Source organism: Cryobacterium sp. N22 (assembly GCF_002929555.1).
Classification (GTDB): Bacteria; Actinomycetota; Actinomycetes; order Actinomycetales; family Microbacteriaceae; genus Cryobacterium.
Genome location: NZ_PJJP01000039.1, coordinates 570,698 through 626,796, shown reverse-complemented (window position 1 = coordinate 626,796; position 56,099 = coordinate 570,698). Strand labels below are relative to the sequence as shown.

The window sequence follows — 56,099 nt, the reverse complement described above, 5'->3', positions numbered from 1 at the left end:
ATCAGCATCCTTTACTCCAGCCGTGCGAACGCGTTCTTCAGGTACTGAATGCTCGGGCCATTGACAGCTGTGGGACCCCGGGCAATCGTGGACCATTCAGAGGGTCATTCCGCCCACCGGTGGATATCGCCGCGCGCGAGGGCTCCAGCGTCGTCCACAGAGGAGCCGTCACCATGGCCAAGAACTCGACCGCTAAGAATACGACCGCTAAGCGGCCGACCACGAAGAACCAGACAAAGACCTCGACCGCGAAGACCTCGACTGCGAAGACCTCGACTGCGAAGAACCCGACCGCTAAAAAGCCGACGACCAAGAACTCCACCGCCAAACGTTCGGCCGCGAAGCGATCGACAACTCAGGCCCCGACCGCCAAGCGTTCGGCTGCGAAGAAGGCGCCCGCCAAGAAACCGACCACCCCACGCCCGACCAGGACGCCTTCGAGCGCAGAGCATCAGGCCACCGCGCCCCGGAAGGCGGAGCACCCCTACGTCGCCGAGCGCGCCGCACGAGGCAAGGCGGCGCGCCTCCAGACCCCCCGCGCCAGCCACCGCGGCTGGGAGCCGGCTGCCGACCGCCCCGACCCCGTCGCCCTGATCGAGGAGCAGAACCGCACTCGGGTGCCCGACCTGGTGCCGGTGCGGCACGGGCGCATGATGGCTTCGCCGTTCACCTTCTACCGGGGCGCCGCCAAGATCATGGCGACCGACCTCAAGGACACCCCGCGCGCCGGCCTCATCGTCCAGCTCTGCGGTGACGCGCACCTGTCCAACTTCGGGGTGTTCGCATCCCCGGAGCGCAACCTCCTCTTCGACCTCAACGACTTCGACGAGACCCTGCCCGGTCCATTCGAGTACGACGTGCTGCGCATGACGGCGAGTTTCACGATCGCGGCCCGCAACAACGGATTCAGCGCCGCGGACATCCGGAAGGTGACCCTGGAAGCCGTTCGCTCCTATCGGGAGGGGATGGCCCAGTTCGCCTCGATGCGCACCATGGACATCTGGTACGCCAAGATGACGGAGGAGGAGATGCTGGCGGCCATGGATATGGCCAGGGCCACCCAGAAGGGCAAGCTGGCGCGCAAGACGTCCAAGGCACTCGAGAAGAATGTGCTGAAGAACGCCGCGAAGGCGCGCTCCCGCGACAGCATGCAGGCCCTGTCCAAGCTCGCCGAACTCGTCGACGGCCAGTACCGGATCATCAGCCAGCCGCCGATCGTGATGCCGGTCCGCGATGTCGCGCAATCCCTGGGGTTGTCGCCGGACGAGATCCAGGCGGCGGTCCTGGAACAGTTGCGGTCCTACCGGGAAACCCTGCAGGATGACCGGCGGCGGCTGCTCGAACGCTTCGAGGTGGTGGATGTGGCCCACAAGGTGGTGGGTGTCGGCAGCGTCGGTAACCGGGCGTTCATCGCCCTGCTGCAGGGGCGCGACGAGCAGGACCCGCTGTTCCTGCAGGTGAAGGAGGCCACGGCATCCGTGCTCGAGGACCACCTGCCCAAGAGCATCTACGAGCAGCCGGGGGAGCGGGTGGTGCAGGGGCAGCGGATGATGCAGGCCGCCAGCGACATCTTCCTGGGCTGGACCAAGGGAGTGCAAGCCGACCGGTACCTGTACTGGCGTCAGCTGCGTGACATGAAGGGCTCGGCGATCGTGGAGGCGATGGTGCCGATGGGGATGAACCTCTACGCTCACGCCTGCGGCTGGACCCTGGCCCGCGCCCACGCCAGGTCGGGCGATCCCGTCGCGATCGCGGCGTACCTGGGGAAGAGCGACAAGTTCGACCGTGCGATCACCGACTTCTCCAACCGGTACGCCGACCAGAACGAGAAGGACTACGAGGCCTTCCTCGAGGCCGTACACACCGGCTGGCTGGAGGCCCGGGAAGGCGTCTGAGCCGCCAGCACGCCCGCAACTGTTGCCGAAGCGGACAAATGGGCCCGGTGCGCCGGGCGCAATTGTCCGGAACGGGAACAGAAGCCGCCGTACGATGGCAGGACACCGCGCAGGAACGGCGGCATGGCGGCAGCACCCAGGCGAGGAGACGGCGACGTGGCGAAAGCACCCACGGTCTACGACGTCGCCGAACGCTCCGGCGTCTCGATCGCCACCGTCTCGCGCGTGCTGCGCTCGCCGGCTGCGGTGCGGGAGCACACCAGGGAGCGTGTGCTCGCCGCCGTGACCGAGCTCGGCTACGTACCCAGCGCCGCGGCCAGGGGCCTCGCCGCCCGGCGCACCAATGTGATCGGACTGTTCTTTCCCGGCCACGACGAAACCGTGCCGGACCAGCCCGTCGACTCGGCGCGCGGTGACACCGTGCCCATCGTCGACGACGACTCCGACGCCTCCTCCGACACCGAGAACCTCTACTTCGACGAGGTGCTCCGCGGCGCCGAGATCGAGGCCTGGCGCCGCGGTTTCGCCCTGATGGTGGCCGCCGGGCGCGGTTCGAGCCGGGAAGCCCTGGTCACCGACATCGCCGGCCGGGTGGACGGCCTCGCCGTGCTCGCCCGCACCGTGCCCGACGAGCTGCTGACCTACGTGGCCCGCCGCATCCCCGTAGTGATCCTGGCCGGGGCCCAGCGCGCCGACGACTTCGACCACGTCAGTGCGAGCAACGGCCCCGGCATGCGCACCCTGGCCAACTACGTGCTGCAGGACCACGGGGTGCGCGACGTCGTGTACATCGCCGGACCCACTGATTCTCCCGACGACGCCGAGCGGCTGTCCGGCTTCCGCGACGCCCTCGCCGACTCCGGTCTGGCCGAAAGCAGCGTGCGCATCCTGCGCAGCGACTTCACCCGCGACGGCGGCCGGGCCACGGCGGCACGGATCCTGGCCACGGACCGGCCCCGCGCCATCCTCTGCTCCAACGACGAGACCGCGCTGGGCGTGCTCGACGTGCTCGAACAGCGCGGCATCCGGGTGCCCGATGACGTTCTCGTGACGGGCTTCGACGGCATCAGCGCGGGCCGGCACTCCCGGCCGCGGCTCACCACGGTGCACCAGCCGATGGTGGAGCTGGGCCGTGCCGCCGTGCATGCCATCACGGCCCGGCTCGACGACCCGAATCTCGAACCGCAGTCGTTCACCCTGCCCGTCGAGGTCGTGCTGCGGGAGAGCTGCCCACGCGTCTGAGCGAGCACCTGGTGCTGCGGTGAGAAGCCCGTGCTTGCAGTCTCTTAATGTATGCGCTTACAATTGAAGACAATCTCAACGTCGACTGAGGAAACCCGGTAGTAATGATGCAACCCACTCGATCTCGGCCCGATCAGGGCCTCTCCGCGATCCGGCTGCTGGACGCGATCCCCAAACCTCGCACGGTCGTCGCGTGACCGCTCCGTTCGGCGCCCTGGCGCTGGCGCCCGGGTTGGTGCACTTCACCGTCGACACCGCTGCCGGGCCGCTCACCGCGTTCCGGGCGATGCCGGCGGGCGAGCGCCGCGGCGTGGCCCTGCTGGTGCCCGGCTTCACCGGCTCGAAGGAGGACTTCCGGCTGCTGCTTCCGCTGATCGCGGCGCACGGCTGGGAGGTCGTGGGCTACAGCCAGCGCGGCCAGGCCGATTCCGCCGCCCCGGTGGGGCTCGAGAACTACCGGCTCGATGACTTCGCGGCGGATGCCGTCACGGTCGCGCACGAGATCGGCGCGGGCGGCCCCGTGCACCTGGTGGGCCACAGCCTGGGCGGCCTCGTCGCCCGGGCGGCGCTGCTGCGTAGCCCCGCCTTGTTCAGTGACCTCACCATGCTCTGCTCCGGCCCCGGCGGCCGGGCCGGGGTGCACGAGGCCGACGCCGAGCTGGTGGCCTCGCAGGGCACGCTGGCCATCTGGGCGCTCGATCACCCGGCCGGCAGCGCTCTCACCGCCGACGACGAATTCGTGCGCGACCGCCTGATCGCCTCCTCGGTCGACAACTACCTCGGCTGCGCCCGCATCCTGCAGAGCACCCCGGACTCCTCCGACGCCGTGCGGGCCACCCGGGTGCCCACCCTGGTCGCACACGGCGACACCGACGACGCCTGGCCCATCCCGTCGCAGCGGTTGATGGCGGAGCGGCTCGGCTCTCAGTACCGGGTGATCCCACAGGCCGGGCACCTGCCCAACCTCGACAACCCCGGCTTCACCGCCGACGTGCTCAACGATTTCTGGGCATCCACCAGCTGATTTTCGTCTGAACACCGCACCACCGCTACCCAAGGAGATCCTTCCATGCTCACTTTCCCCCAAGGCTTCCTGTGGGGCGCCGCGACCGCCGCCCACCAGATCGAAGGCAACAACGTCAACAGCAACTGGTGGCCCAAGGAACACGCCAACGGCACCACCATGGTCGAACCCTCCGGAGACGCCGCAGACAGCTTCCACCGCTACCGCGAGGACATCAAGCTGCTCGCCGACCTGGGCCTGGACACCTACCGGTTCAGCATCGAGTGGGCCCGCATCGAGCCGGAGCGCGGTTTCACCTCCCGCTCGGCGATCGATCACTACCGCCGTATGGTCGACACCTGCCACGAGTTCGGCATCGAGCCGATCGTGACCCTGATGCACTTCACCGTGCCGCGCTGGTTCGAGAACGACGGATTCTGGCGTGCGCCGGATGCCGCCGACCTGTTCGCCCGCTACACCGAGCTCGCCCTGCCCGTCGTGGCCGAGGGTGTGAACTACGTGTGCACCATCAACGAGCCCAACATCGCCGCGATGCTCGCCGGCGGAGAAGACGCCGCCAACCTGGTGGCGCACGGCCTCCCGGACCCCGACCTGCAGGTGGCGGATGCCCTGCTGCTTTCGCACCAGCGCTCCCGCGAGGTACTGAGCCAGGTGAGCCAGCTGAAGACCGGCTGGACCGTCGCCACGCAGGCCTTCGTGGCCGTTGACGAGGAGGGCGCGGACGAGAAGCTCGCCGAGTACGCCTACCCGCGCGAGGACTGGTACCTGGAGACCGTGAAGGGGGACGACTTCGTGGGTGTGCAGGCGTACACCCGCACCTTCATCGGACCCGAGGGCCCCCGGCCCGTCGCCGAGGGCGTGGAGACCACCCTCACCGGCTGGGAGTTCTTCCCGCCGGCCGCGGGCATCGGCGTGCGCGCCGCCTGGGAGCTGACCGACCACGTGCCCGTGATGGTCACCGAGAACGGCATCGCCACGCAGGACGACAGCCGCCGGATCGCCTACACCCAGGGCGCCCTCGAGGGGCTGCACTCCTGCATTGACGACGGCATCGACCTGCTCGGCTACCTGCACTGGTCCGCGCTGGACAACTACGAGTGGGCGTCGGGCTTCAAGCCCACCTTCGGCCTGATCGGCTGGGACACGCAGACCTTCGCCCGCACCCCCAAGCCCAGCGCCAGCTGGCTCGGCGAGGTCGCCCGCCGCAACGGCCTGGAGCCGTCGGTCGCCCCCGCGGCCTAATCTGCCCCGCCCGTTGGTTGAGCTTGTCGAAACCTGGCGAGTCTCGACAAGCTCGACCAGCGAGGGGTGCGGCACACACGCTCGCCCCGTGGTCTAGACGAAGCGCTCGAGCACCGTTCCGTCGCGCACCCGTTCGACCCGCTTGACGTGCGTGGTGATGTCGCGCACCCCGCGGTACACCGCGAGCTCGGCCACATCCACGACCTTGGTCGAGGCGTGCGCCCGGGTCGGATGCGCGAACTCCTCGATGGACTGGAAGCTGTCGCGCCCGCGCGGCTCGGCGCTGAACCGCTGCGCGAAGCCGGTGTTCACGCGAGTGAGCTCGATGTCGGCCTCGTGCGCGGTGACCAGGCTGCGGGTGTCTACCGTGATCACGGTGTGGGCGTCGTCCCGGTACGAGCGGGCAGTGAGCAGCTCGTTCAGCCGCGTCTTCTGCAGGAAGAAGAACACCCGATCGTTCAGCATCGTGTACCACTCGCTGGGGGACAGGTCCTCCAGCGCGGCGGCCAGCGACGACTCGTGCATCGCCTTCTGGTGCCGGATGACGGCGGTGCCGTAGTCCGGATGCTCCAACTCCAGCGACTCGCCGCGCCGCTTGGTGAGGATCGCGGCCTGCGGCGCCCCCTGCCGCACGCCCCAGCGGGTGACGAGCGCGGCTGTGCTGAGCAGCCCATGCCGCTCGATCGACGGCCACGCTCCATCCGCTGCCACGTGGTACAGCTCGGGATAGAGGCGGATCAGGTCCTTGGAAAGCACGGGGCAAGCGTACCGCCGCTCCGCCGGCGAGTTGAGCGGGCTAGAGGTCGAAGGCCAACCGGGCGCCGAGTGCGATCATCACCACGGCGATGATGCCGTCCAGGACGCGCCAGGCCTGGGGGCGGGCGAAGATCGGGCGCAGTAGGCGCGCCCCGAAGCCGAGGCCGGCGAACCACAGCAGGCTGCCGGCCATGGCGCCGCCGGCCCACCACCAGCGCTCGGCGGCCTCCTGCTGTGAGGCGACGGAACCGAGCAGCACCACGGTGTCCAGGTACACGTGCGGATTGAGCCAGGTGAGGGCCAGAACCGTGCCGACCGCGACGCCCATTCCGGTGGCGCCGTTGGAGCCGGTCACCAGGAGCGCGCCGGGGCGGATGGCGCGCCGCGCCGCCCAGAGTCCGTAGCCGATGAGAAACGCGGCTCCGACGATGCGCACGACCACCATGGCCACCGGCGCTGCGTTGACCAGGGCACCCATGCCCAGTACTCCGGCCAGGATCAGCACCGCATCGGACAGTGCGCAGATCGCGACCACCGGCAGGATCACCCGGGTGCGGCCCTCGATGCCCAGCCGCAGCACAAACGCGTTCTGGGCACCGATGGCAATGATGAGGGATAGCCCGGTGACCAGGCCCAGCACAGCGGGCAGGAGGGTTGTCGCAGCGGTCATGCTTCCACGGTACGCAGCCGCAGCAATTCAGTCCAGCTACGCTTTCTGATGATGCGTAAGCTGAGCTTATGCAGCGCTTCACACTCGACCAGTTGGAGACCCTGCGCGCCCTGGTCGAGGACGGCACCTTCGAAAAGGCCGCCCGCCGGTTGCACGTCACGGCGTCGGCGGTCTCGCAGCGGGTCAAGGCCATGGAGCAGTCCTGCGGCCGGGTGCTCGTTCAGCGCACCACCCCGGTCGAACTCACGGCCGCCGGTGCCGTGGTGCTGCGGTACGCGCGCCAGGTCGAGCTGCTGGAGGCCGACACCGAGCGAGCCCTGCGGGAGAACGGGTCCGCCGAGCGGCCCGTTCTGGTCTCCCTCGCCGTGAACGCCGACAGTCTGGCCACCTGGTTCCTCGGCGCGCTCGCCGGGGTGGCCGACGAGTTCGACATCACCTTCGACCTGCACCGGGAGGATCAGGAGCACACGATCTCGTTGCTGCGCTCCGGCGCCGTGATGGCCGCGGTCACCTCCGACCGGGAATCCATCCAGGGCTGCGTCACCGAGCCGCTGGGCCGGATGCGCTATCGCGCGGTCGCCACGCCGGACTTCGTGACCCGCTGGCTCGCCACCGGGCTCGCCACGCTGTCTGAGGCGCCCGTGGTCACCTTCGACCGCAAAGACGACCTGCAGGATGCCTTCCTGCGGGCCCACGCGGGCGGGCCGGGGGACCCACCGCGGCACTTCATCCCCACCTCCCACGACTTCGCGCGCGCCGTGGCGCTGGGCCTGGGCTGGGGTGTGTTGCCCGAGCAGCAGTGCCTGGCGGAGATCGCCGACGGCCGTTTGGTTGAGCTGGCGGCGGCGCATCCGGTGGACGTGCCGCTCTACTGGCAGCGCTGGAACCTGTCGTCGCCGCTCCTGGACGCCGTGTCGGCAGCGGTGCGCGCACAGGCCGAGCGAACCCTGCGGCCGCTCAGGGAATGACCTAGCGGGACCCGGCCTACAGGTCGGTGTGCGCCAGCGGCGTTCCGCTCACGCTCGCCCGGATCTCGACGCTACGGATCTGATCGACGCTCAGGTCGGTCGATGCGGCGAGGTTTTCGGTGCTCGGGCTGGTCGCCGTCCAGGTCGCGAGCACCGTGGCGGTGCCGTCCTGATCGGTCATCACCATGTCGTAGTCCTGGGGGCCGTTGTCCTTCCAGAGCTGGTTGAGGTACACGCACGACCAGTCGAACCGGGTGCCCCAGTCGGTGTCGGTGATGGTCAGGGCCGCGGTGAGGGCGTCGGCCTCCACGGGTTCCATGGCCACGACCGTCGTCGAGGTCGTTCCGGCCGATGCGGGCGGTGCCGGTGCAGACGGTTCGGCCAGCCCGGCCTGCGGCGTGGGGGAGGTCGCCAGGGCAGCGCCGAGGACCCCGCCGCCGAGCGCGAGAACGGCAGCGACAGCGGTGCCGGCCACAGCCAGGCGTATCCGGTTGCGCCGCGTGCGCCTGACGGCCGCGCCGGCCAGCCGCTGCACCGCTCCTGGCTGGTGCAGTGCGTCGCGCAGATGCGCGTCGCTGGGATGCGCGGCGGAGGGATGCGCGGCGGAGGGAGCTTCGTCGGTGAGGGCCACGGCTTCCGCCGCGGGCAGGGCGGCCAGGATGCCGGGCAGCCCGGCGAGTTCGGCGACGGCGCCGGCGCAGGCGGGGCAGGTCGGCAGGTGGCGTTCGAAGGCGTGCCGGTCCTCGGGGCTGAGCGCGCCGAGCACGTAGGCGGCGTCCCACTCGCGGAAGCGGTCGGAGGTCATTCGGTGACCCCTCTTTCCTGTAGGGCGAGCCGCATTGCTCGCAGGGCGTAGTGCAGGCGGGACTTCACGGTGCCCTCCGGCACCTGTTGGCGCTCGGCGATTTCCGCGATCGACTGCCCGAGGTAGTAGGCACTCACCAGCACCGTGCGGTGCTCGGGGGTGAGCGCGGTGAGGGCATCGGTGAGCAGCCAGCGATCCAGGATGGCCTCGGTGGCGTCGGTCGACGCCGTCTCGGGCAGGTCGTCGGTCGAGATCTCGCGGGCGTAGCGTGCGCTCCGCCGGTCGTCGATGACGAGGTTGCGGGCCACCGTGAACAGCCAGGCGCGGGCGGCGTCGTCATCCCGGTCCAGCAGCGCCGGACGCTTCCAGGCACGCAACAGGGTCTCCTGCACGACGTCCTGCGCGAACCCGTAGTCCCCGGTCAGGCGCACCACATACCGAAACAGTGCCGGCCCGTGGGCATCGTGCAGAGCCCGCAGAAGCTCCGCGTGTGGTTCTGTCACGGTCACCTCCCGGTCTGCCCGATGCCCACGATGAACACGTGCTGGACTAATTCTGCGCGACGAAGAGCTCGAACTCGACGGAGCCGGCGTCTTCGACCGACACGAAGCCGAGGTCGGGTGCGTCGACGCCGTAGTCGCTGAACGTGATCGGGATGCTGCCGACGACCTGGCCGCCGGTGTCGGTGAGTGCGGCCTGCAGCTCGACGGTGACCGGCTGGGTGACGCCGTGCAGGGTGAGTTCGCCGGTGGCGCTCAGGGTCTGCGCGACGCCGGCCACCGGAGCCTCGAGGGTGACCGGTTCGGTGAGCGTGAACGTGGCGGTCGGGAAGTCGCCGGCCTCCATGGCGGTGTCGCGGAAGTAGGCGTCCCTGGCGCCTTCGTCGGTGGCGATGCTCGCCACGTCCACGGTGATCGTCGCGGCGGTGAGGGAGAGTGTGTCCACGGTGAGCTCACCGGTGACGTCGGTCGTGCGACCGGTCACGGTCACGTCGTTGCCCTGCAGCACCTCGTCGACGCGGTAGCCCGCGAACGAGTCCGCTCCAACGCTCCAGGTGCCCGAGAGATCGTCGGCGTTCACCTCGGTAGCCGCATCCGTTGCGCTCGGGGCTCCGGCGGCGATGGTGGGGGCCGCCTCGACAGTGCTGTTGGCGTAGTCGGCATAGACCGCCGGTCCGAACGCCAGGGCGGCCCCGCCGATGACGAGAACTCCGCCCGCAATCCACAGCCCGATCTTCGTCTTCTTCTGCATGTCACCCTCATGGTCATTACGTTTGGTTGGCGCGGCGGATGGTGGTCATCCACTCTGAACAACGAGACCGCGGCGCAAAAGGTTCAGTCAAAGCCGAAAATTTTCTCGGGGACCTAGCCGGTTCGACCGCTGATGCGCCGGCCCAACTCGGCCGCGGCGTGCTCCACGGCGGCGGCGAGCTCCGGCCAGCGCTCCGGCGGCACACTGGAGCGGGCGAAGGTCACGGCGATACCGGCGGCGGGCCAGCCGCTGTGGTCACGCACGGCCACGGCCACGGATGCGATGCCCTCAGTGACATCGCCGTCCTCCGCCGCGTAGCCCTGCGCGCGCACCTCGGTCAGGAGCCGGCTCAGCTCGCGGTAGCTGCTCACGCTGCCGTGCACCGGGGTACCGCCGGCGTCGCGCCGCACGAAGGCGGACGGGTCGGGGAACAGCGCCCGGACCTGCGCGACCGGCAGCGTCGCCAGCAGCGCCCGGCCGCTGGCCGTGAGGTGGCTGGGCAGGCGCACGCCGACATCCGTCACCAGGGAGGGGCGTCGGGGTGCGCGCTCCTCCACGAGGTAGATCACATCGCGACCGTGCAGCACGGCCAGGTGCGCGCTCTCGCCGATCTTGTCGACGAGGGAGGCCAGGATCGGCCGGCCCAGCCGGGCCAGGGGCTCCTGGCGGGCAAAGCCACTGCTCAGCTCGAAGGCGGCCAGGCCGATGCCGTACCTGCGGGCCTCGGGGAAGTGCAGCACGAAGCCGAGCTCGGTGAGCACGCCCAGCAGCCTGTAGACGGTGGACCGGGGGAGCCCGAGTGTCTGCGCGATGGTCGACGCCGGCACCGGACCGCGCTGGGCGGCCAGGTGCGTGAGAATCTGCAGGGTGTGGCGGGCGGCGGGGACGTCGGCCTTGGTGGGTGCCGCACCACGCTCAGCTGTCATGCGATGAGGCTATCGTTTCGACGTCTCCCCAGGGCGCACGCCGGTTGCCGGTTCGGCAAGCGAGTTTGTCGCCGCCTCGCCGACGAGGGAGGATGCAGACATGCACACCAACAACACTGCCCGCGAACCCCAGGAGCCCGACGCGATCGGAGACTTCTGGGATCAGCGCTACGCCGGCAATGAGACCCTGTGGAGTGGACAGCCCAATGCCACGCTGGTCAGCGAGACGCGAGAGCTGCGGCCGGGACGGGCCCTCGACGTCGGCTGCGGCGAGGGCGCCGATGCCCTGTGGCTGGTGGCACAGGGCTGGCACGTCACGGCGCTGGATGTCTCGCGAGTGGCACTCGAGCGCGCCGCTCGCCAGGCCGAACTCGCCGGGGCCGCCATCGTCGGCGGCGCGGTGCGCTGGCTGCACGCCGGACTCGTCGAGGCGGCCCTGCCGGCGGCGAGTTTCGACCTGGTCTCCGCGCAATACCCCGCCCTGCTGCGCACCGACGAGAACATCGCGGAGCGCGCCCTGCTGGCTGCCGTCGCGCCCGGGGGCGTGCTGCTCATCGTGCACCACCCCACGCCCACCGCCGAGGAGGCCACCGCGCACGGCTTCGATCCCGACCTGTACGTGAGCCCGGCCCACGTCGCGGCCCTTCTGGACGACGACTGGCGGATCGACGTCAACGAAACCCGGCCCCGACACGTGGCCACCGGGGCCGGCGCCCACCACACCGAAGACGTCGTCGTACGGGCGCGGCGCCTGCGCTGACCCAACCGGCCGTCGCACCGGTCGCCGCGCCGCAGTCGGAGCCTGCCCTTCGATTACCCAAGTCAGGGTGGATACCCGCGCTGACCTGCCAATAGGCCCCCCGAACGACGGGCGAAAACGACCCTGACCGGGGATTCGGGCGTGTCGAGGTGCTAAGCTCGGTGACGGTCTTCCGACCCCTCACCAGGACGCGAACGCGCAGCCCCCAGCCAGACGTGGGCCGCGGCGTACGTACGGTGAGGCCCAGACGGACGCGATCCCATGGTCGCTCCAGCCCACACCGCAACGGTGTCGAGGCCGGTCTCGGCCTACCCGTCCGACACAGCGAGCCCCGTGTAGTCGACCGCTCAGGCGGTCTATTCGGCGTGCTCCGGAGAATCCGTGACCGAAATCACCGCCGTCAAGGCAGAAGAATCCGCCAATGAGGCGGAGCAGACAACAGCAGCAACAACAGCAGTGGAACCCGGAATCGCCGTCAAGGCCGACCGGCTCTACAAGGCCTTCGGCCGCAAACCCCACGACATCGTCAAGAAGCTCCAGGGCGGCACCAGCCGTGACAAGCTCGCGCACCTGGGAACGGCCGCCGTCATCGATGCCTCCTTCGAGGTCAAGAGCGGTGAGATCTTCGTGGTCATGGGCCTGTCCGGCTCGGGAAAGTCCACGCTCATCCGCATGCTCAATGGACTACTCGAAGCCACCTCGGGAACCGTCACCGTCGGGGGAACGAACATCACCGGCGTTCCTGCGAAGAAGCTTCGTGAGGTACGCCGCCAGAGCGTCTCCATGGTTTTCCAGCACTTCGCCCTGCTGCCGCACCGCACCGTGATCGACAACGTCGCCTACGGCCTTGAAGTGCAGGGTATGCCCCGCGAGGAACGCCTCGCCAAGGCGCGCACCATCATCCGCCTCGTGGGACTGGACGGCTGGGCAGACAACCTGCCCGCCGAGCTGTCCGGTGGCATGCAGCAGCGGGTCGGCCTCGGCCGCGCCCTGGCCGCAGACACCGACGTGCTCCTGATGGACGAGGCGTTCAGCGCCCTCGACCCGCTGATCCGCCGCGAGATGCAGGAACAGCTCATCGAGCTGCAGGCCGAACTCGGCAAGACCATCATCTTCATCACCCACGACCTCAACGAGGCCATGTTCCTCGGCGACCGCATCGCCGTCATGCGTGACGGCCGCATCGTGCAGATCGGCACCCCGGAAGAGATCCTCACCGACCCGGCCAACGACTACGTCGCCCAGTTCGTGCAGGATGTCGACCGGGCCCGGGTGCTCACCGCCGGCAGCGTCATGGAGCCGGCCCGCTCCGTTGTCGCCGCGTCCGCCGGCCCGCGTGCGGCCCTCCGCACCATGCGGGACCTGCAGACCTCGGCCACCTTCGTTCTGGAGCGCGGCCGCAACTTCGTCGGGGTCGTCCGCGACCGCGACGTGCTCAAACAGGTGAAATCGGGTCACACCGACCTCCGCCCCATCATCCAGAAGGCCACGGCCGTGTCCGCCGACACCGCACTGGTCGACCTGGTGGAGCTGGCCGTGGAGAGCGACCTGCCCATCGCCGTCGTCGACGAGCGCAATCGCCTGCTCGGCGTCATCCCCCGGGTGACGCTGCTTGCCGCGCTCGGCAATGTCAGCACCACGACGGGGGAGTTGCCGGTGATGGAACCGCCGTCGACGATCTCGATGAGCATCATCACCGAGACCCTGCGCGAAACCGCGTCGGAAGGAGTACAGCCGTGATCCGTACAGCACTGATTGGGACCGACGTCAGCGAATTCCGTCTACCGCTCGGAGATTGGGCCGAGGGCTTCGTCGACTTCGTCACCGAATGGTTCGGCTTCGTCTTCGACTTCATCCGCGCCATCTTCGGCGGCGCCTACGATGTCGTCGATCTCATCCTGAGCACCCCGCCGTTCTGGCTCATCATCATCGTTTTCGGAGTTCTGGCCCTCATGGTCCGCGGGTGGAAATTCGCCGTGGGCACCGTCATCGGCCTCGGCCTGATTGTGGGCGTGAACCAGTGGGAGAACGCGATGGACTCGCTGGCCCTGGTGCTCGTCGCCAGCCTCCTGGCGATCCTGTTCAGCGTCCCGCTCGGCATCCTCTCGGCACGATCCCAGCTGGCCAGCACCATCATCAAGCCGATCCTCGACTTCATGCAGACCATGCCGGCGTTCGTCTACCTGATTCCGGCCCTGCTCCTGTTCCGGATCGGCGTCGTGCCCGGAATCGTCGCCACGATCATCTTCGCGATGGCTCCCGGCGTGCGGCTCACCGACCTCGGTATCCGCAGCGTCGACAAGGAAGTGGTTGAGGCCGGTCAGGCCTTCGGCGCGTCGCCGGGTCGCATCCTGCGCCAGATCCAGCTGCCGCTGGCGATGCCCACCATCATGGCCGGTATCAACCAGGTCATCATGTTGTCTCTCTCGATGGTCGTCATCGCGGGCATGGTCGGGGCCGGCGGTCTGGGTGGCGACGTCGTCGCCAGCCTGAACCGCATCGACGTGGCGCTCGGCTTCGAAGCCGGTGTGGCCGTCGTGATCCTGGCCATGTTCCTCGACCGCTTCACGGCGGCGCTCGGAACCGGAAAAACGCCGCTCGGCCGGCTGCTGAAGGCGCGCAAGCACCGCAGCACCCCTGCGGCGCCTACACCGGCCCAGGAGTCATCGGCCGAGGCCGAGATCGAGGCCTCCAAGCGGCCCGGCGTGCTCCAGCCCTCCTAACGCGAGCGCACTCGGCCCTACCAACCTGCACGACCCTGCACCACCCTGCCGCCCCACATTGGTGGCACGAAAGGATCACATGAAGAACCGTTCACTCAGCGTCATCGCACTCGGAGCCGTCGGGCTCCTCGCCTTCAGCGGTTGCGCAGCAGCCGAAGCAGAAACCGTCGGCGGCGGCAACTCCGACAACAAGGACCTCACCATTGCCGTGTTCAACGGCTGGGACGAGGGCATCGCGGCCTCCGAGCTGTGGAAGGCCATCCTCGAAGAGAAGGGCTACAACGTCGAGCTCGAGTACGCCGACGTCGCGCCGGTCTACGCCGGACTGTCCACCGGTGACTACGACCTCAATCTCGACGTCTGGCTGCCGAACACGCATGCCGAATACGTCGAGGAGTACGGTGACGACATCACCGACCTCGGAGCGTGGAACGAAGAAGCGAAGCTCACCGTTGCCGTGAACGCCGACGCGCCGATCGACAGTCTCACCGAGCTGGCCGACAACGCTGACTCGTTCAACAACACCATTGTGGGCATCGAGCCCGGCGCCGGCCTGACGGCCGCGGTCGAGAACAACTCCATCCCGACCTACGGTCTGGAAGGAATGGACTTCAAGACCTCGTCGACGGCAGCCATGCTCGCCGAGCTCACGGCGGCCACCAAGGCCGACGAGAACATCGCCGTCACGCTCTGGGAGCCGCACTGGGCCTACGGGTCCTTCGACCTGAAGAACCTCGAAGACCCCGAGGGCACACTCGGCGAGGCCGAGTCCCTTCACGCCTACGGCAAGAAGGACTTCTCGACCGACTACCCGCAGGTCACCGAGTGGATGTCCGGATTCAAGATGGACCTGGACCAGCTGTACTCGCTGGAAACCGCCATGCTCGTCGACTATGAGGGCACGGACTACGGCCCCGTCGTCGCGAAGTGGATCGAAGAGAACCAGGAGTACGTGGACACGCTCACCGAGTAGTCGACTGCCCCACCAGAGAACGGCCCGTGCTTTGCACGGGCCGTTTTCGTTCGTGTCCGGGCTGGGTCAGGCGCTTGCCCGCAGTTCGGCGCCGATGAACGCTGCCCAGGCGCCGGCCTTGCCGGTCTCGCCAGCGGCCAGCGGCCCCTCGGTGCCGTCGACAACGAAGCCGTGCGGCTTGGCCACGATGGTGGCGCCGGCAGAGTGCAGGGCGTGCGAGATCTTGGCCGCGGCATCCCCGTGGATGAACAGCTTGATGCGGGTGTCGAACGCGGCGGCCCGCACGCCGGCGAGGGAACCCGGTGCAAGGGTGCCCAGGAACCGGCGCATCCGATCGGTCGGTTTCCAGCCGTTGATCGGACACCCCACCACGAGAACATCCACGCCGTCGAGGCTGGTCTCGGTGATGTCGATGACGCTGAGGGTGGTGGTTCCCCGGCCCAATTCGGTGGCGATCACCTCGGCGATGGTGCGGGTGCTGCCGTAGTTCGTGTCGTAGACGACGAGTGCGTGCATGAGTCCTCCTGGGTCGTGGCGACGTTGGCCGACACGAGTCATAGTGGCCCCGGGCCTCTGGGCCGACAAGTGCGCCGGGTTCCGCCGGGTCAGACCCGGCCGGTCACTCCGATTGCATGAAGCGCAGCGCGGCAAAGGTCGAGAGCGCTTCGGTGATGGCCTGCTCCGACTCCGCCGGGCTGATCGTGGCCTCGCCGTCGCCGGGCTGGGCGCCGTAGGCGCCGAACGAGGCGTGGTTGGCCCCCTCGATCTCGACGAAGGTGGTGCCGGCGGGCAGCAGGTCCGCGGTCTCCTCGATCTTGGCCGGGGTGCTGAGGCCGTCCTCGCTGCCGCTGATGCTCAGCACGGGGAGTTCGTCGTCGACCGCCGCGGCGCAGTAGCTGCCGAACAGCACCAGCCCGGCCACCTGCGCGTCCGCCGCGTACATGCAGGCCCGCACCCCGCCGAGCGAGTGGCCGCCGACGAACCAGGCCGTCACGCCGGGGGCGGTGTCCGTGAAGGTGCCCAGAGGGCGCTGGTCGAAGAAGGCCAGGTTCAGCACCGGTTTGGTGATGACCACGGTCATCCCGGTCGCCTCAACGGTGCCGGACAACGTGGCGAGGTAGGCGTACGGGTCGACCTTGGCGCCGGGGATGAAGATCAGGCCCGCGGTGGAGGGCTTCTCCGCCGGGGTGATCACCACGGAGACGGCCGTGTCGGTCACGGTGACGGCTGGATTGTCGAACACCGCCTGGGCCGCGGCCCGGTCGGCAGGCATGACCAGCTGGGTCCAGATGAGAAAGGCGACGATCCCGAGCGCCAGGGCCGTGAGCGCGGTCCAGCCGGCGAACGCGATGCGGGCGCGAGTGCGGGACCGGGTGCGGGTTTTCCTGTCGGTCGTCCCCGGTACTGCGTCGTCAAGGTGCTCGGTTGTCACTGTGCTCAGTCGTCCAATCCGCGTGCGGCGAGGGCCTCTCCGATCGCATCGGCGGCGTACAACGAGCGTACGACGACAGGAACGGCCAGGGCGATGACGGAGCCCTGCGCGCCACGGGCCCGCCGGGCGTCGAGCACCTCTCCCACGATCTCCGCCACCAGCGGAATGCACCGGATGGTCAGGGCCACGAGCAGCCCCACCCTGTCGGCGTCCACCCAGCGCCGGAACGGCCGCAGGAGCAGCTGGAACGCTTCGAGCACCGCGGTGACCGTGGTGGTGAGGGTGAACAGGGCGGCGAGGGCCACCGCCACCACCAGCCGGCCGGCCATCAGACCGGCCGTGGTCCAGCCCTCGGCCGAGCCGCCGGCGACGAGCACCTGCACCGGCACGGCGAAGACCAGGATCCACAGGATCGGACCGATCTGCGGCCAGGCCGCGGTGGGCGGGATACCGGCCAGCGCGTACAGGGCGACCACGACCACGAGTTCGCCCGCGAGCACCAGCGGATCGGCCACCAGGCCGACGAGCACCATGGCGACGGCGAGCAGGGCCAGCTTGAGCACCGCCGGCGCGCGGTGCAGCAGTGAGGTCCCCGGCCGGTACAGCCCGATCATGCCAGCAGGCTCAGGTACGCGGTCAGCGCGGCCGCGGGAACGTCGTCGGCGACGACCCGGCCCTCGTCGATCACGAGCACCCTGTCGAAGCCGTCCAGCACCTCCAGGTCGTGGGTCACCACGATCACCTGCTGGGTCAGCGACACCAGCAGTCCGGTGATCAGGCGGGTGTTGCGGGCATCCAGCAGGGTGGTCGGTTCGTCGGCCACCACGATGCTGGGCCCGGCCACCAGCACCGCCGCCAGGGCCAGCAGCTGCTTCTGACCTCCGGACAGGCGGTGGGCGGGGCGATCGGCGAGGGCGGTGAGACCGAACCGATCGAGCGCCTCCGCCGTGCGGGCGGCGATCTCACCGGCGTCCAGGCCGCGCCGCCGCAGGGTGAAGGCCACATCCTCCTGCACCGTGGGCATCACGATCTGGTTGTCGGGGTTGGTGAAGATGAAACCCACCTCGCGCCGCACGAGCTTGGCCTGCCGGCGCACGTCCAGGCCGTTCACCGTGACCGTGCCGTGGGTCGGGGTGACCAGGCCGTTGATCATGCGCGCCAACGTCGACTTGCCGCTGCCGTTCGCTCCGACGATACCGATCCGGCGTTCGGTGAGATGCAGGTCGATGCCGCGCAGCACGGGCTGATCGTCGAAGCCGTGCGAGACGCCCTCGAACCGGATGCCGGCGGCGCTCACACTCACGCCCGGGTGTCGACGGGTACGGAAACCGGGGCCGCGCGGCGCGGGGTGATCAGGCCCGGGTACGCCCGGTGCACCTGCTTGGCGACGAGCACCGTCACGACCACCTTCACCAGGTCGCCGGGCAGGAACTTGGCGCTGTCGGCGGCGGCGGCCCACAGCGGCAGGCCCAGGTTGATGGCGGTGACGGGCACCCCGATCAGGTAGACGACCACGATGCCGCCGAGCGCGGTGGCGGCCAGGGCGGGCCAGAACGGGTAGCGCGGCAACAGCCAGGCGGTGAGGGCGCCGATCACGACGACGCCCAGCAGCCATCCGTAGGGGTAGCCGGCAGAGGGGGAGGTGGTGAACCAGACCAGGCCGCCGCGCCCGCCGGAGAGCAGCGGCAGCCCGGCCGCCGTGAGGACCAGCAACAGCAGCACGGCCAGGAAGCCCTTGCGCGCGCCGAGGATCGCGCCGGCCAGCATCACGCCGAGGGTCTGGAACGTGATCGGCACGGTGCTGGCACCCAGGGAGAGCGCGCCCGGGAAGCCGAGGGCGGCGATGAGGGCGGCGAAAATGGCGATCTGAGCGAGGTCGCGCACGCTGAGGCGGGCTGTGACTCTGCGGGCGGTGGCTTTACGGGCTGCAACGGTGGGGGCGGTCATGATCTTCAATCTAGGATTCCGCGAAGGGGCGCCGCAGTGGAATACCTACAAAGAATCCGGCCGAACGCTGGTCGCGGGTCGGGGCCGCGGCGCCCGGTCCGGATCTCCGCTGTCATCGGCACGACTATCCGTCGCACCTGTGCGGCTTTATGATCGTCGCAGCCGGCCGGAGAGTTCACCGACGCCGGGTCACGGAAGGCAGTTCTCATGGGTTTCTTCGGATTTCTCCTGCTCGGCCTACTGGCCGGCGCCCTGGCCAAGCTGATCCTGCCCGGCACGCAGGGTGGCGGCTGGTTCGTGACCCTGCTGCTAGGTGTGGTCGGCGCGTTGCTGGGCGGCTGGCTGGCCGGCCTGATCTTCGGGGTCGACATGGGGTCGTTCTTCGACCTGCGCACCTGGGTGATCGCCATTCTCGGGTCGATCATCGTGCTGCTCATCTACGGCGCGGCCACCCGAAACCGCGGTAGCAGCAGCTCGACCTGATCCGGCCCGTCGGTCCTCGGCCACGACGATGGCGTCGGCCGCGCGCACCAGAGCCAGGTGGGTGAGGGCCTGAGGGGTGTTCCCGGCGTGATGCCCCGTTGTCACGTCGTATTCCTCGGAGAGCAGTCCGACGTCGTTGGAGAGGCCGACAAGCCGGGTCATCAGCGCCTGCGCATCGTCGACGCGGCCGGACGCCGCGTACTGTTCGACCAGCCAGAACGAGCACGCCAGGAAGGGATGCTCACCGGCGTCGAGGCCGTCGAGAGCCGGATGGGTCGTGTAGCGCAGCACGAGGCCGTCTCGCAGCAGATCGGCCTCGATGGCGCGCACGGTGCCGAGCATGCGCGCATCCGTGGCCTCGCAGAAGCCCACCTGGGAGAGCACGAGCAGTGACGCGTCGACCTCTTCGCCGCCGAAATACTGTGTGTAGCAGCCGCGGGCCGCGTTGTAGCCGCGCTCCTCGATGTCGCTCCGCACCTCGTCACGGATGCGTCGCCACCGGTCGACCGGTCCGGGCAGGCCGTACTCGGTCACGCCCCGGACCGCCCGGTCGAAGGCAGCCCACACCATCACCCGGGAGTGGGTGAATTCCCGAGCGGGCCCGCGCACCTCCCAGATACCCTGATCGGGCCGATGCCAGTTCGCTTCGAGGTAGGTCATCAGTGACAGCTGCAGCGGCCAGGAAAACTCGGTTTCCTCCACTCCGGCGCCGCGGGCTTCGTGCAGGGCGATCATCACCCCGCCGACCGCGTCGGACTGGAACTGGCTGACGGCGCCGTTGCCCACCCGCACGGGCCCAGATCCGCGATGGCCGGGCAGGCTGGTCAGTTCCCGCTCGGGCAGGTAGCGTTCGCCGGCCAGGCCGTACATGATCTGCAGGTCGTTGGGGTCCCCGGCGATCGCCCGCAGCAGCCAGCCCCGCCAGGATTCGGCTTCGGCCTCGTAGCCGTGGGAGAGCAGCACCTCGAGGGTGAGCGACGCATCGCGGAGCCACACGTATCGGTAGTCCCAGTTGCGGGTGCCGCCGATGAGTTCAGGAAGCGAGGTGGTGGCCGCCGCGACGATGCCGCCAGTCGTCTCGTGGGTGAGGGCGCGCAGCACCAGCAGCGAGCGCACGACGGCGGCGCGGAACGGCCCGTCGTGGGTGCAGCTGTCCGCCCAGCCCGCCCACCAGGCCAAGGTTTCGCTGTAGACCTGCGGAATGTTCAGGGCCTGCGGAAGCGGCAGGTGCGAGGGGTACCAGGTGAGTTGGATGGTGACAGTCTCGGCCGCCGTGACCGTGAAGCGGGCCTCGTGCCGGTGGTCGGAGGCGTGCAGGGCGGGCCCGCGCAGCACGACTGCGTCGGGGCCGGCGACGGCGATGAGTCCGGGGGAGTGCTCGTGGCGAAGCTGCCGCACCCAGGGCACTGTGGCTCCGTAGCCGAACCGCAAGCGCAGGTCCTGGATCAGCTCGACGTGTCCGGTGAGCCCGCGCACGGTGCGCACGACGTCGGCGCGGCCGTCGCCGTGTGGCATGAAATCGACCACTTCCACGGTCCCGGTCGTCGTCGTCCAGACTGTGGAGAGGACGAAGCTCTCACCCAGGTAGGACCGGGTGCAGGTGGCCGCCGGGTCGGCGGGGGCCAGCAACCAGCGGCCCTGCTCTTCGGAGCCCAGGAGGGCGCCGAACATTGACGCGGAGTCGTAGCGGGGCAGACACAGCCAATCGATGCTGCCGTCACGGCCCACCAACGCGGCCGAATGGCAGTCGCTGATCAGTGCATAGTCCTCGATGTGCAGCGCCATGCAGTCATCCTCACACAGCGACGCGTGCGGCAGCTGGAGGCCCAGCTCCGGACTCTAGGCGACGAGGCGACTGACCGTGGCCGGTTCGGCGCGGGCGCCGGACGTCGGTTCGGCCCACACCGAGATCGGAGCCGGGTTCCAGGGCAGGGCGGTCGGCGCCGCACCGGAGGACACGAGGAGGGCGCCGGTGCTGACGGCGGTGATGCCGTCCACCGGAGTGTCGGTGCGGGGCTCGGCGATGTTGCGGGGCGCTGCCGGGGTGTCGGTGCGCAGGCGCATCGTCTCGGCGGCCAGGAGTTCGGTGAGGGTCTCGGCGATCTGGTGGGCCTTGAGCCCGTGGAAGATCACATCGGTGTCGTCGGCCCGGCGGGGGACCAGGGTCCAGGCTCCGTCGGCGCCGACGAGATCTGCCAGCGCGGCGTGGAGGTGTTCGAAGACCTCGGCGCGGCTGAGCTCTGCCGGAGCGGGTGCAACCGGGGCCTGGATGACGGGTGCGGTGCGACGTCTACGACCGAACATCGTGAGCCCCTTTCTGCTAACAACGCGAGAAGACCAGTTTCGCCTTCTCTACCCCGAAAACAGGGGGGACACGCCGCAGAACGGGGACTCGCGGAAGGATGCCCGCTAATTCACTCTCGCTGCCGTGGCGCCCGGCACTGATTTCTCGTCGGCGTCCTTCACGACGTTGCCGACGGCGACCGCGACACTCAGCCCCCAGCCGATCCAGGTGAGCACGAGGCGCCAGTCCCGCGGACCGTTCTTAGTGGCCTGCAGAATGTGCCAGCCGCCGACGACGACGCTGATCATTGCGGTGTTGAACAAGAACTTTCGCATGGCTACACGGTAGCCCAACCCCGCGAACTGCGAGCAAAGCCCCAAAAAACTCGAGTTCTAGGTGCTTAAGTCACAGTTCGCGGGTGTGGTGGCGGGCGAAGGCGAGGGTCTCGGCGAGCATGGCCAGGCGCTCCGGCTCGGTGCGGGCGGTCCGGGTGTTCACCTCGGCCACGATGGTGCCGTCCCAGCTCACCGCGGCGAGGTTCTGCAGCACCTCGGCCACCGGCTCGGTGCCGTGTCCGGGCAGCAGGTGTTCGTCGAAGACCCGGCCCTCATCGAGGGAGCCGGAACCGTCGCAGAGGTGCACGTGGCGCAGTCGCTCGCCCAGGGCTGTGGCCATGGCGAGGCTGTCCTGGCCGCTCAGCGCACAGTGCGAGAAGTCCAGGGTCACCGCGGCGCAGTCCATCACCGTGGTGTCCCAGCCGGGGGAGTATGCCTTGACGCCCCGCCCGCCGATCTTCCACGGGAACATGTTCTCGACGGCGATCTGTTGCCCCGTGACGGCGCCCAACTCGCGCACGATGTCGAGAAAGTCCTCCGCATAGCCGGCCTGCCACCGAAACGGCGGATGCACCACCACCGTCGATGCGCCGACCAGCCCGGCGAGCTCGGCTGACTTCTCCAGCTTCACCTTGGGGTCCCGGCCCCAGACGAAGTGGGTGAGCAGCAACACCGGGGCGTGAATCGAGAAGATCGGCAGGCCGTACCGCTCCGACAGCGCCATCAACGCCGCCGCATCCTGGGTGGCCTCGTCGCGGGTGACCATGATCTCGACGCCGTCGAAACCGGCCAGCTTCGCCAACCGGAACGCGTCTTCCAACGGAAGCGGGTAGACGCAGGTGGAGCTCATGCCGATGCGAATCACGGCGTCAGCATAGCCTTCGCTGGTAACCTCGAGGGGCAGCCAGGTGCACCGCAAAGGCGGGCACCGGAATGGATGAGTCATCGAAATCGCAGCAGACACCACCGCACCAGACACCGCACCGGAAACCAACGCAGAGCCCGGTCCCGATTCTGTCGCGCCCGGTCACTTCGACCTGGTCGTGGTCTCCAACCGGCTTCCGGTCGACTACGAACTCGCCGAGGACGGCACCGAAAGCTGGCGCACCTCGCCCGGTGGCCTGGTCACCGCGCTCGAGCCGATGATGCGCGCCTCCGACGGCGCGTGGGTGGGCTGGCCCGGCGTGGCCGACCGCGAATTCGAGCCCTTCGAAAACGACGGCATCTCGATCGTGCCCGTTCGGCTGAGCACCGAAGACCTCGAGCTCTACTACGAGGGCTTCTCCAACGACACCCTGTGGCCGCTCTACCACGACGTGATCGCCTCGCCCAGCTACCACCGTGAATGGTGGGAGGCCTACGTGCAGGTCAACCGCCGGTTCGCCACAGCGGCCGCCGCATCCGCAGCGCCCGGCGCCACGGTCTGGGTACACGACTACCAGCTGCAGCTGGTGCCGCGGATGCTCCGCGACGCCCGGCCCGACCTCGTGATCGGCTTCTTCAACCACATCCCGTTCCCGCCCTACGGCATCTTCGCCCAGCTGCCGTGGCGCAAGCAGATCCTCGACGGCCTGCTCGGCGCCGACCTCATCGGGTTCCAGCGACTGGCGGATGCCGGCAACTTCTCCCGCGCCGTGCGCCGCCTGTTCGGCTACGCCACCCGCGGTGTCGCCGTGGACGTGCCCAGCCAGAACGGCCAGCACCGCCGCGTCATCGCCAAGCACTTCCCGATCTCGATCGACGCCGAAGCCTACGAGGAAATGGCCAAGCGACCGGAGATCCAGGAACGCGCTCGCCAGATCCGCGAGGACCTCGGCAACCCCAAGACGATCATGCTCGGCGTGGACCGCCTGGACTACACCAAGGGCATCGGCCACCGCATCAAGGCCTTCGGTGAGCTGCTCGCCGACGGCACGCTGAACGTCGAGGACGTCACCCTCGTGCAGGTCGCCAGCCCGTCCCGCGAGCGCGTCGCCACCTACATGCAGCTGCGCGACGAGATCGAACTCGCCGTCGGCCGCGTCAACGGCGACTACTCCACCATCAGCCACACCGCCATCAGCTACCACCACCACGGTTACCCGCGGGAAGAGATGGTGGCGCTCTACCTGGCTGCCGACGTGATGCTCGTCACGGCGCTGCGCGACGGCATGAACCTCGTCGCCAAGGAGTACGTGGCGGTGCGCTACGACGGCGACGGCGTGCTCGTGCTCAGCGAATTCGCCGGCGCCGCCGACGAGCTCAAGCAGGCCGTGCTGATCAACCCGCACGACATCGACGGCATGAAGGCGTCGATCATGAAGGCCATGACCATGCCCAAGCGTGAACGCACCCGGCGGATGCGCGCGCTTCGCCGCAAGGTCTTCGACAACGACGTGGCCACCTGGTCAGCCTCGTTCCTGCAGACCCTCACCGGCGGGGCCGCCGTGCCCAGCGGCGTGCCGGAGAACCTCGTGTCGGCACTGAAGGACATCAGCTCGGCCGAGACCATCCTGGTGGCCCTCGACTTCGACGGCACCCTGGCGCCGCACGTCGACGAGCCCGAAGAGGCCCGGGCCGTCGACGGCACCCACGACGTGGTGCAGCGGCTGCTCGACCTGCCGGGCGTGCGTGTCGCGTTCGTGTCCGGCCGGGCGCTGGTGAGCCTCAAGCACGTGGCCGAACCGCAGACCGAGGTGTTGCTCACCGGGTCGCACGGCATCGAGGTGCAGCTGGACGACAACGGCATCGAACTGGGCCTGGTGCCCGCCGAACTCGAGCATCTCGACACCCTCACCCGGGTGCTCGAGCGCATCTCCGGGCCGGTGTTCGGCACCTGGCTCGAGCAGAAGCCGGCCGGCCTGGCCCTGCACACCCGCCTGGCCACCGCCCAGGATGGCCAGGCCGTGCAGCGCGAGGCCCGCAACCAGCTGGCCGAGCTGCTGCCGGCGCTCACCGTGCGCGAGGGCAAGAACGTTCTCGAGTTCTCGGTGCGCTCCAGCACCAAGGGCGACGCCCTCGAACGCCTGCGGGCGCACACCGGTGCCGACAGGGTGCTCTACGCCGGCGACGACGTCACCGATGAAGACGCCTTCACGGTGCTGGGCGAGGGCGACCTCGGACTCAAGATCGGACCGGGCGCCACGCTCGCCGGCTACAGGGTGCGGGGCCCGAAGGAGGTCACCCAGGTGCTGGCGCTCCTGGCCGACTTCCGCGGCGCAAGCCAGGCGTAACCAGCAGGTCCCCGCGCGTCGCGGGCGTGCCACCCGGCCGCCCGCGACGTTCTAGACTCTGTGCATGCCTGAGTTCGATATGAAGCCCCGTAGCCGCGACGTCACCGATGGCATCGAGGCCACCACCTCCCGCGGCATGCTCCGCGCGGTGGGAATGGGCGACGCTGACTGGGAGAAGCCCCAGATCGGCATCGCCAGCTCCTGGAACGAGATCACCCCGTGCAACCTGTCCCTGGACCGCCTCGCGCAGGCGTCGAAGGAGGGTGTGCACTCCGGTGGCGGCTACCCGCTGCAGTTCGGCACCATCTCGGTCTCCGACGGCATCTCCATGGGCCACGAGGGCATGCACTTCTCCCTCGTCTCCCGTGAGGTCATCGCCGACTCCGTCGAGGTCGTCATGCAGGCCGAACGCCTCGACGGTTCGGTGCTGCTGGCCGGCTGCGACAAGTCGCTGCCCGGGATGCTCATGGCCGCCGCGCGCCTGGACCTCGCCAGTGTCTTCCTCTACGCCGGTTCCATCGCACCGGGTTGGGTCAAGCTGAGCGACGGCACCGAAAAAGACATCACCATCATCGACTCGTTCGAAGCCGTCGGCGCGGTCAAGGCCGGCCGCATGAGCGTCGAAGACGCCAAGCGCATCGAGTGCGCCTTCGCCCCCGGCGAGGGTGCCTGCGGCGGCATGTACACCGCCAACACCATGGCCAGCGTCGCCGAGGCCCTGGGCATGAGCCTGCCCGGCTCCGCCTCGCCCGCCTCCGCCGACCGCCGCCGCGACTACTACGCGCACCGCTCCGGCGAGGCCGTCGTCAACCTCCTGCGCCTGGGCATCACCGCCCGCGACATCCTCACCAAGAAGGCATTCGAGAACGCCATCGCCGTGGCCATGGCCTTCGGCGGCTCCACCAACGTGGTGCTGCACCTGCTCGCCATCGCCCAGGAGGCCGAGGTCGAGCTCACCCTCGACGACTTCAACCGCATCGGTGACACCGTTCCGCACATCGGCGACCTCAAGCCGTTCGGCAAGTACGTCATGAACGACGTGGACCGTCACGGCGGAGTGCCCGCCGTGATGCGCGCCCTGCTCGAGGCCGGCCTCATCCACGGTGACGCCCTCACCGTCACCGGCAAGACCGTAGCCGAGAACCTCGCCGAGATCGACCCGCCCGAGCTCGACGGCAAGGTGCTGCGCACCCTGGACAACCCGATCCACGCCTCCGGCGGCATCACCATCCTCAAGGGCTCCATCGCCCCGGAGGGCGCCGTCGTCAAGACCGCCGGCTTCGACAGCGACATCTTCGAGGGCCCCGCCCGGGTCTTCGAGCGTGAGCGCGCGGCCATGGACGCCCTCACCGCGGGGGAGATCCTCAAGGGCGACGTCGTCGTCATCCGCTACGAAGGCCCCAAGGGCGGCCCCGGCATGCGCGAGATGCTCTCGATCACCGCGGCCATCAAGGGCGCAGGCCTCGGAGCCGATGTACTACTATTGACTGATGGTCGATTCTCAGGCGGCACAACCGGACTGTGTATCGGCCATATAGCACCCGAAGCGGTGGACGCAGGTCCGATCGCCTTCGTGCGCGATGGTGATCTGATACGGGTCGATATCGCAGCTCGCACGCTTGACCTACTGGTCGACCCAGCCGAGCTGGCCGCCCGCCGAGAAGGCTGGGCTCCACTTCCTCCCCGATACACCCGTGGCGTCCTCGCCAAGTACTCCAAGCTCGTGCAGTCCGCGGCCCTGGGTGCGACCACGGGATAATCGACACCATCCGTCACCGACTTAGGGATTTGCTCTCATGACCACGGAACCTTTGCCCGTGCCATCCGCCCCGACTCCCGGCGCGCCGTCCGCTCCGGCGGCCGACGCTGCGTCAGGAACGCCTGAGATCCTCACCGGCTCCGGCGCGATCCTGCGCACGCTCAAGCTGCTCGGCGTCACCGACGTCTTCGGGCTGCCCGGCGGCGCCGTCATCCCGCTCTACGACGAGCTGATGAACCAGGACGACATCCGCCACATCCTGGTGCGCCACGAACAGGGCGCCGGCCACGCCGCCGAGGGCTACGCGTCCTCGAGCAACCGGGTCGGGGTCGCCATCGCCACCTCCGGTCCCGGCGCGACCAACCTGGTCACGGCCATCGCCGACGCCTACATGGACTCGGTGCCGCTGCTGGCGATCACCGGTCAGGTGTTCTCCACCCTGATGGGCACGGATGCCTTCCAGGAGGCCGACATCGTCGGCATCACCATGCCGATCACCAAGCACTCCTTCCTGGTGAAGCGGCCCGAAGACATCCCCGCCGCCATCGCCTCGGCGTTCCTGATCTGCAACACCGGCCGCCCCGGCCCGGTGCTGGTGGACATCACCAAGGACGCCCAGCAGATGAAGGCGCCGTTCATCTGGCCGCCCAAGCTCGACCTGCCCGGCTACCGGCCGATCACCAAGGCGCACGGCAAGCAGGTGCAGGCCGCGGCAGCGCTGCTGGCCGGCGCCAGCAAGCCTGTCTTCTACGTGGGCGGCGGTGTCATCCGCGCCCAGGCCTCACCCGAACTGCTCGAGCTGGCCGAGCTGACCGGCACGCCGATCGTCACCACGCTGATGGCCCGCGGCGCGTTCCCGGACTCGCACAAGCAGCACCTGGGCATGCCCGGCATGCACGGTACCGTCTCGGCCGTGCTGGCTCTGCAGGAGGCCGACCTCATCATCGCCCTCGGCGCCCGCTTCGACGACAGGGTCACCGGCAAGGCGAGCGAGTTCGCGCCGAACGCCACCATCGTGCACGTGGACGTGGACCCGGCCGAGATCGGCAAGATCCGGGCCGCCGACGTTCCCATCGTGGGTGACGCCAAGGACGTGATCGCCGACCTCGCCGTGGCCTACCGCGAGGCGATCACCACGACGACCCCCGACATCACCGAGTGGTGGACCTACCTCAACGGCCTGCGCGAGAAGTTCCCGCTGGGCTACAGCGAACCGGCCGACGGCCTGCTCGCCCCGCAGTACGTGATCAAGCGCATCGGCGAGCTCACCGGCCCCGAGGGCGTCTACGCCGCCGGCGTCGGCCAGCACCAGATGTGGGCCGCGCAGTTCATCAAGTACGAGCGGCCGAACTCCTGGCTCAACTCCGGCGGAGCCGGCACCATGGGCTACTCCGTGCCCGCGGCCATGGGCGCCAAGGTCGCCGAACCCGACCGGGTCGTCTGGTCGATCGACGGTGACGGCTGCTTCCAGATGACCAACCAGGAGCTCGCCACCTGCACGATCAACAACATCCCGATCAAGGTGGCGATCATCAACAACTCGTCGCTCGGCATGGTGCGCCAGTGGCAGTCACTGTTCTACGACGGCCGGCACTCCTTCACCGACCTCAACACCGGTCACGGCACCGCGATGGTGCCCGACTTCGTGAAGATGGCCGACGCGTATGGCGCCCTGGGCATCCGGGTCACCAGCGCCGACCAGGTCGACGACGCGATCAAGCTCGCGCTGGCCACCAACGACCGGCCCGTGGTGATCGACTTCATCGTCAGCCGCGACGCCATGGTGTGGCCGATGGTGCCGCAGGGCGTCAGCAACAGCTTTGTGCAGTACGCCAAGGACCACGCCCCCACCTGGGAAGAGGAGTAATACATGAGTACCCACGTTCTCAGCCTCCTCGTCGAGGACAAGCCCGGCCTCCTGACCCGCGTTGCGGGCCTGTTCGCCCGGCGCGGCTTCAACATCGAGAGCCTCGCCGTCGGCCACAGCGAGATCCCCGGCCTGTCGCGCATCACGATCCTCGTCGACGTCGAGGACGCCCCGCTGGAGCAGGTGACCAAGCAGCTCAACAAGCTGATCAACGTCATCAAGATCGTCGAGCTCGACCCGAGCCAGTCGGTCCAGCGCGAGCACCTGCTCGTCAAGGTGCGGGCGGACAACACCACCCGGTCCCAGGTCCTCGAGGCGGTCACCCTGTTCCGTGCCCGCGTCGTCGACGTGTCCACGGATGCCGTCGTCATCGAGGTGACCGGCGACTCCGGCAAGACCCAGGCTTTCCTGCGGGTGCTCGAGCCCTACGGCATCAAGGAGATCGCCCAGTCGGGCCTCCTCGCCATCGGTCGGGGATCCAAGTCGATCACCGAACGCGTCTTCAAAAACTAATTCTCTAGGCCTCGACAAGCTCGACCCTCGACCAACGAAACTTTTCTCGACAAATACAACAACCAAGGAGAACACCACATTGTCTGAAATCTTCTACGACAAAGACGCCGACCTGTCCCTGATCCAGGGCAAGAAGGTCGCCGTCATCGGCTACGGCTCGCAGGGCCACGCCCACGCGCAGAACCTGCGCGACTCCGGCGTCGAGGTCGTCATCGGACTCAAGGAGGGCTCGAAGTCTCGTGCCAAGGCCGAAGAGGTCGGCTTCACCGTGAAGAGCGCCGCCGAGGCATCCGCCTGGGCCGACGTCATCGTGGTCCTCGCACCCGACCAGGTGCAGCGTCACCTGTACAAGAACGACATCCTCCCCAACCTCGCTGACGGCAAGGCCCTGGTCTTCGGCCACGGCTTCAACATCCGCTTCGGTTACATCGAGGCGCCCGCGGGCGTCGACGTGGTCATGGTCGCCCCCAAGGGCCCGGGTCACACCGTGCGTCGCGAATTCGAGGCCGGCCGTGGCGTTCCCGTCATCGTCGCCGTCGAGAAGGACGCCTCCGGCAATGCCTGGCCGCTGACCCTCAGCTACGCCAAGGCGATCGGTGGCCTGCGCGCCGCCGGCATCAAGACCACCTTCACCGAAGAGACCGAGACCGACCTGTTCGGCGAGCAGGCCGTTCTCTGCGGTGGCGCGTCGCAGCTGATCCAGTACGGCTTCGAGGTTCTCACCGAGGCCGGCTACCAGCCGCAGGTCGCCTACTTCGAGGTGCTGCACGAGCTCAAGCTCATCGTAGACCTGATGTGGGAGGGCGGCATCGCCAAGCAGCGTTGGAGCGTCTCCGACACCGCCGAGTACGGCGACTACGTCTCCGGCCCGCGCGTCATCGACCCGAGCGTCAAGGAGAACATGAAGGCCGTTCTCGCCGACATCCAGAACGGTGCATTCGCCGAGCGTTTCATCAACGACCAGGACGCCGGAGCACCCGAGTTCCTCGCCCTGCGCAAGAAGGGCGAAGAGCACCCGATCGAGGCCACCGGCCGCGAGCTGCGCAAGCTGTTCGCCTGGAACGCCTCGAACGACGACGACTACGTCGACGGCGAAGCAGCCCGCTAACCCGTACCCGTTTTCCCGAAGGGGCCAGTCATCCGACTGGCCCCTTCGGCGTGCCCAGCCCGCTCCGGCTGCCGATGATGGCGGATGCCCTGAGCAGCCACTTGAGGCCCGTTCCGCCGCCATTAGTGGGCACCAACTGGCCTCTCGGCGCGGCCCGCCCGCATCGACTTGCCGCAAAGTGCCCCTTCAGCGCGCCGCAAGGGGGGGTTTGCGGCGACTCGCGGAGGGGCCCCGCACCGACTTGCGGCAGCGTGCCCCCTCAAAGCGCCGCAAAGGGTTCGTTTGCGGCGACTCGCGAGCTAGTCGACCGGACGCACGGGCAGACACCGTGCGCGGATGTAGTGCGCGATCGGGTCCGGGGTGAGATACGCGAGATGGGAGGCGCCGGCGACCCGGTCCGGTTCGCGCGGATCGGCCGTTCCCGGCCTCCGACGCAGAGCCGTCAACGCCTTCGCGATCTCGCGGAAGACCTGAGGCGAGTCAGAGCCGGAGGCGAAGTGGAGGTCGGCCTGAGTCGCCCTGAGGGCCGCGCCGTCTACGGACTCCTCGGTGCGCGGCAGGTCGTCGCGGATGAAGTTCTCGGCCAGGGCCGCCCCGCGTTCGATGTACCACTCGAGCCCGGGCGGGGCGTCGAGCGGCCCCCGGCCCCCGTCATCGTTGGAACCGTCCCGGTCGGCGGCCTGGTCCCGTGCTGCGGCGCGGGCCACCACGGCCAAGGCGCCCAGCCAGTCGTCGGGGTGGTCCCGAAGGTGCTCCCGCACGGCGAGGGTGACGCTGGCGAGCAGAGCGGTACCGGCGTCCGTGGTGCGAAAGAAGCCCGGCTCGTAGACGAGAACCCGGCGAACCAGGTCGGGGTGCCGCACGGCGAGCCGCACCGCCACGATCCCGCCGGCGCTGGCGCCGAAGATCGCGGCCGGAGCGAGCCCGAGGCCATTCAGCAGTGCGGCGGCATCGTCGGCGTGGGCGTGCGAATCGCACGGCCAGCCCTCCCGGCTGCTCCGCCCGGTGCCGCGGGGATCCCAGGTCACCACGGTGAACCCGGCCAGCCGCTCGGCGATCGGCCGGAACATTTCGGCGTCGTCGCTGGCGGCGCCGATGATGAGCAGTGACGGGCCGGTGCCGCGCACCTCGGCGTACAGCCGGCATCCGTTCACGTCGTACCTGCCCACGGTCGGAGCGGGCGCGCCGGGAACGGCGAAAGGAATGTCGTGGGACTCGTCGTGAGCCATGGCTGCAGCCTAGGAGCAGGACCGACGTCCCGATAGGCTTCCGCAGGTGAACGCTATGAACGCCGGCCGCCCCGCCCGGTCGACCGTCCGTCCGACTCCTCGCCTGTTGGCTACCGTCGCACTGGCCGGCGCCGTGCTCTACGTGCTGGTCGACATCGTGCTGCAGCTGCTGCCACCGCACTACAGCGTGATCTCGGAGGCCGAGAGCAACCTCGCGGTGGGGCCGTACGGCTGGATCATGAACCTGAACTTCCTGGCCAGGGGAGTGGTAACCGTCTGCGCGGTCGCCGCACTCTCCTCGTTCGGTCCGCGGTCGCGGCTGCGGCAGACCGGTCTGGCCCTGATGCTGTTCGCCGGGGCGTGCTCTGCGGCGCTGGCGTTCCTGCCCACCGACATCCCGCCCGCCGACGCGCCCGGGCTCGGCCCGACCACCGCGCTCGGCACCGCGCATCTTTTCGTCGCCGCCGCGGGCTTCGTCACCGCTCTGGTGGCCTTCGCCCTGTTGACGGCCTGGCTGCGTGGCAGCGACCTGCCCGGCGCCTATCCGGCCGCCGCCGTGCTCACCGGTGTCGCCGCCGTCGGCCTGGTCTCGCTGGGCCTCGCCGCCGCCGTCGCGCCCGGGCTGCACGGTCTCGCCGAGCGGGTCTGCCTGGCCGGGGTGCAGGGCTGGGTCATCGCCGTGACCCTGGCCGTGCGCAGGGCCGGGCGGCGCCGCTGATTCGCAGCCCGCCCTCCTCAGGCGAGCGGCTTCACCGCTTGGAGCGTGTAGCTCAGTGGCGCGACCCCGGCCCGCTCACCGAGCGCGAACTCCCCGTCTGGGCGTTCGACCATCTGGCCGGGCAGGGCCTCCCACGGCACGCTGTCGTGTTCGACGAGCATCGTCAGGGTCAGGCCCGCCTCCAGCAGTGCCGTCACGATCTCGCCGATCCCGTGGTTCCACTCGTAGGTCTTCGTGTTGGTGATCGGCCGGTCCGTTACGACGTAGCTGGAATCGTCGTCCCATTCCACCGGTTCCTGCTGCTCGAAGTAGGGGAAGCGCAGGTGCAGGTCATCGGCGAGCCTGTCGTCCATGGACCACAGGATCGGGTGGCCTTCACGGAGGAAGAGGCGCCCGCCCGGAACCAACAGCCCGGCGACGACGGCCGCCCACCGGTCGATGCTGGGCAGCCAGCACAGCGCGCCGATGCCCGTGTAGACCAGGTCGAAGCCGGCCGGCGGAAGAACACTGAGCGCCGAGTACACATCGGATTCGACGAACTCGACGGCGTCCCCGGTTTCGGCGACCAGGGCGCGGGCCTCCGCGAGGGCCACCGGAGAGAAGTCCAGCCCGGTGACCCTGGCGCCGAGCCGGGCCAGCGAGAGCGTGTCGGTTCCGATGTGGCACTGCAGGTGCACGGTCGCCAGCCCGGCGATGTCGCCCAGCCGCTCGCGATCGAAGCGCACGACATCCGAGACCAGCGCGGGATCGACCACGTACCGTTGCACGCCGTAGCCGAGTCCGGTGCGCACCGCGTGGGCCACGGCCCGGTCGTCCCAGTTCGCGCGGTTGGTGTCGAGATGGTGCTGCATGGTCAACCAGTTCCGCTCGGGGTCGAACGAGCCCACCAGACTACCCCGCGAGTACCATGGCGCGCATCAGCGGGGGCGGCGCCACCAACATCCCATCTCGAAGGAGCGTCCATCGTGAAAGCACTCGTTTACGGCGGCCCGGGCGTGAAGTCCTGGACCGACGTGCCGGACCCGCAGATCGTGCGCCCGACCGATGCGATCGTGCGCATCGACACCACCACCATCTGCGGAACCGACCTGCACATTCTCAAGGGCGACGTGCCCGCCGTGACGCCCGGGCGCATCCTGGGCCACGAGGGCGTCGGTACCGTCGTCGCGGTGGGGGAGTCGGTGGAATCCATCGCCGTGGGCCAGCGGGTGCTGATCTCCTGCATCAAGTCCTGCGGGCACTGCGCGAACTGCAAGACCGGCCTGTACTCGCACTGCCTCGGCGACGAGGGCCGCTCGGGCATCGGCTGGGTCTTCGGTCACCTCATCGACGGAACCCAGGCCGAGCTGGTGCGGGTGCCGTACGCCGACAACTCGCTCTACCCGCTGCCGGACTCCGTCACAAACGCGGAGGCCGTGATGCTCTCGGACATCCTGCCCACCGGGTTCGAGATCGGCGTGCAGTACGGACAGGTGGCACCCGGCGACGTGGTGGCCGTGATCGGCGCCGGTCCGGTGGGCCTGGCCGCCATTGCCACGGCGGGGCTCTACGGCGCCGGGGCGATCGTGGCCGTCGACATCGACGAGAACCGGCTTGAACAGGCCAAGACCTTCGGGGCCACCCACACCGTGCGCTCCGGCCGACCCGAGTGGCGGGACGAGGTGCTCGCCGTCACCGACGGTGCCGGCGTCGACGTGGCCATCGAGGCCGTAGGGATCCCGGAGACCTTCACCATGGCCACCGAGATCGTGCGGCCCGGCGGGCACCTGGCCAACGTGGGCGTGCACGGCAAACCCGTGCCGCTGCACGTCGAGAACCTGTGGATCCAGAACATCAGCATCAGCATGGGCCTGGTGAACACCAACACCACTCCGATGCTGCTGAAGCTGGTGGCCCAGCACAAGATCCCCGCGGACCGGCTGGTCACCCACACCTTCGACTTCGACCACGTGGAGGACGCCTACGACACGTTCTCCAGGGCCGCCGAAACCCACGCTCTCAAGGTGCTGATCAGCCACTGACCGGCGCGGTTCGTCGAACACGCGGGTCGGGGGCGGTCGAATAGGCTGAACGCATGACTTCTTCTCGGGATGACGACGCGCTCGGCTGGGCCGGCGACGACGACCCCACGCTTGTGTCCGGCAGCCCCAGCACGCCCGAGCCGGGAAGCTCGACCACGCCCGAGCCCGGCGCAGACCTTCCCGAGGGCTGGGCCGTCACCGGGTCGCCGGGCGGCTACGTCGACGCTCCCGAGGGCAAGGCGCCGCTGTCGTCGCCGGCCCTCGTCGGCCTGGGCATCCTCGCCGGCGTCTACCTGCTCTACACGATCGGCTGGTTCATCGGGGTCGGGCGCATCGACAACCCGCTGACCGACCCGCTGGCCCAGTTCATGTTCTCGCTGGGCACCTGGTTGGCCGTGGCCGCACCGCTCGTGTGGTTCGCCGCCTCGTACTGGCTCACCCGCGGCACGCCGCGCCTGCGCTGGACCTGGCTCATCCTGGGCGTCGTGCTGCTGGCCCCGCTGCCCTTCATCGCCGGAACCGGGGGACTCTAATGAGCACTGACACCACCGCACCGAAGCGCACCCGCCGCACCCCGGCGTGGCTCTCCGCGACCATCGCCATCCTGTTCGGGCTGTTCTACGCGTACAGCGCGTGGTCCGGCCTGGGCAACCTGATCGGGCTCAACAGTGCCGCCCAGGGATTGGACACATCGCTCAGCGGCTTTGGCTGGGGTGTTCTGCTGGTCGGCGTCTTGGCGCCGGTCGTCGTTTTCGGTCTTGCCTTCTGGCTCGGCCGTCGCCGCGAAGCTGGTCCCCAGGCCCTGATCCTGCTTGCCGGCCTGGCTCTCGTTTCCGCGCTGGCTCTCGACGTTTACGTCTTGGGATTCTCTTTCGGCAGCCTGATCGTCTAGCGAACCCTGGCTCAGCCGGCCAGGCCCGCCACGAGCACCAGACCGATCAGCACCAGCTGGCCGAGCAGTCGCGGAACCACCGGAATCGCGACCGCGCCGAACCGGTCCTTGTGCCGGGCCGCGTAGGCGTTGGCGGGAAACACGGCCACGAGAAACACGGCCAGGGCGACACCGGACGTAACACGGGTGGATTCGAGAAGCAGCCCGATGCCGCCCGCGATCTCGCAGAGACCCGTGAAGATCACGAGGTTCCGCGGTGCCAACACGCCCCGCACGCGCAGTCGTGGCGGGATCATGGCCGACATCGTGCGCTGAACCGCGGGCGCGAAATGGCTGATCCCGGCGGCGACGAACACCACAGCCAGGACGATTCTCAGCACGGTTAGGACGTTGGTCACTGACTCGGGGCTCATCGCTCCATTCTGGTGCCAGTAAGGTGTTGTGGTATCTGGCGCCCCACCGTCGAGGCGCGAGCTTCCCTCGCCCGACGCTTTCTAAGGATCTGTTTTCGTGTCGAAGCCCGTCGTATTAATCGCCGAAGAACTCTCGCCCGCCACAGTCGATGCCCTCGGGCCCGACTTCGACGTAGTCAACGTCGACGGCACTGACCGTGCCGCACTGCTCTCTGCGCTGGCTTCCGCCAACGCCATCCTGGTTCGCTCCGCGACCAAGGTCGACGCCGAGGCCCTCGCCGCCGCACCGAACCTGAAGGTCATCGCCCGCGCCGGTGTCGGCCTCGACAACGTCGACATCAAGGCCGCGACCGCGGCCGGTGTCATGGTCGTCAACGCCCCCACCTCCAACATCATCTCCGCCGCCGAACTCACCGTCGGCCACATCCTCAGCCTGGCCCGCCACATCCCGCCGGCGCACGGCGCGCTCGCGCAGGGCCAGTGGAAGCGCTCCAAGTACACCGGCATCGAGCTGTACGAAAAGACCGTCGGCATCATCGGCCTCGGCCGCATCGGAGCCCTGGTGGCCGCCCGCCTGCAGGCGTTCGGTGTGAACATCATCGCGTTCGACCCGTACATCACCTCGGCCCGCGCTCAGCAGCTCGGTGTGCACCCGGTGAGCCTGGACGAACTGCTCGCGCAGTCCGACTTCGTCACCATCCACATGCCGAAGACCCCCGAGACCACCGGCATGATCAGCGCCCCGCAGTTCAAGCTGATGAAGCCCACCGCGTACGTCGTCAACGTCGCCCGCGGCGGACTCATTGACGAAGCCGATCTGTACACGGCCCTCGTCGACGGCACCATCGCCGGCGCCGGCCTTGACGTCTTCGTCAACGAGCCGCCGACAGGGTCGCCGTTGCTCGGCCTGGACAACCTGATCAGCACCCCGCACCTCGGCGCGTCCACCGACGAGGCCCAGGAGAAGGCCGGCGTCTCGGTCGCCAAATCGGTGCGCCTGGCGCTGTCGGGCGAACTCGTGCCCGACGCCGTCAACGTGGCCGGCGGCATCATCGACCCGACGGTCCGCCCCGGCATCCCGCTCGTGGAGAAGCTCGGCCAGGTGTTCTCCGGACTCGCCGCGCACAGCCCGCTCACCAGCGTCGACATCGAGGTGCGCGGCGAGATCGTCGAGTTCGACGTCGCGGTGCTCAAGCTCGCCGCGCTCAAGGGCATCTTCACCAACGTGGTCAGCGAAACCGTCTCGTACGTCAACGCGCCCCTGCTCGCCGAGCAGCGCGGTGTCGCGGTGCGCCTGATCACCGAGTCCGAATCGCCCGAGTACCGCAACCTGATCACCCTGCGTGGCGCCCTGGCCGATGGTTCGCAGGTCTCGGTATCTGGCACCCTGGTGGGCACCAAGCAGATCGAGAAGATCGTCGAAGTGAACGGCTACGACGTCGAGGTGCCGTTCGCAGAGCACCTCATCGTCATGCTGTACACCGACCGCCCCGGCATCGTCGCGGTTTACGGCCGCGAGTTCGGCGACGCCGAGATCAACATCGCCGGCATGCAGATCGCGCGGCACGAGGCCGGCGGCCGGGCGCTCAGCGTGCTGACCGTCGACTCGCCCGTGCCGGCAGCGCTGCTCGCCTCGCTCCGCGTGGCGATCGAGGCCGACGTGCTCGTCGCCATCGACATCACCGAGTAACCAGCAGTACGAACAAAAAAGCCCCGGATGCGAATCCGGGGCTTTTTTGGTGGGGGAGCGAGATCACACGTCGTCGATCGAGCGCTCCTGCTGAACTGTGCGCTCTCCGCTGACCGGGTCCACGGCACTGCGGGTGGTGCTGATGCTGCTGCGGCGGCGGGTGAGCAAGACCAGGCCGAGCACGAAGATGAGGGCGCCGGCCCCCATCAGGATGTATCCGACGAGGTCGAGATCGATCCAATCGACCTGGATGTTCAGGGCCCACACCAGGATGGCGCCGACGACGAAGAGGAAGATTCCCAATCCGATACTCATAGTGACTGCTTTCTTCGGGAGCGGCACATGCGCGTCGGCGACGCGCACGGTCAGGGTTCCCAAGCATAGACAGCGGAATGCGCACAGTAGGGTTGATTTGCAGGGTATCTCCAAGCCAATCTCGCGCCAATATCGCCAGCCCACCGGCTGCCTCACCGTAATCGGAGCCGCATGTCACGCTCAGTCAAGCTCGCAGTCATCGCCGGAGACGGCATCGGCCCGGAGGTCGTCGCCGAAGCGCTGAAGGTGCTCGACGCCGTGACCGCAGCCGAGCCCGTCGACTTCGAGCTCACCCACTTTTCGCTCGGTGCCACCCGGTTCCTGGAGACCGGCGATGTCCTCACCGACGACGACCTCGCCGCCATCAGCGCCCACGACGCCATTCTGCTCGGCGCCGTCGGCGGTGTGCCGGGCGACCCGCGCCTGAAGAACGCCAACATCGAGCGCGGGCTGCTGCTCAAACTGCGTTTCTCCCTGGACCACTACGTGAACCTGCGCCCCAGCGTTCTCTATCCCGGCGTGCCCAGCCCGCTCGGCGCCCCCGGCGAGGTCGACTTCGTGGTGGTGCGCGAGGGCACCGAAGGCCCCTACGTCGGCAACGGCGGAACCATCCGCCAGGGCACGCCGCACGAGGTGGCCAATGAGGTTTCGGTCAACACGGCGTTCGGTGTGGAGCGGGTCGTGCGCTTCGCATTCGAAGCGGCGCGGAACCGCCCGCGCAAGCGTCTGACTCTGGTGCACAAAACCAACGTTCTCGTCTTCTCGGGCAGCCTGTGGCAGCGCCTCGTCACCGAGGTCGCCGCCGAATACCCTGACGTGGCCGTGGATTACCTGCACGTGGACGCGGCGACGATTTTTCTCGTCACGAATCCGGGTAGATTTGACGTCATCGTCACGGACAACCTCTTCGGCGACATTCTCACTGACCTGGCAGCGGCAATCAGCGGCGGCATCGGCCTGGCGGCATCCGGAAATATCAATCCGGAAGGTCGCTTCCCCAGCATGTTCGAACCCGTTCACGGTTCGGCACCCGACATCGCGGGCCGGCAGCTGGCCGATCCCACGGCGGCGATCCTCTCTGTCGCGCTCCTCTTGAACCACCTCGGTCTCACGGATGCGTCGGCCAGGGTGAGCGCGGCCGTCACGGCCGACATCATCGCCCGCAGCGTCGGTGCCCAGCCACGATCCACCAGCGCCGTCGGCGATGCCATCGTGACCCGCCTGACCGACACTCCCGCCTAACCGCACTCCCGTCTAAGACAAGGGACTCCCATGAGCCAGCAGACCACCACCTTCCCGCTCGAGTTCGAGCTCACGCCGTCCCAGACGGCCCGCAGCATCGCTGAGCGCGAGACGATCCTCGCCGACCCCGGCTTCGGCAAGCACTTCACCGACCACATGGTCACCATCGACTGGACGATCGAGAAGGGCTGGCACGACGCCAGGGTCACGCCCTACGGGCCGCTGCTGCTCGACCCCGCCTCCTCGGTGCTGCACTACGGCCAGGAGATCTTTGAGGGCATGAAGGCGTACCGCCACGCCGACGGCTCCATCTGGACGTTCCGGCCGGAGAAGAACGCCGAACGCCTGCAGAGCTCGGCCCGCCGGTTGGCGCTGCCCGAACTCTCGGTGGCCGACTTCATCGAATCGGTCAAGCAGATGATCGCCGTCGACGGCTCCTGGGTTCCCGACGCCCCCGAGACCAGCCTGTACCTGCGCCCGTTCATGATCGCCAACGAGAGCTTCCTCGGCGTGCGGGCCGCGCACAAGGTGGGCTACTACGTGATCGCCAGCCCCGCCGGCGCCTACTTCACCGACGGCGTCGCCCCGGTGAAGATCTGGTTGTCCACCGAGTACTCCCGCGCCGGTCGCGGCGGCACCGGAGCCGCCAAGTGCGGTGGCAACTACGCGGCCTCCCTGCTGCCGCAGCAGGAGGCCTACGACAACGGCTGCGCCCAGGTGCTCTTCCTCGACGGGGAGACCGGCACCCACATCGACGAACTCGGCGGCATGAACGTGTTCTTCGTGCACGGCACCGACACCCTCGTCACCCCCCGCCTGACCGGCACCATCCTCGAGGGCGTCACCCGCGACAGCATCATCCAGCTCGCCCGCGACCGCGGCATGACCGTGATCGAGCGCGACGTGACGGTGGACGAGTGGCGTGACGGCGTGGCATCCGGTGAGATCACCGAGGTGTTCGCCTGCGGCACCGCCGCTGTGGTCACCCCGATCGCCCAGCTCAAGGGCGCCGGTTTCACCATCGGCGACGCCGACGCTCCCGCGGGGCAGATCACCCTGGCGCTCCGCCAGGAACTCACCGACATCCAATACGGCCGGCTGCCCGACCGGCACGGCTGGTTGATGCGCCTGGACGCCGAGGTGACCGCGTGAAGATCGCCCGGTTCAGCCACGCCGGAACCATCGCTTTCGGCATCATCGACGACGATGAACTCGTCGTCCTCACCGGCGACCCGATGTTCTCCGGCTACAACCCCACCGGCGCACGCCTGCCGCTGGTGGATGTGGCGCTGCTGGCGCCCGTGATTCCCCGCTCCAAGGTCGTGGGCCTGGCCGGCGCCTACTTCGCGGATGCCGCGGAGAAGGCCGCGGCGCTGGCCGCGCCGGGGGAGCCCGCCGAGCCGCGCTTCTTCCTCAAGCCCAACACCACCGTCGTGGGACCGAACGATCCCATCGTGCTGCCCGCGGCATCTGACGACGTGCGCGTCGAGGGTGAGCTGGCCATCGTGATCGGCCGGGTCGCCAAGAACGTCAGCGTCGCCGATGCGCCAGGGGCCATCTTCGGCTACACGATCGCCAACGACGTCACCGCCGTCGACCTGGGGGAGGCCGACAGCCACGGAGCCCGGGCCAAGAGCTTCGACTCCTTCTGCCCGCTCGGTCCCGTCATCGACACCGAGTTCGACCCCACGGATGGCCGGGTCCTCGGCCGGGTCAATGACACCGAGTTCCAGAGCGGAGAGGTGTCGCTGCTGGCGTTCTCGATGGCGGAGATCGTCTCGTTCCTCTCGCACTCGTTCACCCTGCTGCCCGGCGATGTGATCCTCACCGGCTCTTCCAGTGCCGCGCGGCGGGTGTCGGACGGCGAGACGGCGAGCATCGAGATCCCCGGCCTCGGCGTGCTCACCAACCCGGTTCGGCGCCAGGCCTAACCGGCCGGTGAACGCAGCCCGATGAACGCGGCCCCCAGGAACGCAGCCGAGCTGTACACGGCGGATCTTGAACCGCGCGAGGTCACCATGGTGCGCCGTGCGGGGATGCTCGCCGGCACCGTGGCGTCGCTGGCGGTAAGCCTGCTCGGCATGGGAGACACCCCCATCGGACCGGCGGTCGCCGACCTCGTCATCCGGGTCAGGGTCGATGGGCGCGAGGTCTACCGCTCCGGGCAGAACGACTCGCAGCTGGCGGACTCGATGCTGGAGACGGTGCGCCGTGAGCTCAACGAGTTCACTCCCGAGGTGTTCGCTGCGGAGTGGGGAATCGACCCGGCCTAAGCCGCAACTGTTCCCCAAACGGACAATTGTGCCCGGCGCACCGGGACCAATTGTCCGAAACGGGAACAGTTGGTGGGCGGCGGGTGCGGTCAGGGAGCGGGGAACCAGGCGCGAACCTGGTCGGCGGCCGTGGAGAGCAAAGCGGCCGATTCGGCGGCGTTGACCCTCGCGAGCAGCATCGCGCTCATCGAGAGGGACGCGAGGGTTCGCACCCGTTCGTCGGTGTTTTCGGCGGGTCCGCCGGCGAGGGCGTTGCGCAGAGCGGCGGCGAGCTCGGTGCGGTACGCCTCGACCACCTCACGGGCGGGCTCATCGTGGGTGGCCAGACCCGTGGCGCAGTTGACCAGAAGGCAGCCTCGCCGGGGCGAGTCCAGGGGCAGCGCGGCCACGGCCTCGCGGAGCTCATCGAAGTAGGCCAACAGTTCACGGCGGCCGGCGCCATCCGCTTGCAGGCCGCGCAGGCGCGGGCTGATGACGGTGTCGCGGTAGTCGGCGACGGCGGCGTCGAAGAGGCCGCGTTTGCTGCCGAACGCGTGGTACAGGCTCGACCGGTTGACACCTGTCGCCGCCTCGAGGTCGGCCAGGGATGCCCCGTCGTAGCCGAGGTCCCAGAAGACGTCGCGGGCGGATTGCACGACCGTGGTGCTGTCGAACGTCTGGAGCCGTCCCATGAGCTGCCTGCCTTCCGTCCCGCGAACGTCTGGTTCGTGGGTGTTGCGAGCGGCGTTGCTGTGAATGTTCTGTACCGCTCGTTTCACTATAACCGATAGCCCAGCTATAGTAAAACGATCGGTGCAGAAAACGAGGGACGCCACGAACGCCCCGGCACCGACCGCGAACAGTAAGGATTTTTTCATGACGACAGCCACCAGCACCCAGATCCAGCTCGCCGCCCGGCCCACCGGCTGGCCCACCGCAGCGAACTTCAGCACCGCCGTTATCGACCTGCCCGACCTGGCAGCCGGCCAGGTGCGCGTCGTCAACGACTTCATCTCCGTCGACCCCTACATGCGCGGCCGCATGAACGACGTCAAGTCCTACATCGCACCGTTCGTGCTCGGCGAGACCATGGGCGGCGGGGCCGTGGGCCGTGTCGTCGAGTCGGCCGCCGACTCCGTGCCCGTCGGCAGCCTCGTCGTGCACCAGTACGGCTGGCGCGACGTTGTGCAGGAGGACGCCGCCGGCTTCCGCGTCGTTCCCGAGATCCCCAACGTGCCGTCATCCGCTTACCTCGGCGTGCTGGGCATGACCGCGCTCACCGCCTATGTGGGCCTGCTCGAGGTGGCCAAGTTCAAGGAAGGCGACACCGTCTTCGTCTCCGGTGCCGCCGGCGCCGTGGGCAGCATGGTCGGCCAGATCGCTCGTCTCAAGGGCGCCGCTCGCGTGATCGGCTCGGCCGGCACCGACGAGAAGGTGGCCCTGCTCACCGAAAAGTACGGCTTCGACGCCGCTTTCAACTACAAGACCGGCGACCTTGCCACGCAGCTGGCCGAGGCCGCACCCGAGGGCATCGACGTGTACTTCGACAACGTCGGCGGAGACCACTTGAGCGCCGCACTCGGTGCCTTCAACGATGGCGGCCGCGCCGCGCTCTGCGGTGCCATTTCGCAGATGAACCGCACGGATGGCACCACCGGCGTGCAGAACATGGTCAACATCGTCACCCGCGGCCTCACCCTCACCGGATTCACCGTGGGCAACTACCTCGCGCACTTCCCCGCCTTCACCGAGCAGATGGGCGCCTGGTTCGCGGCCGGCGACATCGTCTTCGACGAGACCGTCGTTGACGGCATCGAGAACTCGGTCGATGCGTTCCTGGGCATGCTTCGCGGTGAGAACACCGGCAAGATGGTTGTCAAGACGTCCGTCCTCGAGTCGACCTCGGCCGCCAGCTGAAGCTCGCCGCCACTTCCGTACAGTTACTGAATTCGCAACTGGAGAAACAATGACTTCCGTACTCTTCGTCGTCAGCGCCGCTGACCACTGGACCCTCAACGACGGCACCCTGCACCCCACCGGGTACTGGGCCGAGGAGCTCGCCGAGCCGCACCGCCTCTTCACCGAGGCCGGCTGGTCGATCACCATTGCCACCCCGAAAGGGGTTGCGCCCACCGTGGACGAGGGCAGCCTGGCCGCCGGGGCCACCGGAGGCGAGGACCGATCCACCGAGCTCCGCCGCTACCTCGACTCGATCCCCGCACTGAAGAGCCCGGCGTCGCTCGACGACGTCACCGCGACCGACTACGACGTGGTCTTCTACCCGGGTGGCCACGGTCCCATGGAGGACCTCGCGGTCGACGCGACCAGCGGCCAGATCATGACCGACACCATCGCATCCGGTCGGATTCTCGGTGTGCTCTGCCACGCCCCGGCCGCACTTCTGGCCGCGACGGCCGCCGATGGCACCTGGCCGTTCCTGGCCTATCGCATGACCGGGTTCACCGACGCCGAAGAGGCACTGGGCGGACTGGCCCCGAAGGCCAAGTGGCTCGTGCAGGCTCGCCTGGTCGAGCTCGGCGCCGATTTCGTCGAGGGTGCCTCCTTCGCCGAGCACGTCGAGATCGACCGCAACCTCTACACGGGCCAGAACCCCGCCTCCTCGGTGAAGCTCGCCAGCGCGATCATCGACGCGGTGGCCGCCCAGAAGTAGCGCACGCCACGCACCACGCACCACGCAGTCTCGCGAAAGCGGTCCTCTGGTCGCCTCACCATCCCGAGGCGACCACAGGGCCGCTTTCGTGCGTGCGCGAGGCCGCGAATGGCTAGCGGGTGAGGGCGGCCAAGACGGCGGACACGTCGGCGGGGGTGTTCCAGAGGTGGAAGGCCACTCGGGCGCGGCCGGCGCGGCCGGAGGCGGTGATGCCGGCGGCAGTGAGGCGGGCCAGGTCGGTGCCGGCGGGGTCGGCCCAGGTGACGATGGCCTGGTTGTTCTCGGGCAGTCCCAGTCCGGCGCAGAGCGCATTTCCCAGGCCTGTGTCGTGCGCGTACACGGTGGCCGGATCGAGTGAGCTGAAGAACTCGAGAGCCACCCGCGTGCCGACCCAGGCGGGCCAGGCCGGCGACACGTCGAAGCGTCGGGCATCCGTTGCCAGGGTCATGCTGGGGCCGTAGCAGGATGCCCACGGATCGTCGCCCGCGAACCAACCGGCCTGCACCGGCCGCAGCACCTCGGCCAGTGCGGGGAGCACGGTGAGGAACGCCGCGCCCCGCGGCGCACCCAGCCACTTGTAGGCGTGACAAATGGTGGCGTCGAAGTCGCCGGCCTGCACGGGCAGCCAGCCGGTGGCCTGCGTCGTGTCGCAGAGGGTGAATGCACCCACCGCGGCGGCGGCCGCCCGGATGGCCGGCGCATCCGCGATCTCACCGGTGCTGGACTGCACCAGCGAGAAGGCGACCAGCCAGGTGCGCTCGGTGAGGGAGTCCGCGAGCCGGGCCACCGGTACGTGGCGCACCGTGATCCCGCGGTGCTCCTGCTGCAGGAACGGGAAGACCATCGACGTGAAATCCCCGTCGACGCACACGACCTCACGGCCCGCGGGCACGGATGCGGCCAGCACGGCCGCCATGACCGACGCCTGCGAGCCGATGGCAACCCGGTCGGTATCCACCCCGACCAGCCCGGCGTAGAGGGCCCGGGCCCGGTCGACCTCGGCCTGATAGTGCGCGGGGGAGGCCATGCCGCTGCCCCAGGTGTCGGCGTCCTCACGGAGGGCTCGCACGGTGTCCAGCGTGGGAAGTCCCGAGGTGCACACGGCCAGGTAGCGCGTGGTCGTGGGGGAGTAGGCGGCCCGCGCCTGGGCCATGGTCAGTGCAGGCGCCGGAACTGAAGTCGGAGCTGAAGGCTGAACTGAGGACGGAACGGTGGATCGCATCCCTCCAGCGTTGCCTCCCTCGATCCATTCGGCAATGCCCAGTCCTCGATCAATCCGATAACCGCTCGTTATGATTTGTGCATGCCCGAAAACCTTCACCGTGCACTGGACGTAGATTCCCACGCGCTGCGCATCGTGCACCGCATCAACGAGCTGGGCTCGATTACGGCCGCGGCCCGGTCGCTGGGCTACAGTCAGCCGGCCGTGAGCCAGCACCTCAAACGGCTCGAGGCCCGGCTGGGCATGCCGCTGGTGGCCAAGGCGGGTCGTGGCGTGCGGCTCACCGAGGCCGGTCGCATTCTGGCCCGGCACGCCGCCACCGTGACCCAGGCGCTGGATGCGGCGGCGGGCGAACTCAGCGACCTGGTCGGCCTCCGCAGCGGCCGGGTGACCCTCGCCGCGTTCCCCTCCGCCTCGGCCACGGTGATCCCCACCCTGCTGCACGGCCTCTCCCAGCGGCACCCCGGCGTGCAGCTGAACTATCTCGAGGCCGAACCGCCGGAAGCCGTTCGGGCCGTGCGTGACCAGGTCGCCGACCTCGCCATCACCTTCAGCTACACGGGCGACCAGGCCGACCCGCACCGGCAGAGCGCCCAGGGACTCACCGTCGTGCCGCTCTGGCGCGACGAGATGCTCGTGGTCGTACCCCGCGAGCACCCCCTGGCCGGTCGCGACCGCATCGACCTGGCCCTGCTGGCCGCGGAGCAGTGGATCGGCGGCTGCCTGCGCTGCCGGGCGCACCTGCTCGACCTCGCCACCCGCAGCGCATTCAGTCCGAACGTCTCCTACGAGACCGACAACGTCGTGGCGGTGTTCGGCATGGTCGCGGCGGGCCTGGGCGTGGCGCTGGTGCCCGCCCTGGCCGTCGCCGCGTCGCCGCTGCCGGCCGGCATCGTCGCCCGGCCGACCCTGGGCGGCGACTTCCGCACGATCCACCTGGTGGGCACCGAGGGCGCGGAGTCGATTCCGGCGGTGGCGGCCACAATCCGGGCCATCGGCGAGATCGACGCGGCGCCCTGGTCGCTCGCGGAGGCCACCCGAGTTCGCTCGCAACACACCCCGGTCGCGGTGCTCGCTCGGTAAGATGACTCCCGTATGTCTACTACAACAGCGCACCCGTTCTCGACCGCAACCGGCACTGATGTGCGCGTGCGGTTCTGCCCCTCGCCCACCGGAACGCCGCACGTCGGCCTGATCCGCACGGCCCTGTTCAACTGGGCCTATGCCCGGCACAACGGGGGTAAGTTCATCTTCCGCGTGGAGGACACCGACGCCGCCCGCGACAGCGAGGAGAGCTTCACCCAACTCCTTGACGCCATGCGCTGGCTGCGCCTGGACTGGGACGAGGGTGTGGAGGCCGGCGGACCGCACGAGCCGTACCGCCAGTCCCAGCGCTATGACATCTACCGCGACGTGATCAACAAGCTGATCGAGTCCGGCCACATCTACGAGAGCTTCGCCACCGGCGAGGAGATCGCCGAGCGCAACATCAAGCTGGGCCGCGACGCCAAGCTCGGCTACGACAACTACGAGCGCGACCTCACCGAGGAGCAGAAGGCCGCCTTCCGCGCCGAGGGCCGCGAGCCCGCGCTCCGCCTCAAGGTGCCCGACACCGAGCTCTCCTTCGACGACCTGGTGCGCGGCGAGATCACCTTCCCGGCCGGCTCGTTCAGCGACTTCGTCGTGGTGCGGCCCAACGGTCACCCGCTCTATCCGTTCGTGAACCCCGTCGACGACGCGCTGATGGGCGTCACCCACGTGCTGCGCGGCGAAGACCTGCTCTCCTCCACGCCCCGCCAGATCGCGCTGTACCACGCGCTGATCGACATCGGCCTCACCACCTTCGTGCCGCGCTTCGGCCACCTCCCGTACGTGATGGGCGACAAGAACAAGAAGCTCTCCAAGCGCGACCCGGAATCGAACCTGTTCCTGCACCGCGAACGCGGCTTCATCCCCGAGGGCCTGGTGAACTACCTGTCCCTGCTGGGCTGGTCGCTCACCCACGACCGCGACGTGTTCTCCATCGAGGAGATGATCGCCGCGTTCGACGTCGTCGACGTGAACCCCAACCCCGCCCGCTTCGACCTCAAGAAGGCCGAATCGCTCAACGGTGACCACATCCGCCTGCTTGAGCCGGCCGACTTCGCCGCGCGCGTGGTGCCCTACCTGGTGAACGCCGGCGTGCTGACGGAGCCGCTCAGCGACACCGAGCAGGCCATCCTCACCGCCGCCGCCCCGCTCGTGCAGGAGCGCATCGCCCTGCTCGGAGAAACGCCGGACATGCTCGGTTTCCTCTTCGAGAGCGCCGACAAGCTCGAGCACCAGCCGGATGCGCTCAAGTCGCTTCCGCAGAACGCCGGCGAGATCCTCGCCGCCTCCACGGCAGCGCTCCGCGACATTCCTGAAGCGGACTGGACCCACGAGCTTGTGCACAGCACCCTCACCGCCACGCTGATCGAGGGCCTCGGCCTCAAGCCGCGGGTGGCGTTCGGCCCCCTGCGCGTCGCCGTCTCGGGCCGCAAGATCTCGCCGCCGCTGTTCGAGTCGATGGAGATCCTCGGCCGCGCCGACTCGCTGGCTCGCCTGGATCGGCTCTCGGCGACCCTGGTGTCATGAGCCCGGATGCTTCACTGAGCGTCGGTGCCGGCAGCGATTCCGCTGCCGGCACCACTGAGGCGCCCTATGACGTCGTCATCATCGGTGCCGGCCCGGCCGGGCTGGCCGCGGGCCTCAGCCTCGTGCGCGCCCGCCGGCGCACCCTGATGATCGACAGCAACCGGCCGCGGCACTCCGCCACCCTGCGCTCCCACGGCTTCATCACCCGCGACGGTGTGCCGCCGCTGGAGCTGCGCCGCATCGGCCGCGAGGAGTATGAGGCCTACCCGGCCGCCGAGTTCCACATGGGCCTGGTGCGCTCTGTCGAGCAACGGCCTGGCGCCGGCGCCGCCCGGTTCACCGTGTCCACCAAGGGCATGCGCGGTGAGAAGAACCGCGTGGTCACCGCCCGCACCGTGCTCATCGCCACCGGCCTGGCCGAGACGCTGCCGGCGCTGCCGAGCATCCGCGCCTGGTACGGCACCAATCTGCACAGCTGCATCGCCTGCGACGGCTACGAGGAAGCTGACCGTGCCCTCGCCCTGATCGGCGAGACCGGCGACCTCGCCGAACACGCCCTGCTCATCTCGCAGTGGACCCACGATCTGATCGTCTTCACCAACGGTGTCGGCCAGGTCACCGAGGCCGACGAGGCCGGGCTTGCCGCCCGCGGCGTCCGCGTCGACCGGCGACCGCTCACCGACGTGGTGGGGGAGCGCGGGGCCATGACCGGCGTCCAGGTCGCCGACGGGGAGTTCGTGGCCAGGGAGGGCGGTTTTGTGCGCCCCAGGTATGAGGCCGCCGCCACCTTCGCGGGTACATTGAACCCGGCCACGGATGCCGCCGGCCTGCTCGTCGTCGACCCCCAGGGGCGCACCTCGGTGCCCGGACTGTACGCCGCTGGCGACACCACCCCGCCCGGCCCCGAGCAGCTGCTCGTCTCGGCCGGCGAGGGAGCCCGCGCCGCGGTGGCCATTAACCGCGAGCTTCTCGGCCCGCTCGCGACACACCCTCCGCTCAATTTGGCTGGTCGCCCCGGAGTGGGATAGAGTTACTTTTCGGCGCGGTCCTCGGACATCGCCATTGGGGTATGGTGTAATTGGCAACACGGATGATTCTGGTTCATTTGTTCTTGGTTCGAGTCCAGGTACCCCAGCAGTAACAGGCGCAGGATTCCGCGGCGAAACAGCCCATCGCCCCTCCTCCCGACCAGGCCCGAAACGGGTCGAATCACCAGATACGACACCAGATACTCCATTTACGAGTACTGGAACGTCGCACGGTCCGGACAAGTACGGGTCTGTCCGGGCCCACGCGGGCAGATCACGGTAGCGCCCACACACCTTCTGGGTATGGACGCGACAAAGCAGATCACCGCGACGTTCCTTACCCAGCACGAGGTCGCCGAGCTCCTCAGGTTGCCGGAGCGCACGCTGGAAGACTGGCGCCTGACCCACACAGGCCCGCCGTACCTCAAGCTAGGCCGGCACGTGCGCTACGACGTACAAGACGTGCTCGCTTGGGTGCAGGAACACCGACATGGGTAAGCCGCAGCTCCCCGCCGGTGAACTGGGCAAGATCGACGTCAAGCGCCTCGCCAGTGGCCGTTATCGGGCTGGCGCATCGACCCGTGATGACGGCGGCGCGTTCCATCGCCTCGCCGCAACGGAAGAAACCGAGGAACTCGCTCGCGCCGAGGTCCGCCGACAGGCCATGGCCCTCTCAACTGGGAGCTCTGGCGGTCTCGCACCGTCAAGCACTGTCGCCCAGGCAGTTCAGGCGTGGTTGCCCCAGATTCTCACCCGCGCCAAGACCGGCAGCCTCACGTACTCGACCTACGAGTCATATGAGACCACCGCACGCTTGGTGATCTTGCCGCGATGTGGGGGAGTGCGGCTTGACCGGCTCGCCGTCGGTCGTTGCGATCGCATCCTGCAAAAAATCTTGGAGGAAGAATCCATCCCGAAAGCACGCCACGCCCGCGCGGTGTTGAGCCTCGTCTGCGGGTACGCCGTACGCGACGACGCGATGCGTAGCAACCCGGTGCGCGACGTTCAACGCTCGCTGCGACGTCGACATGACAACCCTGCCGCCGACCCTCGTCGTCAACGGCACCATCGTCAGCACCAAGGCGCAAGGGATCCACCGGAAAGACTCTCCAAAGCGCTCCAGACAGCGGCGCAGCATCGCTCTGCCATCGATGGCAGCAGCGGCGGTGCGCCGCCGAATGGCTCTGGCTGAACCCGACCCGGACGCCTTCCCCACCAAGACCGGCCGTGCACTCAGCGTCAGCAACTATGAGCGACTGCTTCGGCACGCTCGACACTTCATCGCCGTTTGAAGTCGCGAGTCGGCTCAGCAAACGGCGACCCGACATCGTCGAGCTTGAGGCATTTAGTGCAGATCACACGATGAGCTGGAACTCGAATTCCCTGCGCTGGCGAGCGGCACTCAAGTCCAGGCTGCTCCTGTGGGCGGACACAGCATAGGGATCTCGTGCTGCTAGATCTTGAAATTCTCAGTACATGTAGGTGGACCTGCCTGTAGCGCGTGTAAGCGTTGACCCTGCATTGGGTAGCCAACAAGGGGATGACTAGACCGATGCCGTTTCGACCCGATCACCGTCAAGCTGATCGCCAACATCAGCTTGACCAGAAATGCTTGCCCCAGCGACAAGGTCGATCTCGCATTCGAATGGCCAAGATCACTCGAGACCGCCAAGTCCCGTCGTGTCGTTGCGCTGCACACCTTCACCGCTGACGCACTTCGCCGGCGGCTAGCCGAGGTCGGGAGTCTGGGCCTGGACGAATTGCTGTTCCAGTCCCGGGACGGTACCCCGCTGACAACGGCGAACGTGCGCCTGCAATTGCGTCACGTGCTCGGGGGAGCGGGGATCGACGCTGTGGCCACGCACTGCACGCGACATCACGTCATGCCGCGGAGCCACCCTATCCGGAACTATCGAGAACGCCCCGGAGTGAGGCGGCGCTCGCACTCGAACAAAAAACTTTGCCCTGTGTGTCGAATTCACTCGAACTCGAACGTCATCTCTCTGTACCGTCAAACAAAAGGAGAACAGATGCGATACGTGATGTTTGTGGCAACGGACCCCGAGGGCGACCCGTATTCCGCTGAGGACGACCGGATTGAAGACTGGGGCAAGGAGGTCGGAGAGCGCGGCGTGTGGGTCGACGGCAACCGGCTTCGGCCGGTCGAGGATGCCACAACGGTTCGCGTGCGTAACGGCGAACTACTGGTGACCGACGGGCCGTTCACCGAGTCGAAGGAGTGGATCGCCGGATACGACGTGCTCGAATGCGCGGATCTCGACGAGGCGATCGAAGTGGCGTCGAAGCATCCGATGGCTCGATTCGGTCGACTTGAGCTGCGCCCAGTCTGGCCGTTCGATTGACGTCAACTCCGCTGGGTGCGGTCCTCGATGACCTGCACCGTGCAGAGTGGGGCGGGCTGGTCGGCGGTCTTGTCAGCATGACCGGCGACTGGGCTGTGGCTGAAGACTGTGTGCAGGACGCGTTCGCCTCCGCGCTGGTGGCCTGGCGGTCCGACGGCGTGCCGGACCGCCCGGCCGCCTGGCTGTATACCGTTGCCCGCAACAAGGCACGTGACCGCCTTCGACGCATCATCGTCGAGCGCGAAAAGCTCCGTGACATTGCCGATCTCGCAGTGCAGGTCGATGAGTTTCCCGAGATCGATGAAACAACGCTGCCTGACGAGCAGCTGCGGCTGTTGTTCACCTGCTGCCACCCGGCCCTCGCACTGCCGAACCGGGTCGCATTGACCCTGCGGGCAGTCGCCGGACTCACGACCGGCGAGATCGCATCCGCCTTCTTTGTTCAGGAATCCACCATGGCCAGACGTCTCGTGCGAGCGCGCCAGAAGATCACCAACGCGGGCATCCCCTACCGGATTCCGACGGCTGATCTGCTCCCGGAACGCCTCGAGGGAGTACTCGCGGTGCTCTACCTGCTCTTCAACCAGGGCTACAGCGATGCGAGCCGAACCGACCTTGCGGATGCCGCGATCCGGATGACACGCAACGTGGTGCGTTTCGCGCCCTCCACCGACGAGGCACGCTGCCTTCTCTCGCTCATGCTGCTCCAGTCATCGCGCCGTGCCGCGCGCCGTGACAAGGACGGCCAGCAACTCACGCTGGAGAATCAGGATCGATCGCGCTGGGACCGGCAGTCGATCGACGAAGCCCTGAAGCTTCTCGCGCCGCTGACGCCGGTAAACAAGCGAGGGTTCTATCGGATCCAGGCCGAAATAGCGGCCTGTCATGCGCGAGCGCCGTCCCCCGGCGCGACCGATTGGCGGCAGATCGTGCACCTCTACGACGTGCTCGTCACGATGTCGCCCTCGCCGGTCGTCGCCGTGAGCCGTGCCATTGCAGTCGGGATGGCGACCGGCCCCGAAGCGGCCCTTGCGATTCTCGAAGACCTTGACGCTGATCCGCGGCTCTCCACCTCGCATCTCCTGCCGGCGGCCCGCGCCGACATGCTCGTTCGGGCGGGGCGCCATGTCGAGGCCGCTACCGCATTCGGGTTCGCCGCCCAACGTGCAACATCAGACCTCGATCGGCAGCAGTTGCTCCGCGAGGCGGCCGCAGCAATGCGACACAGCGTCACGGCGAAGCTGGCTCTGCCAGAAACTGACACTTCGACAAGGAAAAAGGATGACGATGACCCACGCACCCGCTGAACGGAGCTTCACCCTGAGTCGCACACTTCCGGCACCGCGCAGTGTCATCTTCGATGCATGGACGAAACCGGAACACCTCGACTGGTTCTATAACCCCTCTATGCCCACTCCCACGACACCCATCCAAGTCGACCTCAAAGTCGGCGGTATATGGCGACAACAAATGGTGGTCAATGACGATCTCCAATACCCCACCGGCGGGGTCTACCTCGAAGTGGTTCCGGACGAACGACTGGTTTTTCGGTGGGGAGCGACCGGCGGTTGGCCAGAGCTCGCAGGAGATCACGAACACGAAGCACCCATCGTGACCGTCACCCTGCGCGACGACGTGGAAGGCGCACACCTCGAACTCACAGTCACCTTCTCCGACCAATTGGCGGATGAGGAGGTGCGCAACCTCATCGAAGGTGGCACCCGAGACGGATGGAGCGCCACAATCGACCGAATTGCACACAGCACCGCCATTACCACGTGGAACATCCACCAATCCGCTTCACACGAGTGATGACCAAGCACAGCGGATCATGAGTGACACAGAACTGCTGGCACCGTTGGCGAACGCGCGTCAACGTGTGTGGTCGCGCCGTCGCGCGACGTCAGCCTCGCGACGTCAGCCTGCCTACGAAACGTCATCCTCGTGACTGCCTCGAAGCCTGCCTCCAACCCTAGATTCGAATTGCCACGCCTCTTGCAGATCGAGGCGGCACACCTCCTACGCAATAGCGGAGGAGTGCGCGGTGACGGTGTCGATGCGGGTTATGAGCGCCGGCGATGGCTACAAGTACTTGTTGCGCACCGTCGCTGCTGGCGACGGGGATCGGTCGTTGTCAACGTCACTGACCAGGTACTACAGCGCGAAGGGCACCCCGCCAGGGCGGTGGATGGGCAGCGGTGTCCCGAGCCTCGGCATAGGACGCATAGTCAATGGCTCTGAGGTCACAGAGACGCAACTACAGCTATTGATCGGGATGGGGCGGGATCCGGTCAATGGTGCGCCCTTGGGGCGCGCGTATCCCGTCTATCGGTCCTCGGTCGACTCTGACGAGCTGTCGGCGGGTAGTGATCGGGCAGCTCGTCGGCGGCGCGCGGTCGCCGGCTATGACTTCACGTTCTCCATCCCCAAGTCGGCGAGCATCCTCTGGGGTATCGCAGACGCAACCACCCAAGCGAAGATCGTGGATGCGCATCATGCGGCGGTTGCCGAGGTTGTCGCGTACATGGAGCGCGAGGTTGCCGCCACGCGGACTGGTGTCGCGGTCCGCGATAGCGCTGTCGCTCAGGTGGATGTGAGCGGCTTGATCGCGACGGCCTTCGATCACTTCGACAGCAGGGCTGGCGATCCGCACCTACACACGCACGTCGTCATCAGCAACAAGGTGCAGGCCGCACTGGATGGGCGGTGGCGTTCCCTCGACGGTCGACCAATGCATGCGGCTGTCGTGTCCCTATCCGAATTGCACGAGACCCTGTTCGCGGACGCCCTTACGCGCTCGATTGGTGTGAGGTGGGAAACGCGCGATCGAGGCAGAGACCGACACCCAGCGTGGGCAATCAGCTCCGTTCCCGAGGTGCTCGTCTCCGAGTTCTCAGCGAGGTCGCGACACATAGATGCCGAGACCGACCGGTTGATCGAGGCGTACGTGGGTAGTCACGGTCACCGTCCCAACCCGGTCACAATCACCAGGCTTCGCGCGCAGGCCACGCTGTCCACTCGACCTGCTAAGACCGTGCGGAGAATTCCTCCTACTTGTCGTAACCCTGTTCAGGGCGCCATTCGGTTGGTGTCATACCCGGCACATGAAAATGCGGTTCGTGTTTCGACTCGGCGGCTAGGTGCTTGTGGTGGCGTCATAGGCTGGGCGGGTGAGCGATGATTTGAGGGTCGTTGATCCGGTTACCCAGGTCGAACTGGTGGTCCCTGTCTATGGCACGCCGGAACGAGCGATTCGCCGAGCCGCATTGGCGAGGGAAGGCCTCATCAGGACAATTCGGTTTTATCCTGACTGGCCACATCTTTGGCCGTTTTGGGGTGAGAAAGGTGAGGTCTCGGCTGAGGACCTTGGTTTGAGTGAGAGCCTTCAAGAAGACCTACGACGCTGGTTCGAAAAATGGAATGCGACGTTTCGCTATGACACGGGTTGGCCGACCGCCGCTACAGGCGAAGCTTGGATGAGCGTCGGTGACGACCTCGTTTATCGTGTGCAGCAAGAGGTCTGGGATTTCGCCGATGTTCGAGCCGAACATCGAGGGTTCCAGACATAGCTTTACGAATCGGCAGGGTGGGAGCTTTCTCCCTGCGACCTCTGAGAGGCGCCTTGGAGGACGCCTCTCAGGGACCCTCAGCAGGTTAGGGACGTGGACGGGAACGAATTTATCAACTTGTCACTGTCCGTTGCCCACGAGGCCATAACTTGAAAAACGTAGAGTGTCGCGCCAGTTTGGCTGTCTATGAAGTAAGCGTCCGCGACGCCGCATTTCTTGTTGCTGATAGCGTTATTGAACGTTATTTCGGGCCAAGTAATCGCGACGCCAGCGGTAGCGGCCATGAGATCATCCCACGATTCGATCCCCTGAGATTGAAAGACCCGTCCGGTGGCTCTCGCTTCGTTTAGGGTCTACTGCCAGAGAGCTTCTTTGCCTGCGCGAATGTGCTTGTAGCCCCATTTATCAGTGCCGCACTTGAGACGTACATCGTGCACTGCTCCGTCCCAGTAGTGACCGTTTTCGGCAAACACGTCATCCTCGTGATTTAGAGAGAAAACAGCCGAAGACTTCACCCGCGGGGGCTCCAGTGGGGCGCAGCGCGCACCCCGTGGCTCGCCGACGACGGCGTAGCCTGCCTCGGTCGATGCTGCATGCGAGGATCGTCCGATTGGTTTCGTATCGTCGGTCTCGGGGACAGCTTGTCATAGTGCCGCTGAATGGTCGACCAAGATGAAAGGGCGCGCTCGTCTGAAAAACAGACGCCTAGTTGCGCACGATCCGGGTGATCGCCCCGCGCATCCACACATCCCGCGCAGCGACACTCGGCCAGCCGGTGTCATACCGGTACGTCATATCCCACTCGTCGACCCAGCGGCGTAAGTCTTCCCGAAGTGCATCGCTTAGCCCGAGATCATCCGCGGAAACGTCACCGCTTTCGTCCCATAACGGACATGGATGCGGCCAATGGGGATAGAACCGAATCGCCCGCAGAAGTCCGTCTCTTTTTAGAGCGGCCCGTCAAATTGCTCTTTCTGGAGTGCCGTAGGCGGGCACCAGTAGTTCAACCTGCGTAACTGGATCAATGACCCGCGAATCATCGCTCACTCGTTGACGATAGGACGCGGCCCGCTCTGATGGCTAGAAGCAACTGCCAAGGGACACCTGCCAACGGTCATTCCTCGCGACTCTGTCGCGTATCCCATGTGTTTTGACACACTGAGGTTACGAGACACCTCAATATGACTCGGATGCAACGGCGAGCTGTGCGGCGACTAGGTCTCAGGGTTGCCCGAAGGAGGAACGTCCTGCGAACTCTCACGGCAGTATCCACTAACCGGTCTGTGCTGGTCAGCGTTAGTGCCGCCGAGGCGTCCACCCCGATGGCAGCATGCCAGTGGTCTTTCCCCGTTCAGAATCGACCTCTGCAGACCAGCCTTGAGCTGACAGCGCATTGCCGAAGGCACCCCGCGCCAAACGCAGCCCAAGGTCCCCAATCTCGAATGGATCCAATTGGACAACCCAACGGCGCTGGCGTCGCGCGTCGTGTAGTTCCACTTGTCCGGCCGGTAGCGGACGAAGGTCGAACATAGACATTTCACAATGCTCCCACGAGGCCGTCCCGCAAGCGGGACCTCCAACGGGTACTCGCGCGGAGTCTGGCGCTTCCGACGCTCCCAAATTGTGACGTCGAGATCCTGGCGGCAGGCGTTCGGCGGGATGTGACTTGTATGTCGATGAGGG

Annotated in this window: 56 protein-coding genes, 1 tRNA gene and 2 pseudogenes (1 of these 59 cut by a window edge); 38 read left to right on the top strand and 21 right to left on the bottom strand. The window is 67.9% G+C overall.

The genetic code is table 11. The annotated features are described in order from the left end of the window. The 5 genes from CXY76_RS18400 to CXY76_RS18380 all read left to right on the top strand — a co-directional run. On the top strand, window positions 1-48 hold the end of the coding sequence (locus CXY76_RS18400) for a hypothetical protein (RefSeq protein ID WP_104167047.1). 339 nt of this gene lie to the left of the window's left edge; only the last 48 of its 387 coding nucleotides appear in the window; the start codon falls outside the window, past its left edge; the stop codon is at window positions 46-48. 125 nt (window positions 49-173) lie between these two features. Beyond that, the gene (locus CXY76_RS18395; protein ID WP_104167045.1) at window positions 174-1,895 is read left to right on the top strand and encodes a DUF2252 domain-containing protein; all 1,722 of its coding nucleotides are present in this window, start codon (window positions 174-176) and stop codon (window positions 1,893-1,895) included. A 156-nt stretch (window positions 1,896-2,051) separates the two neighbouring features. Further along, window positions 2,052-3,137 carry a LacI family DNA-binding transcriptional regulator gene (locus CXY76_RS18390; protein WP_233200021.1) on the top strand — a complete coding sequence of 362 codons (1,086 nt, stop codon included), beginning with the start codon at window positions 2,052-2,054 and terminating at the stop codon, window positions 3,135-3,137. Between the two features lie 193 nt (window positions 3,138-3,330). After that, window positions 3,331-4,161 carry an alpha/beta fold hydrolase gene (locus CXY76_RS18385; protein ID WP_104167041.1) on the top strand — a complete coding sequence of 277 codons (831 nt, stop codon included), beginning with the start codon at window positions 3,331-3,333 and terminating at the stop codon, window positions 4,159-4,161. Window positions 4,162-4,206: 45 nt separating this feature from the next. After that, entirely contained in the window at window positions 4,207-5,403 is a 1,197-nt protein-coding gene (locus CXY76_RS18380) for a glycoside hydrolase family 1 protein (protein WP_104167039.1), read from the top strand. Window positions 5,404-5,496: 93 nt separating this feature from the next. Here the strand turns inward: CXY76_RS18380 and CXY76_RS18375 are convergent, their stop codons facing one another. After that, on the bottom strand, window positions 5,497-6,159 hold the full coding sequence (locus CXY76_RS18375) for a hypothetical protein (RefSeq protein WP_104167037.1): 663 nt from the start codon (window positions 6,157-6,159) through the stop codon (window positions 5,497-5,499). Between the two features lie 40 nt (window positions 6,160-6,199). Next, window positions 6,200-6,829, bottom strand: coding sequence for a LysE/ArgO family amino acid transporter (locus CXY76_RS18370; protein WP_104167035.1), 630 nt, complete (start codon window positions 6,827-6,829; stop codon window positions 6,200-6,202). A 68-nt stretch (window positions 6,830-6,897) separates the two neighbouring features. Here CXY76_RS18370 and CXY76_RS18365 point away from each other — a divergent pair, with 68 nt between their 5' ends. Next, window positions 6,898-7,797 (top strand): LysR family transcriptional regulator ArgP, encoded by a 900-nt coding sequence (locus CXY76_RS18365; protein ID WP_104167033.1) that lies wholly within the window; start codon window positions 6,898-6,900, stop codon window positions 7,795-7,797. A gap of 16 nt (window positions 7,798-7,813) precedes the next feature. Here CXY76_RS18365 and CXY76_RS18360 read toward each other — a convergent pair whose 3' ends face one another. The 4 genes from CXY76_RS18360 to CXY76_RS18345 form a co-directional block, all read right to left on the bottom strand. After that, window positions 7,814-8,602, bottom strand: a complete 789-nt coding sequence (locus CXY76_RS18360) for an anti-sigma factor (RefSeq protein WP_104167031.1) — start codon at window positions 8,600-8,602, stop codon at window positions 7,814-7,816. Continuing rightward, a complete protein-coding gene (locus CXY76_RS18355) occupies window positions 8,599-9,105 on the bottom strand; it encodes a sigma-70 family RNA polymerase sigma factor (protein WP_104167428.1) in 507 nt (168 codons plus the stop codon). Before CXY76_RS18355 ends, CXY76_RS18360 begins: the two co-directional genes overlap by 4 nt. 46 nt (window positions 9,106-9,151) lie before the next feature. Then, window positions 9,152-9,853: a YceI family protein gene (locus tag CXY76_RS18350; RefSeq protein ID WP_104167029.1), complete on the bottom strand. Its 702-nt coding sequence runs from the start codon at window positions 9,851-9,853 to the stop codon at window positions 9,152-9,154. Window positions 9,854-9,966: 113 nt separating this feature from the next. Continuing rightward, window positions 9,967-10,779: an IclR family transcriptional regulator gene (locus CXY76_RS18345; protein WP_104167027.1), complete on the bottom strand. Its 813-nt coding sequence runs from the start codon at window positions 10,777-10,779 to the stop codon at window positions 9,967-9,969. Window positions 10,780-10,879: 100 nt separating this feature from the next. On the opposite strand from CXY76_RS18345, the gene CXY76_RS18340 reads away from it, so the two are divergent. The 4 genes from CXY76_RS18340 (at window position 10,880) to CXY76_RS18325 (ending at window position 15,235) form a co-directional block, all read left to right on the top strand. Beyond that, window positions 10,880-11,539, top strand: a complete 660-nt coding sequence (locus CXY76_RS18340) for a bifunctional 2-polyprenyl-6-hydroxyphenol methylase/3-demethylubiquinol 3-O-methyltransferase UbiG (RefSeq protein WP_104167025.1) — start codon at window positions 10,880-10,882, stop codon at window positions 11,537-11,539. A gap of 456 nt (window positions 11,540-11,995) precedes the next feature. After that, window positions 11,996-13,279: a glycine betaine/L-proline ABC transporter ATP-binding protein gene (locus CXY76_RS18335; protein ID WP_104167426.1), complete on the top strand. Its 1,284-nt coding sequence runs from the start codon at window positions 11,996-11,998 to the stop codon at window positions 13,277-13,279. After that, entirely contained in the window at window positions 13,276-14,262 is a 987-nt protein-coding gene (locus CXY76_RS18330) for a proline/glycine betaine ABC transporter permease (protein ID WP_233200019.1), read from the top strand. Before CXY76_RS18335 ends, CXY76_RS18330 begins: the two co-directional genes overlap by 4 nt. A gap of 79 nt (window positions 14,263-14,341) precedes the next feature. Next, the gene (locus CXY76_RS18325) at window positions 14,342-15,235 is read left to right on the top strand and encodes a glycine betaine ABC transporter substrate-binding protein (RefSeq protein WP_104167023.1); all 894 of its coding nucleotides are present in this window, start codon (window positions 14,342-14,344) and stop codon (window positions 15,233-15,235) included. 66 nt (window positions 15,236-15,301) lie between these two features. On the opposite strand, the gene CXY76_RS18320 is transcribed toward CXY76_RS18325, so the two are convergent. From CXY76_RS18320 to CXY76_RS18300, 5 genes are all read right to left on the bottom strand, one after another. Beyond that, window positions 15,302-15,751: a flavodoxin domain-containing protein gene (locus CXY76_RS18320; RefSeq protein ID WP_104167021.1), complete on the bottom strand. Its 450-nt coding sequence runs from the start codon at window positions 15,749-15,751 to the stop codon at window positions 15,302-15,304. 103 nt (window positions 15,752-15,854) lie between these two features. Then, the gene (locus CXY76_RS18315; RefSeq protein ID WP_233200017.1) at window positions 15,855-16,667 is read right to left on the bottom strand and encodes an alpha/beta hydrolase; all 813 of its coding nucleotides are present in this window, start codon (window positions 16,665-16,667) and stop codon (window positions 15,855-15,857) included. A 5-nt stretch (window positions 16,668-16,672) separates the two neighbouring features. Continuing rightward, entirely contained in the window at window positions 16,673-17,281 is a 609-nt protein-coding gene (locus tag CXY76_RS18310) for an energy-coupling factor transporter transmembrane protein EcfT (RefSeq protein ID WP_104167019.1), read from the bottom strand. Then, on the bottom strand, window positions 17,278-17,970 hold the full coding sequence (locus tag CXY76_RS18305) for an energy-coupling factor ABC transporter ATP-binding protein (protein WP_369826179.1): 693 nt from the start codon (window positions 17,968-17,970) through the stop codon (window positions 17,278-17,280). The genes CXY76_RS18310 and CXY76_RS18305 overlap by 4 nt, the downstream gene beginning before the upstream one ends. Beyond that, on the bottom strand, window positions 17,967-18,614 hold the full coding sequence (locus CXY76_RS18300; protein WP_104167420.1) for a biotin transporter BioY: 648 nt from the start codon (window positions 18,612-18,614) through the stop codon (window positions 17,967-17,969). Before CXY76_RS18300 ends, CXY76_RS18305 begins: the two co-directional genes overlap by 4 nt. A gap of 207 nt (window positions 18,615-18,821) precedes the next feature. Here CXY76_RS18300 and CXY76_RS18295 point away from each other — a divergent pair, with 207 nt between their 5' ends. Next, window positions 18,822-19,097, top strand: a complete 276-nt coding sequence (locus tag CXY76_RS18295; protein ID WP_088456667.1) for a GlsB/YeaQ/YmgE family stress response membrane protein — start codon at window positions 18,822-18,824, stop codon at window positions 19,095-19,097. An 18-nt stretch (window positions 19,098-19,115) separates the two neighbouring features. Here CXY76_RS18295 and CXY76_RS18290 read toward each other — a convergent pair. The 4 genes and pseudogenes from CXY76_RS18290 to CXY76_RS18275 form a co-directional block, all read right to left on the bottom strand. Further along, window positions 19,116-20,882: pseudogene (locus tag CXY76_RS18290) on the bottom strand (glycoside hydrolase family 15 protein); the annotation flags it as partial. A 54-nt stretch (window positions 20,883-20,936) separates the two neighbouring features. Further along, window positions 20,937-21,401, bottom strand: a complete 465-nt coding sequence (locus CXY76_RS18285) for a hypothetical protein (RefSeq protein WP_104167015.1) — start codon at window positions 21,399-21,401, stop codon at window positions 20,937-20,939. A gap of 105 nt (window positions 21,402-21,506) precedes the next feature. After that, window positions 21,507-21,716: a hypothetical protein gene (locus CXY76_RS18280; RefSeq protein WP_104167013.1), complete on the bottom strand. Its 210-nt coding sequence runs from the start codon at window positions 21,714-21,716 to the stop codon at window positions 21,507-21,509. A 70-nt stretch (window positions 21,717-21,786) separates the two neighbouring features. Further along, window positions 21,787-22,581 carry a sugar phosphate isomerase/epimerase gene (locus CXY76_RS18275; protein ID WP_104167418.1) on the bottom strand — a complete coding sequence of 265 codons (795 nt, stop codon included), beginning with the start codon at window positions 22,579-22,581 and terminating at the stop codon, window positions 21,787-21,789. 79 nt (window positions 22,582-22,660) lie between these two features. On the opposite strand from CXY76_RS18275, the gene CXY76_RS18270 reads away from it, so the two are divergent. The 5 genes from CXY76_RS18270 to ilvC all read left to right on the top strand — a co-directional run bounded on the left by CXY76_RS18270 (window position 22,661) and on the right by ilvC (window position 30,175). After that, window positions 22,661-24,928, top strand: coding sequence for a bifunctional alpha,alpha-trehalose-phosphate synthase (UDP-forming)/trehalose-phosphatase (locus CXY76_RS18270; protein ID WP_369826189.1), 2,268 nt, complete (start codon window positions 22,661-22,663; stop codon window positions 24,926-24,928). A 64-nt stretch (window positions 24,929-24,992) separates the two neighbouring features. Next, entirely contained in the window at window positions 24,993-26,687 is a 1,695-nt protein-coding gene (ilvD, locus tag CXY76_RS18265; protein WP_104167009.1) for a dihydroxy-acid dehydratase, read from the top strand. 37 nt (window positions 26,688-26,724) lie between these two features. Further along, entirely contained in the window at window positions 26,725-28,554 is a 1,830-nt protein-coding gene (locus CXY76_RS18260; protein ID WP_104167007.1) for an acetolactate synthase large subunit, read from the top strand. A gap of 3 nt (window positions 28,555-28,557) precedes the next feature. Beyond that, the gene (gene ilvN, locus CXY76_RS18255) at window positions 28,558-29,067 is read left to right on the top strand and encodes an acetolactate synthase small subunit (RefSeq protein ID WP_088456661.1); all 510 of its coding nucleotides are present in this window, start codon (window positions 28,558-28,560) and stop codon (window positions 29,065-29,067) included. Between the two features lie 79 nt (window positions 29,068-29,146). Then, on the top strand, window positions 29,147-30,175 hold the full coding sequence (ilvC, locus tag CXY76_RS18250) for a ketol-acid reductoisomerase (protein WP_104167005.1): 1,029 nt from the start codon (window positions 29,147-29,149) through the stop codon (window positions 30,173-30,175). Window positions 30,176-30,474: 299 nt separating this feature from the next. Here ilvC and CXY76_RS18245 read toward each other — a convergent pair whose 3' ends face one another. Continuing rightward, window positions 30,475-31,404, bottom strand: coding sequence for an alpha/beta fold hydrolase (locus CXY76_RS18245; protein ID WP_104167003.1), 930 nt, complete (start codon window positions 31,402-31,404; stop codon window positions 30,475-30,477). A 55-nt stretch (window positions 31,405-31,459) separates the two neighbouring features. On the opposite strand from CXY76_RS18245, the gene CXY76_RS18240 reads away from it, so the two are divergent. Continuing rightward, a complete protein-coding gene (locus CXY76_RS18240; RefSeq protein ID WP_104167001.1) occupies window positions 31,460-32,122 on the top strand; it encodes a DUF998 domain-containing protein in 663 nt (220 codons plus the stop codon). 17 nt (window positions 32,123-32,139) lie between these two features. Here the strand turns inward: CXY76_RS18240 and CXY76_RS18235 are convergent, their stop codons facing one another. Then, window positions 32,140-33,009, bottom strand: coding sequence for a bifunctional 2-polyprenyl-6-hydroxyphenol methylase/3-demethylubiquinol 3-O-methyltransferase UbiG (locus CXY76_RS18235; RefSeq protein WP_233200010.1), 870 nt, complete (start codon window positions 33,007-33,009; stop codon window positions 32,140-32,142). A gap of 78 nt (window positions 33,010-33,087) precedes the next feature. Between CXY76_RS18235 and CXY76_RS18230 the strand changes: the two genes are divergently transcribed. The 3 genes from CXY76_RS18230 to CXY76_RS18220 are packed head-to-tail and all read left to right on the top strand — an operon-like array spanning window position 33,088 to window position 35,035. Then, window positions 33,088-34,143, top strand: coding sequence for a zinc-dependent alcohol dehydrogenase family protein (locus CXY76_RS18230; protein WP_104166999.1), 1,056 nt, complete (start codon window positions 33,088-33,090; stop codon window positions 34,141-34,143). Between the two features lie 53 nt (window positions 34,144-34,196). Beyond that, window positions 34,197-34,676: a DNA polymerase III subunit gamma/tau gene (locus CXY76_RS18225; protein WP_104166997.1), complete on the top strand. Its 480-nt coding sequence runs from the start codon at window positions 34,197-34,199 to the stop codon at window positions 34,674-34,676. After that, the gene (locus tag CXY76_RS18220; RefSeq protein ID WP_104166995.1) at window positions 34,676-35,035 is read left to right on the top strand and encodes a hypothetical protein; all 360 of its coding nucleotides are present in this window, start codon (window positions 34,676-34,678) and stop codon (window positions 35,033-35,035) included. The genes CXY76_RS18225 and CXY76_RS18220 overlap by 1 nt, the downstream gene beginning before the upstream one ends. A gap of 11 nt (window positions 35,036-35,046) precedes the next feature. On the opposite strand, the gene CXY76_RS18215 is transcribed toward CXY76_RS18220, so the two are convergent. Next, complete coding sequence (locus CXY76_RS18215) at window positions 35,047-35,448, bottom strand: DoxX family protein (RefSeq protein ID WP_104166993.1); 402 nt, start codon at window positions 35,446-35,448, stop codon at window positions 35,047-35,049. A gap of 97 nt (window positions 35,449-35,545) precedes the next feature. Between CXY76_RS18215 and serA the strand changes: the two genes are divergently transcribed. Then, the gene (gene serA, locus CXY76_RS18210) at window positions 35,546-37,138 is read left to right on the top strand and encodes a phosphoglycerate dehydrogenase (RefSeq protein ID WP_104166991.1); all 1,593 of its coding nucleotides are present in this window, start codon (window positions 35,546-35,548) and stop codon (window positions 37,136-37,138) included. 63 nt (window positions 37,139-37,201) lie between these two features. Here the strand turns inward: serA and CXY76_RS18205 are convergent, their stop codons facing one another. Beyond that, window positions 37,202-37,453 carry a DUF6458 family protein gene (locus tag CXY76_RS18205; RefSeq protein WP_104166989.1) on the bottom strand — a complete coding sequence of 84 codons (252 nt, stop codon included), beginning with the start codon at window positions 37,451-37,453 and terminating at the stop codon, window positions 37,202-37,204. A gap of 171 nt (window positions 37,454-37,624) precedes the next feature. On the opposite strand from CXY76_RS18205, the gene CXY76_RS18200 reads away from it, so the two are divergent. Genes CXY76_RS18200 through CXY76_RS18185 form a run of 4 tightly spaced genes read left to right on the top strand, consistent with a single transcriptional unit; the run spans window position 37,625 to window position 40,968 of the window. Continuing rightward, on the top strand, window positions 37,625-38,695 hold the full coding sequence (locus CXY76_RS18200) for a 3-isopropylmalate dehydrogenase (protein ID WP_104166987.1): 1,071 nt from the start codon (window positions 37,625-37,627) through the stop codon (window positions 38,693-38,695). 30 nt (window positions 38,696-38,725) lie between these two features. Further along, window positions 38,726-39,847, top strand: a complete 1,122-nt coding sequence (locus tag CXY76_RS18195) for a branched-chain amino acid aminotransferase (protein ID WP_104166985.1) — start codon at window positions 38,726-38,728, stop codon at window positions 39,845-39,847. After that, a complete protein-coding gene (locus tag CXY76_RS18190) occupies window positions 39,844-40,626 on the top strand; it encodes a fumarylacetoacetate hydrolase family protein (RefSeq protein ID WP_104166983.1) in 783 nt (260 codons plus the stop codon). Before CXY76_RS18195 ends, CXY76_RS18190 begins: the two co-directional genes overlap by 4 nt. A 21-nt stretch (window positions 40,627-40,647) precedes the next feature. Next, the gene (locus tag CXY76_RS18185) at window positions 40,648-40,968 is read left to right on the top strand and encodes a hypothetical protein (protein ID WP_104166981.1); all 321 of its coding nucleotides are present in this window, start codon (window positions 40,648-40,650) and stop codon (window positions 40,966-40,968) included. A gap of 89 nt (window positions 40,969-41,057) precedes the next feature. Here the strand turns inward: CXY76_RS18185 and CXY76_RS18180 are convergent, their stop codons facing one another. Continuing rightward, window positions 41,058-41,639 carry a TetR/AcrR family transcriptional regulator gene (locus tag CXY76_RS18180; protein WP_104166979.1) on the bottom strand — a complete coding sequence of 194 codons (582 nt, stop codon included), beginning with the start codon at window positions 41,637-41,639 and terminating at the stop codon, window positions 41,058-41,060. Between the two features lie 184 nt (window positions 41,640-41,823). Here CXY76_RS18180 and CXY76_RS18175 point away from each other — a divergent pair, with 184 nt between their 5' ends. After that, window positions 41,824-42,864, top strand: a complete 1,041-nt coding sequence (locus CXY76_RS18175) for an NADP-dependent oxidoreductase (RefSeq protein ID WP_104166977.1) — start codon at window positions 41,824-41,826, stop codon at window positions 42,862-42,864. Between the two features lie 49 nt (window positions 42,865-42,913). After that, a complete protein-coding gene (locus tag CXY76_RS18170; protein WP_104166975.1) occupies window positions 42,914-43,618 on the top strand; it encodes a type 1 glutamine amidotransferase domain-containing protein in 705 nt (234 codons plus the stop codon). A gap of 112 nt (window positions 43,619-43,730) precedes the next feature. On the opposite strand, the gene CXY76_RS18165 is transcribed toward CXY76_RS18170, so the two are convergent. Continuing rightward, window positions 43,731-44,840, bottom strand: a complete 1,110-nt coding sequence (locus tag CXY76_RS18165) for an aminotransferase class V-fold PLP-dependent enzyme (protein ID WP_233200008.1) — start codon at window positions 44,838-44,840, stop codon at window positions 43,731-43,733. An 81-nt stretch (window positions 44,841-44,921) separates the two neighbouring features. Between CXY76_RS18165 and CXY76_RS18160 the strand changes: the two genes are divergently transcribed. The 11 genes and pseudogenes from CXY76_RS18160 (at window position 44,922) to CXY76_RS19325 (ending at window position 54,416) form a co-directional block, all read left to right on the top strand. Continuing rightward, a complete protein-coding gene (locus CXY76_RS18160) occupies window positions 44,922-45,923 on the top strand; it encodes a LysR family transcriptional regulator (protein WP_104166971.1) in 1,002 nt (333 codons plus the stop codon). Between the two features lie 12 nt (window positions 45,924-45,935). After that, a complete protein-coding gene (gltX, locus tag CXY76_RS18155) occupies window positions 45,936-47,456 on the top strand; it encodes a glutamate--tRNA ligase (RefSeq protein ID WP_104166969.1) in 1,521 nt (506 codons plus the stop codon). Further along, window positions 47,453-48,484, top strand: coding sequence for an NAD(P)/FAD-dependent oxidoreductase (locus tag CXY76_RS18150; protein WP_104166967.1), 1,032 nt, complete (start codon window positions 47,453-47,455; stop codon window positions 48,482-48,484). The genes gltX and CXY76_RS18150 overlap by 4 nt, the downstream gene beginning before the upstream one ends. Window positions 48,485-48,519: 35 nt before the next feature. Then, window positions 48,520-48,591 (top strand) — tRNA-Gln (locus CXY76_RS18145). A gap of 196 nt (window positions 48,592-48,787) precedes the next feature. Then, the gene (locus CXY76_RS18140) at window positions 48,788-48,982 is read left to right on the top strand and encodes an AlpA family transcriptional regulator (RefSeq protein ID WP_104166965.1); all 195 of its coding nucleotides are present in this window, start codon (window positions 48,788-48,790) and stop codon (window positions 48,980-48,982) included. After that, on the top strand, window positions 48,975-49,676 hold the full coding sequence (locus tag CXY76_RS19330) for a hypothetical protein (protein WP_146073500.1): 702 nt from the start codon (window positions 48,975-48,977) through the stop codon (window positions 49,674-49,676). Before CXY76_RS18140 ends, CXY76_RS19330 begins: the two co-directional genes overlap by 8 nt. Before the next feature lie 838 nt (window positions 49,677-50,514). Continuing rightward, window positions 50,515-50,847: a YciI family protein gene (locus CXY76_RS18130; RefSeq protein ID WP_104166961.1), complete on the top strand. Its 333-nt coding sequence runs from the start codon at window positions 50,515-50,517 to the stop codon at window positions 50,845-50,847. Then, window positions 50,844-52,154 carry an RNA polymerase sigma factor gene (locus CXY76_RS18125; RefSeq protein ID WP_233200006.1) on the top strand — a complete coding sequence of 437 codons (1,311 nt, stop codon included), beginning with the start codon at window positions 50,844-50,846 and terminating at the stop codon, window positions 52,152-52,154. Before CXY76_RS18130 ends, CXY76_RS18125 begins: the two co-directional genes overlap by 4 nt. Beyond that, window positions 52,135-52,659, top strand: a complete 525-nt coding sequence (locus tag CXY76_RS18120; RefSeq protein ID WP_158253941.1) for an SRPBCC domain-containing protein — start codon at window positions 52,135-52,137, stop codon at window positions 52,657-52,659. Before CXY76_RS18125 ends, CXY76_RS18120 begins: the two co-directional genes overlap by 20 nt. Window positions 52,660-52,903: 244 nt before the next feature. Continuing rightward, window positions 52,904-53,893: pseudogene (mobF, locus tag CXY76_RS18115) on the top strand (MobF family relaxase); the annotation flags it as partial. Between the two features lie 124 nt (window positions 53,894-54,017). Beyond that, window positions 54,018-54,416, top strand: coding sequence for a hypothetical protein (locus tag CXY76_RS19325; RefSeq protein WP_146073499.1), 399 nt, complete (start codon window positions 54,018-54,020; stop codon window positions 54,414-54,416). Window positions 54,417-56,099 lie beyond the last annotated feature (1,683 nt).

Bases quoted from the DNA above. Each gene is read 5' to 3' on its own strand.
- CXY76_RS18320 (WP_104167021.1), bottom strand. From the start codon at position 15,751: ATGCACGCACTCGTCGTCTACGACACGAACTACGGCAGCACCCGCACC.
- CXY76_RS18160 (WP_104166971.1), top strand. From the start codon at position 44,922: ATGCCCGAAAACCTTCACCGTGCACTGGACGTAGATTCCCACGCGCTG.
- CXY76_RS18225 (WP_104166997.1), top strand. From the start codon at position 34,197: ATGACTTCTTCTCGGGATGACGACGCGCTCGGCTGGGCCGGCGACGAC.
- gltX (WP_104166969.1), top strand. From the start codon at position 45,936: ATGTCTACTACAACAGCGCACCCGTTCTCGACCGCAACCGGCACTGAT.
- CXY76_RS18140 (WP_104166965.1), top strand. From the start codon at position 48,788: ATGGACGCGACAAAGCAGATCACCGCGACGTTCCTTACCCAGCACGAG.
- CXY76_RS18370 (WP_104167035.1), bottom strand. From the start codon at position 6,829: ATGACCGCTGCGACAACCCTCCTGCCCGCTGTGCTGGGCCTGGTCACC.
- CXY76_RS18365 (WP_104167033.1), top strand. From the start codon at position 6,898: ATGCAGCGCTTCACACTCGACCAGTTGGAGACCCTGCGCGCCCTGGTC.
- CXY76_RS18325 (WP_104167023.1), top strand. From the start codon at position 14,342: ATGAAGAACCGTTCACTCAGCGTCATCGCACTCGGAGCCGTCGGGCTC.
- CXY76_RS18195 (WP_104166985.1), top strand. From the start codon at position 38,726: ATGAGCCAGCAGACCACCACCTTCCCGCTCGAGTTCGAGCTCACGCCG.
- CXY76_RS19330 (WP_146073500.1), top strand. From the start codon at position 48,975: ATGGGTAAGCCGCAGCTCCCCGCCGGTGAACTGGGCAAGATCGACGTC.
- CXY76_RS18285 (WP_104167015.1), bottom strand. From the start codon at position 21,401: ATGTTCGGTCGTAGACGTCGCACCGCACCCGTCATCCAGGCCCCGGTT.
- CXY76_RS18280 (WP_104167013.1), bottom strand. From the start codon at position 21,716: ATGCGAAAGTTCTTGTTCAACACCGCAATGATCAGCGTCGTCGTCGGC.
- CXY76_RS18240 (WP_104167001.1), top strand. From the start codon at position 31,460: ATGAACGCCGGCCGCCCCGCCCGGTCGACCGTCCGTCCGACTCCTCGC.
- CXY76_RS18300 (WP_104167420.1), bottom strand. From the start codon at position 18,614: ATGACCGCCCCCACCGTTGCAGCCCGTAAAGCCACCGCCCGCAGAGTC.
- CXY76_RS18150 (WP_104166967.1), top strand. From the start codon at position 47,453: ATGAGCCCGGATGCTTCACTGAGCGTCGGTGCCGGCAGCGATTCCGCT.
- CXY76_RS18205 (WP_104166989.1), bottom strand. From the start codon at position 37,453: ATGAGTATCGGATTGGGAATCTTCCTCTTCGTCGTCGGCGCCATCCTG.
- CXY76_RS18220 (WP_104166995.1), top strand. From the start codon at position 34,676: ATGAGCACTGACACCACCGCACCGAAGCGCACCCGCCGCACCCCGGCG.
- CXY76_RS18185 (WP_104166981.1), top strand. From the start codon at position 40,648: ATGAACGCGGCCCCCAGGAACGCAGCCGAGCTGTACACGGCGGATCTT.
- CXY76_RS18130 (WP_104166961.1), top strand. From the start codon at position 50,515: ATGCGATACGTGATGTTTGTGGCAACGGACCCCGAGGGCGACCCGTAT.
- CXY76_RS18200 (WP_104166987.1), top strand. From the start codon at position 37,625: ATGTCACGCTCAGTCAAGCTCGCAGTCATCGCCGGAGACGGCATCGGC.
- CXY76_RS18180 (WP_104166979.1), bottom strand. From the start codon at position 41,639: ATGGGACGGCTCCAGACGTTCGACAGCACCACGGTCGTGCAATCCGCC.
- CXY76_RS18260 (WP_104167007.1), top strand. From the start codon at position 26,725: ATGACCACGGAACCTTTGCCCGTGCCATCCGCCCCGACTCCCGGCGCG.
- CXY76_RS18245 (WP_104167003.1), bottom strand. From the start codon at position 31,404: ATGGCTCACGACGAGTCCCACGACATTCCTTTCGCCGTTCCCGGCGCG.
- CXY76_RS18345 (WP_104167027.1), bottom strand. From the start codon at position 10,779: ATGACAGCTGAGCGTGGTGCGGCACCCACCAAGGCCGACGTCCCCGCC.
- CXY76_RS18395 (WP_104167045.1), top strand. From the start codon at position 174: ATGGCCAAGAACTCGACCGCTAAGAATACGACCGCTAAGCGGCCGACC.
- CXY76_RS18350 (WP_104167029.1), bottom strand. From the start codon at position 9,853: ATGCAGAAGAAGACGAAGATCGGGCTGTGGATTGCGGGCGGAGTTCTC.
- CXY76_RS18360 (WP_104167031.1), bottom strand. From the start codon at position 8,602: ATGACCTCCGACCGCTTCCGCGAGTGGGACGCCGCCTACGTGCTCGGC.
- CXY76_RS18120 (WP_158253941.1), top strand. From the start codon at position 52,135: ATGACCCACGCACCCGCTGAACGGAGCTTCACCCTGAGTCGCACACTT.
- CXY76_RS18295 (WP_088456667.1), top strand. From the start codon at position 18,822: ATGGGTTTCTTCGGATTTCTCCTGCTCGGCCTACTGGCCGGCGCCCTG.
- CXY76_RS18175 (WP_104166977.1), top strand. From the start codon at position 41,824: ATGACGACAGCCACCAGCACCCAGATCCAGCTCGCCGCCCGGCCCACC.
- ilvD (WP_104167009.1), top strand. From the start codon at position 24,993: ATGCCTGAGTTCGATATGAAGCCCCGTAGCCGCGACGTCACCGATGGC.
- CXY76_RS18310 (WP_104167019.1), bottom strand. From the start codon at position 17,281: ATGATCGGGCTGTACCGGCCGGGGACCTCACTGCTGCACCGCGCGCCG.
- CXY76_RS18380 (WP_104167039.1), top strand. From the start codon at position 4,207: ATGCTCACTTTCCCCCAAGGCTTCCTGTGGGGCGCCGCGACCGCCGCC.
- CXY76_RS18170 (WP_104166975.1), top strand. From the start codon at position 42,914: ATGACTTCCGTACTCTTCGTCGTCAGCGCCGCTGACCACTGGACCCTC.
- CXY76_RS18165 (WP_233200008.1), bottom strand. From the start codon at position 44,840: ATGCGATCCACCGTTCCGTCCTCAGTTCAGCCTTCAGCTCCGACTTCA.
- CXY76_RS18215 (WP_104166993.1), bottom strand. From the start codon at position 35,448: ATGAGCCCCGAGTCAGTGACCAACGTCCTAACCGTGCTGAGAATCGTC.
- ilvN (WP_088456661.1), top strand. From the start codon at position 28,558: ATGAGTACCCACGTTCTCAGCCTCCTCGTCGAGGACAAGCCCGGCCTC.
- CXY76_RS18340 (WP_104167025.1), top strand. From the start codon at position 10,880: ATGCACACCAACAACACTGCCCGCGAACCCCAGGAGCCCGACGCGATC.